The organism is Streptomyces sp. NPDC058955, from assembly GCF_042741435.1.
GTDB lineage: Bacteria > Actinomycetota > Actinomycetes > Streptomycetales > Streptomycetaceae > Streptomyces.
In genome coordinates this window covers 30936-79888 of record NZ_JBHYKM010000024.1, presented here as the reverse complement: position 1 = coordinate 79888, position 48953 = coordinate 30936, and the positions used below count along the sequence as shown (strand labels likewise).

Genomic DNA, 48953 nt, shown 5'->3' with positions numbered 1-48953 from the left:
GACGGCCCCCGCTTCCTCCTCACCCACGTCGAGGACATCGAGGAGCGCAAGCGGCACGAGCTCCAGCTCGCCCACCGCGCCTCCCACGACGCCCTCACCGGACTGCCCAACAGCGCCGAGCTGCGCTCCCGGCTCTCCGCCCGGCTCTGCGAGCGCCCCGCGCACACCGGCGCCTACCAGGGGCCCGGCCCCGACGCCGGGTTCGGGTACGGCCCGGACCCGCTGCCCCTCGCCCAGGACGGCTACGAGTACGACCACGAGCACGAGCACGGCTTCGGCTTCGAGCAGGCCGGCGGCGGGGCGTACGACCACCACGTGCACACGGTCGCGCCGACCGGCGGCGACACCGACGACGGCACCAAGGGGCTCGCCGTCCTCTTCTGCGACCTCGACGGCTTCAAGTCGATCAACGACCGCTTCGGGCACCACACCGGCGACGCCGTCCTCATCGAGGTGGCCCGCCGGCTCACCACCGGCGTCAGGGACGGTGACACCGTCGCCCGTCTGGGCGGTGACGAGTTCGTCGTCCTCGCCGACGGCCTCGGCGCCGCCGACGCCGCCGACCTCGCCGTCCGGCTGCGGAACGCGATCATCCCGCCCATCCGGGTGGACGGCCGCGCGGTGCGGGTCGGGGCCAGTTTCGGCATCGGCTGGGCCGAATGCGGGATGACCGTCGAAGAGGTCCTCAACTCCGCCGACCAGCGGATGTACGTGGAGAAACGGTCCCGTGCCAAGGTGCACCGCCGGGCGGGATGATCGTTTGTGAGCGTGACCGCGACGCATGTGAAGCGGGCGTTCAGGTACCGCTTCTATCCCACGGACGGGCAGGCGGCCGAGCTGTCGCGCACGTTCGGCTGCGTCCGCAAGGTCTACAACATGGCGCTCGCCGCCCGTACCGAGGCGTGGGCGCGGCAGGAGCGGGTGAACTACAACGCCACGTCGGCGATGCTGACGGCGTGGAAGAAGACCGAGGAACTGGCGTTCCTGAATGAGGTGTCGTCGGTTCCGCTCCAGCAGTGCCTTCGGCATTTGTAGGCGGCGTTCACGAACTTCTTCGGCAAACGGGCCAGGTACCCACGCTTCAAGTCGAAGAAGAAGTCGCGGAAGTCCGCCGAGTACACCACCAGTGGGTTCCGCTTCCGTGACGGGAAGCTGACGTTGGCCAAGATGGCGGCACCGCTGGACATCGTGTGGTCCCGACCCCTGCCCGAGGGGGTGAAGCCTTCGACGGTGACCGTCTCCCAGGACGCGGCCGGGCGCTGGTACGTCTCGATGCTGTGCGAGGACCCGGCCGTTCAGCCGCTCCCCGTTACGGACACCGCCGTGGGCGTGGATGTCGGCCTCGACCACCTGCTGACCCTTTCGACCGGGGAGAAGATCGTCAACCCCCGGCACGAGCGCCGTGACCGTGCCCGCCTCGCCCTGGCCCAGCGCCGCCTGGCGAAGAAAGGCAAGGGGGACGGCGCCAACCGGGCCAAGGCCCGGCGTAAGGTCGCCAGGATCCACGCCCGGATCGCCGACCGTCGCCGTGACGGCCTGCACAAGCTGACCACTCGGCTCGTTCGTGAGAACCAAACGATCGTGATCGAGGACCTGACCGTGCGCAACATGGTCAGGAACCGGAGTCTGGCCCGCGCCATCAGCGATGCCGCGTGGTCGGAGTTCCGGAGCATGCTGGAGTACAAAGCCCAGTGGTACGGGCGGGAAGTGATCGCGGTCGACCGCTTCTTCCCCTCCTCCAGGCTGTGCTCCACCTGCGGCACCCTTCAGGGGAAGATGCCGCTGCACGTCCGCACCTGGACGTGCGACAGTTGCGGGACGACCCACGACCGGGACGTGAACGCCGCGAAGAACCTGCTGGCCGCCGGACGGGCGGTGTCGGCCTGTGGAGCTGGTGTAAGACCTCAACGGAGTTCTCCGGGCGGGCGGTCGGCGACGAAGCAGGAAGTCTCACGGCGCGAGCCGTAGGAATCCCCTCCCGTCAGGGAGGAGAGCGTCAATCGTTCGGGGTAGGCTCGCCGGGTCGGCGACGGCTGGCGAGCATGGAGAGGATGACCCGGATGGCTGCCGGTAACGACGGCGCGAACAAGCCCGAGGACGACGATCCGTTCGGCTACCTGTACGCGGACGGACAGGCAGCGGCCGGCGGCCGCGCCCCCCAGGGCGGCGGCTACGGCTACCCAGGCCCCGCGCAGGCCCAGCCGGGCGTTCCCCGCACTTCGTACAACCAGGTCAGGACGGTCGGCGAGCGCCAGTACGGGCAGCAGCCGGCCCAGCCGTACGTGCCGCCGCAGCAGCAGGCCGCCTACGGCCAGCCGCACCCGCAGTACGCGGCACCCGAGACCTACGGCGGCGGCCAGCCGCCCCGCCACACCCCGCCCCCGCAGGGCCCCCGCGGCGGCGGCCGCGGCCCCAACACCAAGGGCCTGCTGATCGGCGCGGTCGCGGTCGTCGCGGTCGTCGTCGCCGGCATCACCGCGGCGATCATCGGCAACCAGACCGACAAGAAGGAGCAGACGGCCGGCGGCACGCCGACCGCCTCGGCCCCGGTTACCCCCAGCGAGCAGCCCAGCACTTCCACGGACCCCACCGAGGAACCGACTCAGGCCCCGCTGCCGAAGCAGGACGCGGCGACGCTCACGCTCGGCGGCGTTGCCACCGTCGGCAAGGACATCAAGGGCGCGAAGGGCCCGGGTGGCGCCTACGTGTCGCTCAACGGCGTCGGCGGCTCCGCGAGCTGGGCCGTGGACGTGCCGGAGGCGGGCGACTACACGCTCAAGATCGTCTACAGCGTGCCCGGCAAGGACGCGGACGCCATGCTGACGGTCAACAGCAGCCCGCCGTACAAGGTCAACATGAAGAACTTCGCGCTCGCGCCGGAGGGCGACTGGGAGAAGGGGTGGACCACCACGTACGGCTACGCCACCCTGACCAAGGGCAGCAACTCCCTCAAGATCTCCTGCGAGCAGGGCAACTCCTGCGAGGCGATCATCGACCAGGTCTACCTGGTGGAGGGTAAGGTCGGCGGCTGACTCTGTGTCAGCTGTGGCCGTCGGCCCCGTGCGACCCGGCGGCTACTGGCTGTAGCCCTGGGCCGCTCGGGGGTCGCGGTTCGGGCGCCTACCAATCCGTGCAGTGGTTCTTTGTGCTGCCGTCACCGTTGACGCGAGCTACCTGAATCCCGATGTCGAAAAGGCCGTTGGTGTGCGAGGCCGTGGTGTGCCAGGTGCTCGTCTTGCCGTTTCCCTGCGCGTTCGTACGCCACGGGTAGTAGTGAATTCGTCCGAAGGTGTCCTTGGAAACCAGTCGTATCCGGACGCTGAGCCCGTCGGCGGCGATGTCGGTCAGGGTGAACTTGACGTTAATCGTTGCGTCGGGCCCGTACCAATTGGTCGCGGACATGTCGCCGTAGGCACCGGTCGTGCCGCAGCCCCTGATGACGGTGAAGCCAGTGGCTGCGTTTGCTGACCCGGCCGTCGAAATGGACAGGGCGAGTGCAGAAACGAGAACGCTCGCAGCGGTGATGGCTTTCTTCGGCATGGGCGTATCCCTCGCGGAGTGGGGTCGATTTGTCTAACCCTCGCTCGAATAGTCGAAGAAGCGCCAAATGGAGGGTGATAGTTAGTCAGGTATGGCCCGCGAAGTGCCATTCTTTGGCGTGAAATAATAGATTCTCACGACATCTCCCGGGTGACGCTGATCTTCGGGAGGAGGTCGGCGAGGACCTGAGGGTCGTACTCGCCGGCCACCGGGGCCGCGACCGTGGCCGCCGAGAGGGCGACCGCGTGGGCGAGGCGGTCCGGCCAGGGGGTGGCGTCGATCAGGCCCGCCAGGAGGGCGGCCACCACCGAGTCGCCGGCTCCCGTCGGGTTGCCGTGGACCGGGGCCGGCGGGGTCGCGTGCCAGAGGCCGTCGGGGGTGGCGGCCAGCAGGCCGTCGGGGCCCAGCGACGTGACGACGGCGTGGGCGCCGCGGCGGCGGGCGTCCTGGGTGGCGCGGTGCGGGTCCCGGGAGCCGGTCAGGCCCGCGAGTTCGTCGGCGTTGGGCTTCACCAGGTCGGGGCGGGCGGCGATGCCGCGGCGGAGCGGTTCCCCGGCGGTGTCGAGGAGGACCGGGACGCCGGCGGCGCGGGCCGTACGGATCAGCTCCGCGTAGGCGCCGACGTGGACGCCCGGCGGGAGGCTGCCGCACAGGGCGACGGCGGCGGCGCCGGCGAGCAGCTGCGCGTACCGCTCCCGGAAGGTCGTCCACTCGGCGGCGGTGACGGCGGCGCCGGCCTCGTTGAACGCGGTGGCGTCCCCGGCGCCGGTGTCGACGACGGCGAGCGTGCGCCGGGTCGCCGCCTCGGTGGCGACGAGCGCGTCGGTCAGCCGGGGGACGGGGGCGAGCAGCGCGCGGAGCCGGTCGCCGGTGGGTCCGCCGGCGAAGCCGGTGACGACGGTCTCGTGGCCGAGCGCGGCGAGCACCCGGGCCACGTTGACGCCCTTCCCGCCGGGCCGTTCGGCGCTGCGGGTGACGCGATGGCTGGTGTGCGGGATCAGCGCGGGCACCTCGTAGGTGACGTCCAGCGCCGTGTTGAGGGTGACCGTGAGAATCACCTGTCCACCCCCCGTACTTCCGGTAAGACCTGTGGAGACAGCGCGATCATGCCAAAGGAACGGCGATCGGCCCAGACCCAGGACCGTTCGCCGTCCCGTTTCCGCCCTGATCAGGCGGGATGTCAGGCCGGGGTCAGGCGTTCTGCGGCACCCGGGCGGTGACTCCCTGCGGGGCGACGATCCACTCGCCCTTGCGCATGACGCCCTTCACGTCGAAGGCGTCGTCGAGGACGACGATGTCGGCGTCCTTGCCGGGCTCCAGCGAGCCGACCCGGTCGTAGACGCCGAGGAGGCGGGCCGGGTTGGCGGAGATGGCCTGGACGACGGACTCGACGGGGAGCCGGTCGACGGTGGCGGCGCGCTTGAAGGCGCGGTCCAGGGTGAGGGTGGAGCCGGCGATGGAGCCGCCCTCGACGAGGCGGGCCACGCTGTCCTTCACCTCGACCTCCAGCGGGCCGAGCATGTAGCGCCCGTCGCCGAAGCCGGCCGCGTCCATGGCGTCGGTGATGAAGGCGACGCGCTCGGCGCCGGCGTGGTGGAAGGCCAGCTCCAGGGCGGCCGGGTGGAGGTGGGTGCCGTCGTTGATGAGCTCGACGGTGATCCGCTCGTCCTCCAGGAGCGCGGCGATCGGGCCGGGCGCGCGGTGGCCGAGGCCGGGCATCGCGTTGTAGAGGTGGGTGGCGACGGTGGCGCCGGCGTCGATGGCCTCGACGGTCTGCTCGTAGCTGGCGTCGGTGTGGCCGATGGCGGCGATGACGCCGTGCTCGGCCAGCAGCCGTACGGAGTCGATGCCGCCGGGCAGCTCGGTCGCGAGGGTGACCATCTTGGCCTGCCCGCGGGCTGCGTCGATCAGCTTGAGGACCTCGGCCGGGTGCGGGTCGCGCAGCAGGGTCTCGTCGTGGGCGCCCTTGCGGCAGGGGGAGATGAACGGGCCCTCGAAGTGGAGGCCGGCGATCTCGCCCTGCTCGGCGAGCTCGGAGAGCAGGCCGGCCCGGGCGGTGAGGAAGTCCATGTCGCCGGTGACGAAGGAGGCGACGACGGTGGTGGTGCCGTGCAGCCGGTGGGTGTGGACGCCCTTGAGGACCTCGTCCACGGTGCCGGAGGTGAAGGAGGCGCCGCCGCCGCCGTGGTTGTGCATGTCGACGAAGCCGGGCACCAGCCAGTGGCCGGTGAGGTCGAGGACCTCGGCGTCCTCGGGCGCCGCGCCCGCGATGCGGCCGCCGTCGACGATCACGCGTCCGTTCTCGACGATCCCGGTGGGCAGCACGACGCGTGCGCCGGAGAGAACCTTGTGATCGGACATCAGGCGGAGACCTCCGGGTCGGTGGAGTGCTGGTCGGCGAGCAGGTCCCAGGCGAGGAGGCCCGCGCCCAGGCATCCGGCGGTGTCCCCGAGGGCCGCCGGGACGATGGCGGGCAGCTTCTGGAAGGTCACGCGTGCCTCCACCGCGGCCCGAAGGGGTGTGAACAAGGTTTCCCCGGCCTCGGCCAGACCGCCACCGATGACGAGGGTGCGGGGGTCCAGCAGGGTGAGGGCGGTGACCAGGCCGTCGGCGAGGGCGTCCACCGCCTCCTGCCAGACCCGTACGGCGACGGGGTCGCCGGACTCGACCGCCTTGGCGCAGTCGGCGGCGTCCGCGTCGGGGTCGCCGGACGCCTCGGCCCAGGCGAGCGAGACGGCGGAGGCAGAGGCGTACCGCTCCAGGCAGCCGCGCTGGCCGCAGCCGCAGTCGGTGCCGCCGGGGCGGACGACGATGTGGCCGATCTCGCCGGCGTAGCCGTGGGCGCCGGCCTCGATGCGGTCGCCGATGCCGATGGCGCCGGCGATGCCGGTGCCGAGGGGGACGAAGAGGAAGCGGTCGGCGCCGTTGCCGGCGCCGATGCGGCCCTCGGCGAGGCCGCCGGTGCGCACGTCGTGGCCGAGGGCGACGGGGATGCCGCCGAGCCGGGCGCTGAGGAGTTCGCGCATGGGAACGTCGCGCCAGCCGAGGTTGGCGGCGTAGACGGCGATGCCGTTCTCGGCGTCGACGATGCCGGGGACGGCGACGCCGGCGGCCGCGGCGGGCTCGCCGTACCGCTCCCGGCCGAGGGCGTGGAGCTCTTCGGCGAAGCCGAGGATGGTCTCCACCACGGCCTCGGGGCCGCGGCGGCGCCCGGTGGCGCGGCGGGCCTCGTGGAGCAGGGTGCCGTCCGCCCCGACGAGGGCGGCCTTCATGCCGGTGCCGCCCACATCCAGGGCGATGACGTGTCTCACGGGGGACAGTCTCGCGCGAGACCGCCCTAAAGGTCTAGTCCACTGCCGAGGATTGTTGCGCTCGGATACAAATGCGGGGCCCCTGGTGTGGGGGGTTTGTGGCGAAGGTCCCCCCGGAGTTGCGGAAGTGACACCCGACTGGTGTAGACCTCTTCTTCTGGAGTGGGACAGACTTTCGGACCCTACCCAGGAGTATGTGCAGCTCACTGCTGCTCAACGACGAGCAAAAGGTGGATGAAGCCGTGGAGCGGCGACGATTCCTTGGACTGACCGCGGCCGCCGCCGCCCTGGGCCTGACCGCCACGGTCGCCGGCTGCGGCACCCTCGGCGGTGACGGCGGCGACGTGACCCTGCGCCTGGTCGCCGCCGACTACGACCTCACCGGCGGCACCACCACCAAGAAGTACTGGGACGACCTCGTCGCCGCCTTCCAGGCCGGCCACCCGGGCATCAAGGTCCAGGTGCAGATCGAGTCCTGGGACGACGTCGACCGCAAGGTCGCCGAGATGGTGAAGGCCGGCCAGGCCCCGGACGTCGCCCAGATCGGCGCCTACGCCGACTACGCCGCCGCCGGACAGCTCTACTCCGCCGACGAACTCCTCACCATCCCGGTGCAGGCCAACTTCGTCCCCGCCCTCGCCGAGGCCGGCCAGCACGAGCGCACCCAGTACGGTCTGCCGTTCGTCGCCTCCACCCGCCCCCTCTTCTACAACGCCGACCTCTTCGACAAGGCCGGCGTGGAGCCCCCCACCACCTGGGACGAGCTGGCCGAGGCCGCGCGGAAGCTCAAGGAGGACGGCGTCCGCACCCCCTTCGCCCTTCCCCTCGGCCCCGAGGAGGCCCAGGCCGAGTCCCTGATGTGGCTGCTCGCCGCCGGCGGCGGCTGGACCGACGAATCCGACCGGTACGCCATCGACTCCGAGGCCAACGTCGAGACCTTCACCTGGCTGAAGGACGAGCTCGTCGGCCAGGGCCTCACCGGCCCCATCGCCCCCGGCAAGCTCAACCGCAAGGCCGCCTTCGCCGCCTTCGCCCGCGGCGAGGTCGGCATGCTCAACGGCCACCCCTCGCTCGTCCAGGAGGCCGCCAAGCAGGGCGTCAAGGTCGGCCAGGCCCCGCTGCCCGGCGTCGACGGCCCCGCCAAGGCCACCATGGGCGTCGCCGACTGGATCATGGGCTTCAAGCAGAACGGCCACCGCAAGGAGATAGGCACCTTCCTCGACTTCGTCTTCAGCGACGAGAACGTGCTCAAGTTCGCCGGCGACAACGACCTGCTGCCCGTCACCGTCACCGCCTCCACCCGCATGGAGAGCGACGCCGAGCACGCCGGCCTGCGCGAGTTCCTGAAGGCGCTGCCCACCGCCCAGCTCCCGCCGGTCGGCAAGACCTCCTGGGCCAAGGTCAGCGAGACCATCAAGGGCGGCATCGGCAAGGCCGTCACCCCCGCCGGCCGCCCCGACGACGTCCTCGGCACCATCGCCCGCACGGCGACGGCGGCGGAGGCGGCGGAGTAGCGCCCTTATATAGGTTGGTCGTATGACCGAAGAGCACCCGCCCGCGACCGACTCCTCCGAGCTGGGGGAGCGGGAGCGGGCCGTGCTCGCCGTCGAGCGCCGCTCCTGGCCCGGCCCCGGCGCCAAGGAGCGGGCCGTCCGCGAGGGCCTCGGGCTCTCGCCGACCCGCTACTACCAGCTCCTCAACGCCCTCCTCGACGACCCGCGCGCCCTCGCCCACGACCCGGTCACGGTCAACCGGCTGCGCCGGGTCCGGGAGGAGAAGCGGCGCCGGCGGTAAACCCGTCCGGGCGGGTGAGTCCGGCCACGCTGACGCCGGGCGAAGGCGTCGGTAGGGTCGGCCGTATGGTCAGCAGCCTTCCGCACCCGGCCACACCCGCCGGCCGCGACGGCCTGGACGCGCTCCTCGCGCGCCCCTCCGAGGCCGTCGTCGCCCTCGACTTCGACGGGACGCTCGCCGAGATCGTCCCCGACCCCGAGCGGGCCCGCGCCCATCCCGGCGCCGTCCCCGCGCTCGCCGCCCTCGCCCCCCACCTGGCCGCCGTCGTCATCGTCACCGGCCGCCCCGCCGGGGTCGCCGTCCGCCACGGCGGGCTCGCCGGGGTCCCCGGCCTCGACCACCTCACCGTCCTCGGCCACTACGGCGCCGAACGCTGGGACGCCGCCACCGGCACCGTCACGGCCGCCGCCCCGCACCCCGGGGTCGCCACCGTCCGCGCCGAACTCCCCGGCTTCCTCGACCGGCACGGCGCCTGGCCCGGCGTCTGGATCGAGGAGAAGGGCCGCGCGGTCGCCGTCCACACCCGCCGCGCCCAGGACCCGCAGGGCGCCTTCGAGGCCCTGAAGGACCCGCTGGGCGGGCTGGCCGCCGCGCACGGCCTCGTCCTGGAGCCGGGCAGGCTCGTCCTGGAGCTGCGGCCCCCGGGCATGGACAAGGGCGTCGCCCTGGCGGAGTTCGTACGGGAGAAGGGCGCCGGGTCCGTGCTGTACGCCGGGGACGACCTGGGCGACCTGCCGGCCTTCGCCGCCGTGGAGAAGCTGCGCGGCGACGGCCTGCCCGGGCTGCTCGTCTGCTCCGGCTCGACGGAGGTCCCGGAGCTGGCCGAGCGCGCGGACCTCGCGGTGGACGGCCCGGCCGGCGTCGTCGCGTTCCTCGGGGAACTGGCGAGGGCGGTACGGGTCGATCAGTGCGCGGCCGGGTTGGCCACGGTGATCGTCAGGTCGTCGCCGGCGTCGCCGGTGACGGTGACCTTCACGCCGTGTCCGGCGACCTTGACGCTGGCCTGCGGCGCCGAGGTGTCGTAGTAGGCGTTCGGGTCCGTGTCGTCGAAGACCGGGATGCCGGGCGCCGACGGGGCGCAGGCGGCGAGGGTCTGGACGGTCTGCTGCTTGCCCTTGCCGGCCAGGACCTCGGTGTGGAGGCAGGTGGCGTCCGTGGCCTCCAGGCCGAAGGTGGCGTCGAAGGGCTGGCGGCGGTTGCTGGGCGCGGCGCCGTTGGGGTACGTGAACGGCGTCGGGCGGGCGTCGACGGCCATGGCCGAGCCGCCGCCGGGGTGGTTGCTGACGTTGTTGTCGTCGTAGGACCGGTCGACGTACCAGACGAGCATGCCGTTCTGGTAGCGGAAGTACTCGACCCAGTCGGGGGCGGTCAGCGGCTTGCTGAACTGGTACGGGCCCTCGGCGAGGAGCGCGTCGGCGCCGACGTACTCGCGGTTCTCCACCAGGTAGTACTGCGGGTAGGTGGCGGACTCGGTGCCGGTGGAGACCTTCCAGCGGCCCTGCGCGGTCCAGCCGTTGGCACCCTGCTCGACGTCGTCCGTGACCAGGGTCGTACCGCCGCTGGACAGCGCGATGTCGTCCAGGAAGGCGCCGGCGAGGTGCACGCCGCCGTCCGTCTGGTAGCGGAAGCGGAAGAGCGAGGGCTGACCGGCGGCGTCGTAGGAGAAGCGCAGGGTCGTCCACCGGCCGGCCGAGGAGCCGTCGACGGCCTCGCCGGCGCGGGCCCAGGTGGCGCCGCCGTCGAGGGAGTACTCGGCGAAGAGGTAGTCGAAGTCCGCCTCGATCTCGTACCAGGCGCTCGCCTTCACGGTGACGCGCGGGGCGGCCGGGACGGAGCGGGTGAGGGCCTGGTTGAGGCCGTCCGCCGAGCCGGTCCACCAGGCGTGCGCGCCGGAGGTCGGGGTGGCGTAGGTGGTGCTGGCGGCCTTGTCCGGGAGCGCGACGCGGACCGCCTGCGCCTTGCCGGCCTCCTGGAGGGCGGCGGGGCTCAGGGTGTGGCTGCCGGTGGCACCGAGCGGCGCGTCGACGTAGTCGAGCCAGCCGAGGAAGAGCTTCTCCTCGGCGCCCATCAGACCCGGGTGGGTGCCGATGCCGGCGTCGGCGGCGGCGCCGTGGCCGAGCCAGGAGCCGGAGCTCATCAGGGTCCAGAAGGCGGTGGAGTTCTCGCCGCCGTCGGTGTCGTAGTAGTCCGGCAGGCCGAGGTCGTGGCCGAACTCGTGGCAGAAGACGCCGAGTCCGCCGTTCTCGCCCTCGGTGGTGTAGTCGCCGAGCCAGTACTTGGACTGGCCGATGCGGGCACCGCCGGCCTTGTTCTGCGTACCGGCGACCTCGGGCCCGGTCAGGCCGTAGTCGTCGCCGTTGACGTACCAGCGGTGCGACCAGATGGCGTCCTCGCCCTGGGCGCCGCCGCCGGCGTCCTCGCCCATGCCGGCGTGGACGGCCTGGAAGTGGTCGATGTAGCCGTCGGCCTCGTCGAAGTTGCCGTCGTGGTCCCAGTCGTTGCGGTCCCAGACGTCGAACTGGGCGAGGTACGCGTCGATCTCGGCCGGCGACTTCCCGGCCGCGATCTGCGCGTCCCACCAGGCGTTGCCGGTGTCCTGGATGAAGGCCCACGAACCGCCGTTGTCCTCCACGGCGTTGTCGCCGTAGGTGGAGGCGTTGCCGGGGACCTTGACCCAGTCCTCGACGACGTTGGAGACGGAGTAGGCGCCGTTCGACAGCTTCTCGTAGTACGTCTTCATCGACTCGCCGGAGCCGTTGAAGAGGTTCTCGTAGTACGCCTTGTCGAAGTCGGGGGCCCAGGCGTTGGAGTTGTCCGTGGCCCGGTCCGGCTGGGGTATCTGGTTGTGCAGCGGGCCGGGGACGGTGCCGAGCTTGCCGGAGCCCTGGTCGCCGAACTCGGAGAGGATCGTGAGGATCTTCTCCTGCCGCACGGCGGTGGTGGTCTCGGTCTCGGCGAACTTCCCGGGCGCGACCTCGACGACGCCCCGGGCGTTCGCCTTGGCCTTGCCCTTGGCGACCAGGTCGATCGCCTTCTCGCGCAGCTCGGTGCGCTGCTTGGTGAGCGGCCCGGGCCGGTTGTCCGACCGGTGCGCGCTGCTGCCGGACGGAGCGGAGTCCCCGGCTTCCTGCGCGGCGGCGGGGGTGAGCCCCGCAGCGAGGAGTGCGGTGAGCGCAGACCCGAGGGTCATGCCCACGACAATCTTCTTCACGTGGTGCGATCCCTTCGCTCACATGCGGGGGGTGTGCCGCATGGTTCGCGTGGTTCCGTTGAGGGTGTACGGATCGCCTGGGGGAACGATCGCGCAGAGTCTGACACGAGAGACCCCCTCAGGAGGAGAGGTCGTCTCCGATTAACGGAACCGAATCACCGGAGCAATGCGCGCCGGCGGCGATGCGGCTCTTCGTGCCGCGGCTCCGAGCCGCCCGGTGGTGGAACCCGCACCGACCGTGGTGGGGGCCGGGTCGCGGCGCGGCGGGAGCGGTACGGGGTGAGGCGGAGCCCGTACGCGACGGACCGGCGCCCCGTGCGCCCGCCCGCGCCGCCGTCCGTCCGAGACCGACCGCCGCAACCGCCCCCAGCCCGTTTCGACCTCGGCCCAGGCCAAGCAACCACGGCGGCGGGGGAGCCGACCGGTCGTCCGTCACGTGGCCCCCGGCAACCCCCACCGGCCCCGGCCACGCTTCCCTCGAAGACACCGCCCTCGGCCCCCGGCGGCGGAGGGATCGTCGCGGCGAGGGTGGGCGGGGGGCGCGCCTGCGCGGAGCGTGGCCTTACCTGCTTAAGACGGAGCGGGGTGGGCGAGGCGCTGACCTGCGGCTTCACGAGCGGTTCTACCTAGAAGTGGGTAATGTGACCCAGAATTGGGTAAACTTGAAGAGTGGTCATTCATTTCTGGATGGCTCCTTTCAACCGTGGGGGTAGTCTGTGCGTGCAGGTCGAAGGGTCACCCTGATCAAGACCGTCAACCGGTCGACCGGCGAGGTGAACGACCTCACCGTGCACTCGTCGGTGTCGGCCACGGTGGCCCTCTGGTTCAGAGGAGGAGGGTTCACCACCATGGGATACGCGGCACACCTGGCTCTCGCAGACGCCGATCTCAGCGCGGCTTCGTACAAGCTGTTCCACAAGATGTGCGCCATCCAGAACCGCAAGGATCACGGCCTGGTGCGGGTGGAGAGTCAGACGAAGTTCGCCGAGCTGGTCGGCATGTCCCAGTCATCGGTCTCGCGCAGCCTCAAGCAGCTCGCCGAGGCCGGTTTCATCTACCCCGACGGCCGCGACTGGCGCCTCCGCCCCGACTTCGTCTTCAACGGCAACGGCGCCGCCCAGGGCCGGGCCATCCAGAACATCCCCGCCGACAGCACCGACCCGTACACCGGGCAGGCGCCCAGCCTCACCGTCATCGACGGCGGCGACGACAGCGACGACGACTGAAGTCCGGCCCGCGTGGTGGTCAGGTGATCGGGTGCTCCCAGTGCAGGGAAACCGCCCGGTCGATCCAGTACCGGTGGGACGCGGGTGTCACGCGGAGCCGTACGGAGTCGATTTCCGGTGCTCCGGCGTCCTGCCAGGCGATGAGGGACCGCTCGACGTCATCCCAGAGTGCCACCGGGCCGCCCTGCCGGACGGTCCACTGATCGCCGTCGGTGATGAACTCGGCGAACGACTCCCGTTCCGGATCGAACAGGAACCGCAAGGGTGAGCCGTCTCCGTTCGTCGCTCGGACGAACTGGGCTCCCGGCACCGCCAGTTGAGCAAGGAAGGCGGGCATCCACTCCTCCAGGATGAGCGGGGAGATCAGAGCGGCCCGATCGCTGTCCGGATAAGCGGTCCGGGCGGAGAGATCGCCCGTCACAGGGAGCAGCGCTTGGGCACGCGCCTGCATGAAGGAGGAGCAGCCGACGATCGTGCCCTCGGCGGTGCCGTCGTCGCCGACGGTGAGCTTCGCGAGGCCGGTTCCCCAGGGCCAGGAACCGACCGTCGCGAGGATGACGCCCCCGCTCTTCGTCTGCCGGACCCATGAGTACGGGATGCGGCGGACCGCGCAGGTGGCGATGACCCGGTCGTACGGGGCCCGGTGCGGGTGGCCGAGGAGGCCATCACCGGTCACGGTCCATGTCGAGAAGCCGGCGGTTTCGAGGGCGGCATCGGCGCGGGCGGCCACCTGTGAGTCGACCTCGACCGTGGCGACTCCGTCCTCCCCGAGGTAGTGGCACATCAGGGCCGTGGAATAGCCGGTGCCCGTACCGATCTCCAGGGCCCGGTGGTCCTCCGTGAGGTCCAGGGCCTCGATCATGGCGACGACGGTGGCCGGGTCGGTGGAGGAGGATGTCGGCACGCCCGTGACCGGTCCGTCGGCCTGGTCGGCGGTGAGCCGGCCGTTGAGCTGCGTGGTGAGGGTGTCGAGTCGATACGCGATCCTCAGCCACTCGTCCGGAGCGGTGTCGAGCGCTATGACGGGCCTCCAGGCCCGTCCCTCGTCGAGGAACACCCCGGGGTGGAGGAAGAGTTCGCGGGGGACGGCCTCCACGGCCGTGCGCAGCCAGCGCGACCTCAAGACCCCCCGCTCCGTGAGCAGGTCGGCCATGCGGCGCCGTTCGGACGCGGCGTCGGTCATCGGCAGTTTCCTTCCATGAGCAGATCGGCGAAGGCGGCGGACATCGGGAGGCCGGTCTCCGTCTCCAGCCATCCCCACTGCCCGTTGGGGTTCAGCTCCAGCCACCAGTGGTTTCCCGCCCGGTCCACCGCGAGGTCGAAGCTTCCGGACACCAGGTTCAGGCGGTCCAGGTATTCGCGCAGGGCGCTGTCCAGGGAGTGAGAGAGACGCTCGACGGAGTACGTCAGGACGCTGTAGTCCCTGCGCCAGTCCAGCATTCCGGAGTCGATGCGTACGGCGAACGTCCGCCGGCCCACGATCAGGACCCGGAGGTCGGCGACCTTGTCCACGCGCGCCTGGAACAGGTGGGGCGTGACTCGGACACCGTCGTCGATCTCGTCAGGGCTGACGGGGGCGGCCCATCCGGTCACCGGCACGCCGTTACGCGTGTAGGGGGTCCACCGCAGCGTCTTGGAGATCGTGTCGCCCTGAAGGCGGATGAACTCACGTGCTTCGACGGGGTCGTTGGTGACGAGGGTGCGGGGGACGGCGAAGCCGAGCTGCTGGGCGAGAGCGAGCTGCGCGGGTTTGTAGTCGGCCGCGGCGATGCGTAACGGATGGTTGACCCAGAGCGGGCGATGCAAGGCGTAGAGCGTACCTCCGAGCCCGTAGCGGACCTGAGCCGCCGCGAAACGGGAGTCGTCCGGCGACAGGTGGGGGAACGACGGCCATACCGGGCGGCGCCAGTACACCGACCGCACACAAGTCAGGTCGGCGGTTCTCGAAGGGGTGCGCACGTGCCCGGCCACAGGGGTCGGGCACGTGCCGAACCGAGCCGAGACCGTGAGGTCCCCTCCGATGTCAGCGGGGTCGAACCGGACCACCGGCACGTCACGCCGGTTGAGCTCGCCGATCACCATGTCGGCGGTGATGTCGTCCGGCTCGGTGACCACCAGAACCGGCCTCTTCTCGATCACGGCCATCAGTCCTGACTGCTGTCCTGGTCGTGCCCCTGGTCGTTCCGGGAGTCCGAGTTCGTCGTCGTGGAGGTCTCGGTGCCGGAGCTGGTGCCGTGCTTGCCCATCTCAACCACCCGACCGGCGCCGTCGCGGAACACTCCGAGCTGCGTGGTGGGGTCGACGGTGACGGTGGCGTGGGGACGGCGGAGGACGGTCGGGTAGGGCGCGAGTCGCGCGGCACCCCAGGGACGGGTGGAGGCGAGCGAATCGGAGCTGGTCATAGGACTCCTCGGAAACGTGAGAGAGGTGTCTGCCTCAGGAGGGAACGGGTTGGATGTTGTCGGCTGCCGTCGTCCACTCGATCCCGGAGGGAGGCCGGATGTGTGCGAGCCGTACCGTGCCGTGGCTGTGCAGTTCATGGGTGACGGCGACGAGCACGCCTTCCCCGCGAGAGGCGATGTCGCGGACGGGCGTGTTCAGGAGTGGATGCTGCTCGTGACCGTCGGGACCTACCGGGTTCATCTCCCGGATTCCTGTCGGGCCTCGACGCGGCGCATGAAGCGCTCCCAGCCGTCGGCGGCCCGCATGCGCAGGGCCCGGCTCGGAGCCCCGGGCCGGGGTGCCGGCGGGACGTGCGTACGACTGGCGGTGACGGTGGGGGTCCGGTGCGACGGTTCGGAGGGTGACACGCTTCCGCTCCTTTCGGTGAGAGGCCATCCGAGGGTCCGACCCTCGGAGCGGTGTGTGACCAGTGAACGACGATCCGTTACCTTCTCCCAGAGCGGACTTCGCGCTGTTCCCGGGCGTTTTCCGGGCGTTGGCCCCCAGGGTGCGGGGATGGGTGTTCTCGTGAGGAGATGCCGGTGACGTCGAGGCGAGAGCGGCTTTCCGAACGGCGCGTGGCGCGGGGCTACTCTCAGGAGGAGTTCGCGGAAGCGCTCGCGGTGGCCGCGTCCACCGTGGTCCGCTGGGAAAGCGGCCGTGCCACCCCGAGGCCGCATCAACGTCCCAGGATCGCCGACCTGTTGGGAGTGACCCTCGCCGACCTGGAAGCGCTCCTCTTCGCGGGAAGCCCGGGCGAGACCGTCGTCCTTCCCGACCCCCCGTCCCTCCTCCACAGTGATGATGACGACATGAAGCGTCGCGAAATGCTGGGTCTGCTCGCCGTGACGGGCGCGTTGGTCGCCCTGCCCGGTTCCGGCGAACCGCCCCGGGGGCGCACCGCGGCCACACTCCTGGAGACGGGGGATGCTCTGCACCGTGGTCTCTGGCAGGTCTACGTGCTGTCGGACGCCAAGCAGTCCGTCTTTCCCATGGTCCGCGGTCAGCTCGATGTCCTGGCGAAGGGACTGGCCGAGGCGCGTACGTCAGCGGACCGGGTCCGGCTGTGCCGGATGACGGCCAGTCTCTACCAGCTCGTCGGGGAGCTTTACTTCGACGCCGACCGGTACACCGAGGCCGCCCAGTGCTACACGCTGGCTGCCCAAGCGGCTCATGCCGGCGGGGATCACGACCTGTGGGCCTGTGCCATGACCCGTCACGCCTACGTCGAGCTGTACGCACAGCGCCCGCCCGCCGCACAGCCCCTTCTCGCGGCGGCGTCCCGGGTGGCCCTGCGGGGCGACGGCACGCTCTCCACCCGTCACTGGGTCGCAGCAGTCCAGGCGCAGGCGTACGCGGCGATGGGTGACCTCGACGCCTGCACTCGGGCCCTCGACGAGGCCGACAAAGTGCACACGCTGGACGGCGCCCACTCCCACAACGGGGGCTGGCTCCGCTTCGACGGCTCCCGCCTCGCCGAGGAACGAGGGGCCTGCTATCTCCAGTTGGGTCGCCCTGACCTTGCCGAGGACGCCCTCACCGCCGCCCTCGCGCAGCCGCTGTCTTTGCGCCGGCGCGCCGCCGTCCTGAGCGACCTCGCCGCCCTCGGGGCGTACCGGCGTGACGTCGACCAGGTTGTGCACTACGCGGAGCAGGCGGTCGCGCTCGCAGGCCGGTCTCACTCGGGGTACATCGGCAGGAAACTGGACGGACTCCGGGCGCATATTGCCCCGCTCATGGCCGATGGACGAGTCTCGGATCTGGATCACCGAATCGCGGCGCTTCCGCGTACCGCATGACGAAGGGGACACGCGCATGAGTGACGGTCGGATCTTCCGCGAGGCATGGATCGCCGGGGTGAACAAGCACTACCCCGGCGAGCCGAAGCCCGGGTACATCACGCCGTGGGACGAGACGCCCACATGGGAGCGCGAAGCCGCCGCCGCCGTGTGCGGGCAGGTGCGGGACTTCATCGCGGTCAGCGGAGGGCATGCCGCGCGGCTCACCCGCGAGCAGAAGGGCCGTTTCGTCGCGATCTGCTGGACCGCCCAGATGTTCCGGCACTTCGAGGACCCGAAGCCGGGGTATGTCGCGGACTGGGCCGAGCTGCCGACGTGGCAGCGGGAGACGGACGCGGACATCTTCGAGCGTATCGAGCGGACCGTCTGACCTCGGGAACGACGACGCCTCCGCCCGGAGCGATCCGGCGGAGGCGGTTCGGCGTCGGATCACCGGAGCAGCAGGTCCACCACGCCCGTCAGGTCCTCCGACGGGTCGCCTTCCGCCAGGCGGCGTCGCATCAGGGCGAAGTAGGGGGTGAGGAGCTCCGGGCTGACGCCCTGGTCGGCGGCGGTGGTGAGGAAGGTGGGGGTGCCGGCCGTCTGCATGCCGAGGTTGCTGACCACGTCCGTCGTGTAGTCGCCGGTGTTCAGCTGGGCGGCGGTCTGGGTGACGTGGGGGGCCGCCATGGCCGTGAGCCACTCGGTGAGGAGGGGGGCCAGGGAGGCCGGGTCGATGTCCTCCTTGCGGATCAGGGCGAAGGCGTGGGCCGCGCCGGCGAACATGCCGTACATGGCGCTGAGCAGGGCCACGTCGTGGAGGGCCGCGTGGCCGGGGTCCGTGCCCACGTAGCGGGTGGCGGCGGGGACGGCGAGGGTCGGGGCGTGGGTGTCGAAGAGGGCCTGCGCGCCGCTGTAGAAGACGTAGCCGCCCGCCTCCGGGACGCCGATCATCGGCGGGACGGCCATGATGCCGCCGTCCAGGTAGCGGGCGCCGCGGGCCTCGGCCCAGGCGGCCCGGGCGCGGGCCTCGGCCGGGGTCGTGGTGGTCAGGTTGACGACGTCCTTGCCGGTGAGGTCGGTGCCGTCGAGCGCGGCCTCGACCGAGGCGTCGTCCAGGAGGCAGACGATCACGAGGGGGCTCGCGGCGACCGCCTCCGCTGCCGTCGCGGCGGCCGCCGCGCCCTCCGCGGTCAGCGCCCCGGCCCGGGCGGCGGTGCGGTTCCAGACGGTGAGCGGGTGGCCGGCGGCGAGCCAGGTGCGGGCGAGGGCGGTGCCCATCGCGCCGAGGCCGAGGAGGGTGACGGGGGGCTTGGGGAGGGGGTTCGCTGTCATGGGTCAAGGCTGTGGCAGGGCTCTGACCTGCTCAAGTACCCACTTCGGAGTGGGTGGTTACCCTGAGGTGAGCGAGCAGGTCAGGAGGGTGGACATGGCGACCGTCAACCGGCCCGAGGAGGACGGCGGGCACGTCTGTGGCATCGACACCGCCATGGAGGTGATCGGCGGCAAGTGGAAGGTGCTCATCCTGTGGGCGCTCCACGAGGGGCCCGAGCGGCGCTTCGGGGAGCTGCGGCGGATGGTGCCGGGCATCACCGAGAAGGTCCTCGCCTCGCACCTGCGGGAGATGGAGGCGGACGGGATCGTCCGCCGCGTCGCGTACGAGGAGGTCCCGCCGCGGGTCGAGTACGGGCTCACCAAGGACGGCATCCGGCTCAACGACGCCCTGGAACCGCTCGCGGCCTGGGGCCGTGAGCGGCGCGAGCGGGAAGACACGGTCTAGGACGGGTTCCGGAGGGCCTCCAGCTGGTCGAGGAACCAGCGCTGGGGCGGCAGGGCGGTGGCCGCCTCCGCCAGGCGGGCCGTGCGCGCGGCGCGTTCGTCCTCGGGCATGCTCAGGGCCTGGTGGAGGGCCTCGGCGGTCGCGGAGACGTCGTACGGGTGGACGGCGAGGACGTCCTTGCGCAGCTCCTGGTAGGCGCCGGCGCCGGTCGACAGGACCAGGGCGCAGCCGGCGTCGGAGACCACCGGTATCTCCTTCGCGACCAGGTTCATGCCGTCGCGGACCGGGTTCACCAGGGCCACGTCGGCCATGCGGTAGGCGGCGAGGGAGCGGGTGAAGTCGTCCTCGACGGAGACCAGGACCGGCTGCCAGTCAGGGGTGCCGAACTCGGCGTTGATCTCCTCGGCCAGCGCGACGACGGAGGCCGTGTACGCGCGGTACGACTCCAGGTCCTGCCGGGAGGGGTAGGCGGAGGCCAGGTGGACGACCCTGTCCCGCCACTCGGGGTGCGTGGTGAGCAGTTCGCGGTAGGCGAGCAGGCCGCGGAGGATGTTCTTCGAGAGCTCGGTGCGGTCGACGCGGACGATGGTCTTCCGGTCCCCGACCTCCTCGCGGAGGCGGGCCAGCCGCTCGTCGACCTGGGGGCGGTGGGCGAGGGCCCGCAGGTCGTCGCCGTCGACGCCGAGCGCGTACACCTGGACCCGGGTGCGGCCCTTCCCGACGCCGTACCGCCGCCACTCCACCCCGTACCAGGGGTCGCCGCTCGGCCAGACGCCCTGCGCCATGCCGGTGGAGTCGTCCCGCTGGGAGCAGCAGCCGATGAAGTACGACGCCCATCCCCAGGTGTGGAAACCGAGCTCGTCCGCGCCGAGCATGCCCCACAGCAGCTCCTCGGTGATGTCGTCCGGCACCATCCGCAGGTACTCGGACGACACCCACGGGGTGTGGGTGAAGTGGCCGATCCTGAGGTCGGGGCGGAGCTCCCGGAGCATCCCGGGGACCAGCGCCAGGTGGTAGTCCTGCACCAGGACCGCCGCGCCCTCGCCGGCCTCGGCGGCCAGCGCCTCGGCGAAGGCGCGGTTGTAGGCGCGGTACGACTCCCAGCGGCGGCGGAACTCGGCGTCGAAGACGGGCTCGCGCGGGATGTCGTACAGGTGGTGGTGGAGGAACCAGAGCATCGAGTTCGCGATGCCGTTGTACGCGTCCGCGTACACCTCCGGGTCGATGTCCAGCATCCGCACCCCGGGCTCGGCGACGCCGCGCCGGACGGCCTCGCGGTCGCCGTCGCCGAGCGCCGCGCACACCCAGAGGCTGTCCTGGGAGTCCACGGCGCTCAGGCCGGAGACGAGGCCGCCCCCGCCCCTGCGGGAGGAGAGCGTGCCGTCGTCACCGAGCGTGTACGAGACGGGCCCCCGGTTGGATGCCACGAGTACGGAAACCATGTGGCGAACCTAGCCCGTCCCGTAAACGCTCAAACGTACGTATACGAGACGCGTGGATCCGGCCACGCTGTGTCGCGTCGCAGGTCAGCCCGCGTCAGCTGCGTCGGCCGCGCATCGCCGCCTTCGCCACCAGACCCGTCGCCGCGAGGACGACCGCCAGCGCGCCGAGCAGCCACAGCCGCTCCCCGTTGCCGCCGGTCTCGGCCATCGAGCCGCCGCCTCCCGCGGTGCCGTGGCCCGGACCCGGCCCCGGGGCCGGCGCCACGGCGGTGGTCGCGGAGGGTGAGGTGGTCGGGTCGGTGGGCTCGGCCGTCGGTGTCGGCGTCTGCGTCTGTGTCGACGGCGTCGGGGTCGGCGTCGGTGACGAGGAGGACGGGGACGGGGACGGGGACGCCGTCGGCGTCTCCACCACCGGGGCCACCGCGCACGCCGGGTCCTCGCTGCCCTGGCCGCAGTTGGAGCGCGGGGAGGTCACCTGGACCGCGTTGCGGACCTTCCCGTCCCCGGTGGCCGGGTCCTTCACGGTCACCGAGTACGTCACGGTGGCCGTCTTCCCGGCCGGGATGTCACCGCTCCAGCGGATCCGCGGTTTCTCGTACGTGAGCTTCCCGAGGTCCGCCCTCGCGTCGCCCGCGTAGGCGGCGTCGTCGAGGGTGCCGGTCAGGTCGTCGGCGAAGGAGGCGTCCGGGTAATCGAGCCCGCTGACGTTCTTCGCGGTGATCGTGTACGTGAGGGTGTCGCCCGGCTTCACCGTGCGCGGGTGCGCCGTCTTGGTCACCTCCAGGTCCGGCACCGGCACCGAGAAGGCGAGCCCGGAGGGTACGTAGGTGTCGCCCTTGGTGGCGAAGGTCAGCTCCGCCGAGGTCGCGCCGACCGGGATCGCGTCCTCCGGGACGTCGAAGTCCTTCGCGTCGATGGACAGGTTGTCGGTGAGGTCGGGGGAGACCGCGCCGTCGTCCTCGCTGACGAAGAAGTTGTCGCCGTTGCCCGTGTGGGCCTCGGTGACGTTCTTCCCGTCCACGAGGAACGTGTCGCCGGGCGTGTTCCAGTCGCCCTCGTACGCCGTCACGCTCGCCCGCGCCTGCCCCGGGGAGCGGTGGAAGCCGTCCACCGTGATCGTGGTGGCCGGGGAGGTCGAGCGCTGGAGCACGTGCCCGCCGTAGACGTGCACGGAGCGCCGCTCCGGGGCCTTCACGGGGTCGGGGCCCGGGAAGCGGTGGACGACGGTGAGGGACCAGCCGGCGACGCAGCCCTTGCCGTTCGGCGCCCACACCCCGCCCACGCCGACCGCCACCGGCGCGCCCGTCCCCGAGACGCCCGCGAAGGCGGCGGTCACGTCGGACTCGCCCGTGTAGTAGTGCGGCCCGCTGGTGTCGGCCGGGTCGACGACCATGCTGTCGATCGAGACCGGCGCGGCCGGCTTCCCGCCGACCGTGAGCAGCGGGGCCGTGGTCGCCGGGTCGCCGGGGGAGCGCTCGACGTCCGCGCCGGAGATGTCGCAGCGGTTCAGCGGCGCCCCGCTGGGTCCCCGGTACGTGCCGTCGTTGCCGCCCCAGGAGAGCCGGGCGTACGCCACCTCCGCGCCCTCGGGGATCCGGACCCGGCCGGTGCTGGAGCCGTGGTCGCCGCCGGTGCCGTCGGTGTCGAGGCGCCGCATGACGAAGGCGTTGTTGTTGTCGGCGCCCTCGCCCCTGGTGGCGGCGGCGCAGCGGGCCGCCAGGTCGGCGGGGGCGGTCGGGCAGCCCATGACGGTGTTGCCGAGGGTGGTGAAGTCCCCGTACAGGGACTCCTGGTACCGCTGCCCGAAGGGTTCGACGACATCGGCGGCGGCCGGTCCGGCCGCCGCCAGCGGGAGGGCGGTCGCGGCGAGGAGGCCCGCCGCGAGCACCCGGGCGGGGTGAGATCGTACGAAGCGCATAAAAGGGCAATGTAGGCAAAACGCATCATCTACGGGCGTTACGCCACGCGGCGGTGCGCTCGCTCCTCGACCGCGGCCCCGTCGCCGCCCCGGTCAGGCCACGCGCCGCTGCGCGTACTCCGTGATCTCGGCCATCGGCGGGCGCTCCTCCGTGTCCACCGCGTACGTCCGCGGCTCGAAGCCCTCCGGCCCCCGCTCGAACTGGGTCAGCCGGGGGCGTACGAGATGGCCGCGGGAGAGCCGCAGCTGCGCCGTCCGGTAGATCGCCGCCGCCATCCGGCCCAGCGCCCGGCCGTCCTGGTGCCGGTGCTTGCGCACGCCCACGTCCACCTGCGCGAGCGCGTCCAGGCCCACCGTGTGCAGCGCGTCGACGAGCAGGCCCAGCTCCACTCCGTAACCGACGGGGAAGGGGAGCCGTTCGAGCAGCGAGCGGCGCGCCGCGTACTCGCCGCCCAGCGGCTGGACGAAGCCGGCCAGCCGCGGCCAGTGCAGATTGAGCAGCGGGCGCGCCACCAGTTCCGTCACGCGTCCGCCCTGACCAGGGGTGTCTCCGAACGGGCGGTCGTACATCGCCTTCACGAAGTCCACGTCCGGGTCCGTGAGCAGCGGGCCCACGATCCCCGTCACGAAGTCCGCCGAGAAGTCCCGCAGGTCCGCGTCGACGAAGCAGACCACGTCCCCGCTCGTCACCATGAGTGAGCGCCACAGGACCTCGCCCTTGCCCGGGACGGCCGGGATCCGGGGGAGTATGTCGTCCCGCGCGACCACCCGCGCGCCGGCCGCCGCCGCGACCTCGGCCGTGCGGTCCGTGGAGCCCGAGTCGATCACCACCAGCTCGTCCACCAGCGGCACCGCCTCGGTCATCAGCTCGCGCCGGATCACGCTGACGATGTCCCCGACGGTCGCCTCCTCGTTCAGCGCGGGCAGCACCACGCTGACCGTCGTCCCCCGCTTGGCGGCGAGCACCCGCTCCAGGGGCCGGTCGGACACGGACCAGGACCGCCGGGTCAGCCAGCGCTCCACTTCTTCCAGCAACGTGATCTCCATCTCGCGGATCGGACGACCGTCTCCACCTTCGAAGCCTTCGGTTACAGTCTTGAACAACGCGGAGGCCCGATGCATGTCGGGGTCCCACCCGCGTCCCACAATCGAATACCGCTCATCCAGAGGGGCAGAGGGATACGGCCCGTTGAAGCCCCGGCAACCCTCCAGTCGGTTTGTCTTGCGCCAGCGAGGCCCCCGGCTAGGGAAGGTGCCAAATCCGTCTCATGGCGAAATGCGCCGTGAGGAAGATGAGGAGAAAGGGCCTCGCCTCCATGGCTGTACAGACCGTCGCACCCGCCACCGCCGCTGCCGACAACGCCGCCCCCGCCCCCGCCGTCGACCTCGGTCCCGCGTCCGGACTTTCCTGCCGCGAGTGCGGCGAGGTCTTCGCCCTCGGCCCGATCTTCGCCTGTGAGCTGTGTTTCGGCCCGCTCGAAGTGGCCTACGACCTGCCGGCCGGCGACCCCGAGGAGCTGCGGAAGCGGATCGAGGCCGGCCCCGCGAACATCTGGCGGTACGCGCCCCTGCTGCCCGTCCCCGCCGACGTCGCCGAGAAGCCGAACCTGAACCCCGGCTGGACCCCGCTCGTCAAGGCCGACAACCTCGCCCGCGAGATCGGCGTCGCCCCCGGCAAGCTCTACGTCAAGGACGACTCCGGCAACCCGACCCACTCCTTCAAGGACCGGGTCGTCGCCCAGGCCATCGAGGCCGCCCGCGCCTTCGGCTTCACCACCCTCTCCTGCTCCTCCACCGGCAACCTGGCCGGCGCCGTCGGCGCCGCCGCCGCCCGCGCCGGCTTCCGCTCCTGCGTCTTCATCCCGCACGACCTGGAGCAGGGCAAGGTCGTCATGGCCGGTGTCTACGGCGGTGACCTGGTCGCCATCGAGGGCAACTACGACGACGTCAACCGCTTCTGCTCCGAGCTCATCGGCGACCCGCTCGGCGAGGGCTGGGGCTTCGTCAACGTCAACCTGCGTCCGTACTACGGCGAGGGCTCCAAGACGCTCGCGTACGAGATCTGCGAGCAGCTCGGCTGGGTCATCCCCGACCAGCTGGTCATCCCGATCGCCTCCGGCTCCCAGCTCACCAAGATCGACAAGGGTCTGCAGGAGCTCATCAAGCTCGGCCTGGTCGAGGACAAGCCGTACAAGATCTTCGGCGCCCAGGCCGAGGGCTGCTCCCCGGTGTCGGCGGCCTTCAAGGCCGGCCACGACGTGGTCCGCCCCCAGAAGCCGAACACCATCGCCAAGTCCCTCGCGATCGGCAACCCGGCCGACGGCCCGTACGTCCTCGACATCGCCCGCCGCACCGGCGGCGCGGTGGAGGACGTGAACGACGAGCAGGTCGTCGACGCGATCAAGCTGCTGGCCCGGACCGAGGGCATCTTCGCCGAGACGGCGGGCGGCGTGACCGTCGGCGTGGCGCGCAAGCTCGTCGAGGCCGGCGTCATCGACCCGAACCTCACCACCGTCGTCCTCAACACCGGCGACGGGCTCAAGACCCTGGACGCCGTGGCCGACAGCTCTCAGGCGACCGCCACCATCCGCCCGAGCCTGGACGCGTTCCGCGACGCGGGCCTGGCCCACTGAAAGGTCCGTGAAGCCACCATGGCCGTGAACGTCCGCATCCCCACCATCCTCCGCACCTACACCGGCGGTCAGGCCGAGGTCGCCGCCGAGGGCGCGACCCTCGCCGAGGTCATCGCCGACCTGGAGAAGAACCACACCGGCATCGCCGCCCGCGTCCTCGACGACCAGGGCAAGCTGCGCCGCTTCGTGAACGTCTACGTGAACGACGACGACGTCCGCTTCGAGCAGGGCCTGGAGACCGCCACGCCGGACGGCGCGGGCGTCTCGATCATCCCGGCCGTCGCCGGCGGTTGCTGACCGTTACCTGTTGGTAGCCTCCGCTACAGAATTGCCCCTTCCGCGAGAGAAAGCGGAGGGGGCAATTCTGCATGGTTGAGCGCGGTAGAGTTGGGGAAGTCCCCTCCGCCGCTCATGCCGGACGCATATGAGGGCGGGCTCGGACCTGACAAGAATGCGACAACAAGCGGCCGAAAAGCGCGCACAGTCTGCCCCTTATGTGCCTTTCGCCCGGCCCGACTTGCCCCGCAATTCCAGCATTTCTTCCTGATCCCCCTTTCCGCTCCCCTCAGAATTCCCGGTCGATTGCCCTGTTGCAGAGGGCAGTTGGACAGATACATTCAGCGGCGGTCGACGCGTTCCGGCGCAGGTTCTGACCCGGGTCCGCGAAGTGCGGGTCCGCTCAAGGGCCAGTACGTAATAGGGGAGTTAGGCATGGCTCAGGGCACCGTCAAGTGGTTCAACGCGGAGAAGGGCTACGGCTTCATCGCGGTCGACGGTGGTGCGGATGTTTTCGTCCACTACAGCGCCATCCAGATGGATGGGTACCGCAGCCTCGAAGAGGGCCAGCGAGTCGAGTTCGAGATCTCGCAGGGTCAGAAGGGTCCGCAGGCGGACATGGTCAAGGTGACCGCCTGAGGCGCGGCGCGATCGGCCACCGACGTCTCGTCGTCGAGGGGCCCGCATCCCCAGGGATGCGGGCCCCTCACGCGTTCCCGGACCCGGTGGCGTGGAGGTGCCCGATCCACGAGAGTCGCTTGCGCCCGCCCGTCGCCCGGCCACCACCCCTATAGGAGCCTCTTCGAGGCGCTTGCACTCTCCTGGGTCGAGTGCTAATCATTGGCGTTAGCACTCGGAAGGTGAGAGTGCTACGAGGACCGAGCACGGCGAGGCCGCCGACCCGGGTGGGGCAAGGAACCACGCGGAACGCGGAGGCCGTCCGTCGCGGGCGTCGGCGCGGTCCTGGAGCGTTATCCACCCCATGTCCGGGAGGACCACTTCACATGGCCAAGATCATCGCGTTCGACGAGGAGGCCCGGCGCGGTCTCGAGCGCGGCATGAACCAGCTCGCTGACGCCGTCAAGGTCACCCTCGGCCCCAAGGGCCGTAACGTCGTCCTCGAGAAGAAGTGGGGCGCCCCCACGATCACCAACGACGGTGTCTCCATCGCCAAGGAGATCGAGCTCGAGGACCCGTACGAGAAGATCGGCGCCGAGCTGGTCAAGGAAGTCGCCAAGAAGACGGACGACGTCGCCGGCGACGGCACGACCACCGCCACCGTCCTCGCCCAGGCGCTCGTCCGCGAGGGTCTCCGCAACGTCGCCGCCGGCGCCAACCCGATGGCCCTCAAGCGCGGCATCGAGAAGGCCGTCGAGGCCGTCTCCGGCGCCCTGCTCGACCAGGCGAAGGAGGTCGAGACGAAGGAGCAGATCGCCTCCACCGCCTCCATCTCCGCCGCCGACACGCAGATCGGCGAGCTCATCGCCGAGGCGATGGACAAGGTCGGCAAGGAAGGCGTCATCACCGTCGAGGAGTCCCAGACCTTCGGTCTGGAGCTGGAGCTCACCGAGGGCATGCGCTTCGACAAGGGCTACATCTCGGCGTACTTCGCCACCGACATGGAGCGTATGGAGGCGTCGCTCGACGACCCGTACATCCTCATCGTCAACTCCAAGGTCTCGTCCGTGAAGGACCTGATCCCGCTCCTCGAGAAGGTCATGCAGTCCGGCAAGCCGCTGCTGATCATCGCCGAGGACGTCGAGGGCGAGGCGCTCTCCACCCTGATCGTCAACAAGATCAAGGGCACCTTCCGCTCCGTGGCCGTCAAGGCCCCGGGCTTCGGCGACCGCCGCAAGGCCATGCTCCAGGACATCGCCATCCTCACCGGCGGCACGGTCATCTCCGAGGAGGTCGGCCTCAAGCTGGAGTCGGCCGGTCTCGACCTGCTGGGCCGCGCCCGCAAGGTCGTCATCACCAAGGACGAGACCACCATCGTCGACGGTGCCGGTGACAGCGAGCAGGTCGCGGGCCGCGTGAACCAGATCCGCGCCGAGATCGAGAACAGCGACTCCGACTACGACCGCGAGAAGCTCCAGGAGCGCCTCGCGAAGCTCGCCGGCGGCGTGGCGGTCATCAAGGCCGGTGCCGCGACCGAGGTCGAGCTCAAGGAGCGCAAGCACCGCATCGAGGACGCCGTGCGCAACGCCAAGGCGGCCGTCGAGGAGGGCATCGTCGCCGGCGGTGGCGTGGCCCTGCTCCAGGCGTCCAGCGTCTTCGAGAAGCTGGAGCTGGACGGCGACGAGGCCACCGGTGCCGCGATCGTCAAGCTCGCCCTGGAGGCCCCGATCAAGCAGATCGCGGTCAACGCCGGCCTTGAGGGCGGCGTCGTGGTCGAGAAGGTGCGCAACCTGACCCCGGGTCACGGCCTCAACGCCGCGACCGGCGAGTACGTCGACCTGGTCGCCGAGGGCATCATCGACCCGGCCAAGGTGACGCGCTCCGCGCTGCAGAACGCCGCGTCGATCGCCGCGCTCTTCCTCACCACCGAGGCCGTCATCGCCGACAAGCCGGAGAAGGCCGCGGGCCCGGCCGGCGGCGGCATGCCGGGCGGTGACATGGACTTCTGATCCCCAGGGATCGGTGGTTCATCGCTGAACGCGAACCGAGGGCGGCACTCCCCACGAGGGGGTGCCGCCCTCGGCGCGTTCCGGCCCTCGGCACGTTCCGGCCCTCGGCACGTGACGGCCCTCAGCGCGTGACGGCCCTCAGACGACCGGCCGGACGAGCGCCTTGGCGAGCGGTTCGCCGGTGCGGCGGGCGTACGCGACGCGGGCCTTCACCTCGGCGAGGGTGCGGGGCCGGTAGCCGGGGCCGCAGCCCTGGCAGCAGCTGGTGCGGAACCGCACCCCCGCGTGCAGCAGCACGGAGAGCACCCGCCACGCCTCGTCGTCCCGCCGCTTCGGCGGCTGGAACGCGGTGCCGACCCCCACCATCGGCTCGCCGCAGCGCGGACACCGGTGCTCGGGCCCGTGCTCGTACCCCTGCTTGTACGAGCCCCGGCACGGCAGGCACACGTACGAGGACCTGTTGACTCCCATGGGGGGCAGGGTAGGGGCGGCCGGAGCGGTCCCGCCCGCGATTTCCGCGCCCGCCGTCGGACGGGGACCCGCCGCTTCTCTCCTACGGGCGGCGGAAGAGTCCCGTCCAGAGGAAGCTCCTGCCGAAGCGCAGGGAGTCGGCGGGTTCGTCGTGCATGCGGCGGAGTTCGAGCGGGGTCAGGTGGTCGGCGAAGAGGGTGCGGAGGTCCGTGTCCGTGTAGGCGAGGCCGCCTTCCAGGGCGCCGGCGCGGTAGAAGTCGGCGTCGGGGCGCTCCGAGCCCATGCCGCCCTCGCCCGCCGCGAAGGCCGTCAGGGCGAAGTGGCCGCCGGGGGCGAGGACGCGGTCGAGGAGGGCCAGGTAGCTGACGCGGCGGTGCGGGGGCAGGTGGTGGAGGCAGCCGGAGTCGTAGACGAGGTCGTACGGGCCCTCGACCGTGCCGGGCGCGAAGGCGTTGCCGCAGGTGAAGCGGATGGTCTCGACGCCGTTCTGCCGGGCACGTTCCTGCGCCCAGCCGATGGCCGTCGCCGAGAGGTCGACCGCGTCCACCGTGTAGCCGAGCGAGGCGAGGTACAGGGCGTTGCGGCCCGGGCCGCAGCCCAGGTCGAGGGCGCGTCCGCCGCCCTGGAGCAGGCCCCGTTCCGCGTACGCCGCCAGGTTCTCGTCCGGCTTCGGGACGAAGAACGGCACCGGCCGCTCCCGGTCCGCGTAGAAGCCGTCCCACCACTCCGCGCCGCCCTCCGTCCACCGGTCCGCACCGGGCGCGAACAGCCCGTCCAGCAGGGTCAGGACGTCCTCGACCGTGCGGATGTTCCGGTCCGTCTTCGGCACCGTCTGCTCCATGTGGATCTCCCCTCGACGTGAGTTCCAGGGTAGGGGGTTGGGCGTCAAATGCCCAGGTCAGAGAGGGTGTTGGGGGTGGCGGGGGAGGGGCTGCGAGGGGGCTGGGCGGGGCGTTCGGCGCGGTCGCGGAGCCGTCCCCCGGGAGGGGCCCGGGGGCGCGGCGGAGGGGCCTTCAGGGGGGTGTGAGGGGGCATTGCGCGGGACGACGGGGTGGGTTTTACGGGCGTGGTGACCCGTTCTGAGGGGAGCGGCGGGGCCTCTCGTTCGCCGTCGGCGCATTACGTGCGCCGACGGCGAACTGCTGTCCCGCGGCGGGCCGTTCGGTGGTCGACTGGGGCGCATGGAGATTCTGGTGCTGGGCGGTACGGCTTGGGTGGGCCGCGAGGTGTCGCGGCGGGCGTTGGCGCGGGGGCACGCGGTGACGTGTCTGGCGCGGGGGGAGAGCGGGGAGGTGGCCGCGGGGGCGCGGCTGGTGGTGGCGGACCGGCGGGAGCCGGGGGCGTACGACGGGCTGCTCGACCGGGAGTGGGACGCCGTGGTCGAGGTGTCGTGGCAGCCGGGGTTCGTCCGGGGGGCGCTCGACGCGCTCGGCGGGCGGGCCCGGCACTGGACATACGTGTCGTCCGGGAACGTGTACGCCTCGCAGGCGGAGATCGGGGCGGACGAGTCCGCGGAGATCCTGCCGCCGACCGAGCTGGCCGAGGTCGGGCGGGAGCTGTACGGGGAGGCCAAGGCGGCCTGCGAGCTGGCGTCGGTCGCCGCCGTCGGGGACCGGCTGCTGATCGCGCGGGCGGGGCTCATCGGCGGGCCCGGTGACGTCAGTTGCCGGACCGGATACTGGGCGGCCCGGGCCGCGCGGGAGCCGGAGGCGCCGATGCTGGTGCCGGACGAGCCGATGCTGCCGACGCGGGTGATCGACGTGCGGGACCTCGTCGACTGGATCCTCGACTCGGCGGAGAAGGGGCTGGCGGGCACCTTCGACACGGTGGGCCGGAACGTGCACCTGGGTGAGTGGATCGCGCTCTCGCGCGAGGCCGCGGGGCACACCGGGACGGTCGTGCCGGCCGCGTCGGCGTGGCTGCTGGAGCAGGGGGTCGAGGAGTTCATGGGGCCCGAGTCGCTGCCGCTGTGGATCGTGGCGGAGGACTGGGCCGGCTTCCAGGCGCGCACGGGTGCTGCCGCCGCTGCCGCCGGGCTGCGGCAGCGGCCCTCCGCCGAGACGATCGCCGACACGCTGGCCTGGGAGCGGGAGCAGGGGCTCGACCGGGAGCGCCGGGCCGGCCTCAGCCCGGCGCGCGAGGCCGAACTGCTGGCCCTGTTGACTGCCTAGTCAGGGCGCGACCAGGGCCGGGTCCTGGTCCGAGCGGCGCAGGGCGTCGGTGACGAAGCCGTTCCTCTTCAGCTCCTCGACGAGGGAGCGGAGGTAGGCGACCGTCTCCGGCGCCCGGTCCGCCGTGGTGCCCACCGCCTGCCGGATCTCCATGAACCGGCCGTCGATCAGGCGGACTTCGGGGTGGGCGGCGACATAGGCGGCCATCGGCTGGCGGATGCCCGCGCCGGCCTCCAGGTCGAGGGTGCGGAAGGTGTCGACGCCCTCCGCGCCCCGGACGACGGTGGCGTGGGCGAGGGCGCGGGTGAGGTGGAGGTCGTACGCCGAGCCCTGTTTGACGCCGACGCGGACGCCGGGGGTGTCCACCTCGTCGACGCTGGTGAGCGGCGAGTCGCGGGGGACCGCGTAGACGCCCTCGATGACGACGTACGGGGCGGTGAACGCGACCTCCTTCTCGCGGGCCGGGTCCACGGCGAGGAAGCAGAGGTCGGCGCGGCCGTCGGCCATCGCCTCGAAGGACTTGCGCGCCGCGTCGAAGCAGACCGTCTCCACGGAGAGCCCGAGCCGCCGGCCGATCTCGCGGGCGAGGTCGACCGTGATGCCGGCGGGCGCCTCCGGCGTGCCCTGGGCGAGCACCGGGTTCCCGAGGTTGATGGAGGCCCGCAGGATCCCGGTGGGGGCGAGGTCGGCGGCGATCGCGGCGATGTCGTGGTGCGTGGTCGTCATGACTGCGGAGCCTACGGGGGGAATGGCCGGGTGTGGCCGAATTCCGCAGAGAGGTGAGCGAATGATTTCGGCCATGTGCACGTGCTTTCGGAGGCGGGCGGTCCATATGGGGGTGATCATTCCGGATGGGCTGACGGCGAGCGCGGCGTGGCTGATTCACCATCCCTGACCTCGGGGTTCTCGCATGCGGGACACGAAGATCGAGGTTGGTCTAGACATTTATTCCGAGCGGCGGGTAGGTTGCGGACCGCGAGTTCTCGTGAACGTTTGCACGACCCGGAAAATCCGTCTCCACTTTGTGAGGGATCCAATGGTCAAGGCAATTGTCGGAATGGCGGACCGTGTACTCGGACGCGTTCTCCGCGAGGAGAGCGCCGAGGCGTACTGCGCCTGCCCCGCGGGCGGCAGCAGCTGGTGCTCCGGCTCCACGCTCTACGTCAAGGTCTGCTGTTCCTGGAACTGCGCGGCGGCGCCCACCTGCGTCACCAAGTCCTACCCGGGCGACTGCTGACCGGGCCTTTCGCGCCCTTCGGTGAGAAGACCCGCCCCCGGGCGCCGCGCGCCGGCCCGGGGAGGGGCCCGCCGGCCCGTCCGACGGAGGAAGCACCGTGACCGACTCCCTGATCCTCGCCGTGCGGTGCGTCGTGGCCGTCGTCCTCGCCGCCTCCGCGCTGGGGAAGGCGCGCGCCCCCGGGGACTTCCGTGCGACCGTGCGGGACATGCGGGTCGTGCCCGCGCGGCTGACCGGCGCGGTCGCCGTGGCGGTGCCCGTCCTGGAGGCGGGCCTCGCCGCCGCCGTCTGGGTGCCCGCCCTCACCACCTGGGCCTTCGCCGTCTCCTTCGGCCTGATCGCGGCCTTCACCGCGGCCCTGGTCTCGGTCCTCCGCCGGAAGATCGACACCTCCTGCTCCTGCTTCGGCGCCTCCCGCACCCGGGTCGGCCCCGCGCACCTCGTCCGCAACGCCGTCCTCCTCGGGGCGACCGCCGCCGGCTTCCTCGCCGCGCTCGCCGCGGGCGGGCCGGGATCCGTCCCGGCGGCCGGCTCCCTCGACCTCGGCGGGGTGCTCGTCAGCCTCCTCGGCGCGGTCTGCGTGAGCGCGCTCGTCCTCTCCACGGACCTGCTCGCCGACGTCTTCTCCGCGCCGAACGGAACGAACGGGCCGACCGGGCCGAACGGAGCAAACGCACCAGATGCACCAAACGCAACGAACGGAACCAGTCGGCGGACCTCCTGAGTCCGCCGCGAAACCAAGCGAGGCCCTTTCCATGCTTGTCGCCGCCGTCGTGCTGATCGGTTGTCTCTCCGTCTTCAATCTCTTCCTGCTGCTCGCCCTCGCACGCCGCGTTTCCGGATCCTCCGGTCGTTCCGGTGACGGCGCATACGTCTCCGACGCTCCGGAGAACAAGCTTCCCGACGGTTCCCCCGTCCCCGAATTCCGCACCCACACGCATTCCGGAGAGGAGATCGACCGGAATTCCGTCGCGAACGGATCCGTCATCGGATTCCTCTCCACGACCTGCGGGCCCTGCGTCGAGCAGGCACCGGAATTCGCCCGCATGGCGAAGGACTTCCCGGGTGGCCGGGATCATGTGCTCGTCTTCCTCAAGGGCGGCGGCCCCGAACGGCAGCGGATGATCGACCTGCTCGATCCCGTCGCCCGGGTCGTCACCGAGGCCGCCGGCTCCGAGGGCGCCTCCGCCTCCTTCGGCATCGTCCGCTGGCCCAGCTACCTCGACGTCGACGCCGAGGGCCGGATCAGCGACCGCGGCCAGGTCGCCCCCGCCGCCCCGACGGCCGCCGCCTCCCGGTGAAGCAGCCGAGGGCGGAGGTGCTCGGGGCCGGGCGGACCGCCGCCGGGCTCGCCTGGCGGGCCGGGCGGGGCGCGCTCGTGCTCCACCTCGCGGGCAGCGTCGTCGCGGGCCTGCTGCCCGCCGCCGCCGCGCTCCTCGTCCGCGAACTCTTCGACGCGATCACCCAGCACCGGCCCACGGACGCCCTGGTCCGCGTCGCCGTCCTCCTCGTGGCGGTCAGCCTCGGCATCGCGCTCGTCCCCGCCGTCACCGACTTCCTCCGCGAACAGCACGCCCGGCGGGTCCAACTCCGCGTCCAGGACGAGCTGTTCGAGAGTGTCAACCGGCTGCCCGGGCTGCGGTACTTCGAGAACCCGGCCTTCCAGGACGAGCTGCGGCTCGCCCAGGAGGCCGGCTCCTCCGCGCCCGGCATGCTGATCGGCTCGGTCGTCGGCGGCGTCCAGGCGCTGGTGACCTTCCTCGGCTTCCTGATCACGGTCTGCGTCCTCAACCCGCTGCTCGGCGCGCTCACCGTCGTCATGGCGCTGCCGACCTTCCGCACCCAGCTCACCGCGGGCCGCCGCCGGGCCGCCGTCATCCGGGACATCGTGGCGCGCAGCCGCCGCCAGATGTTCTACGCGAGCCTGCTCACCGACACCGACGCGGTGAAGGAGATCCGGCTCTTCGGACTCCAGGACCACTTCAAGGACCGGGCGCGGGCCGAGCTGGTGGCCGCCTCCGAGGCCGAGCGCCGCACCGAACTCCGTAACCTGGTCAGGGGAGTCGGGCCGTCCGTGCTCGGCGTCGCCGTCTACGGCGCGGGGCTCGTCTGGGTCGTCCGGGCCGTCGGCGCGGGCACCCTCTCCGTCGGCGACGTCTCCGTCTTCCTCGCCGCCACCGCCGCCATCCAGACCGGCGTCGGCCAGCTCGCGAACACCGGCAGCAACGCCTACCAGGCCCTCCTCACCTTCGTCTCCTACCGGGCCCTGCGCGACCTCGCCCCGGACCTGCGGCAGCCCGACGGCCCGGTCGAGCGGCCCGCGCCGCTGCGCTCCTCGATCACCTTCGAGAACGTCTGGTTCCGGTACGACGACACCTCGCCGTGGGTGCTGCGCGGGGTCGACCTGACGCTCGCCGCGGGCGAGGCCACCGCGCTCGTCGGACTGAACGGCGCCGGGAAGAGCACCCTGGTGAAGCTGCTCTGCCGGCTGTACGACCCGACCGAGGGCCGCATCCTGTGGGACGGCACCGACATCCGCCGCTTCACCCCGGACGAGTACCGCCGCCGGATCGGCGTGGTCTTCCAGGACTACTGCCGGTACGACCTGACCGCCGGCGAGAACGTCGGCCTCGGGCGGCTCGACCGGGCCGGCGACACCGCCGCGGTCACCGGGGCGGCGCGGGCCGCCGGCGTCCACGACCGGCTCGACCGGCTGCCGGCCGGCTACGAGACCCTCCTCAGCCGGATCTTCGTCCCGGACGGCGAGCAGGGCGGCGCCGGAGGCCAGTCGCTCTCCGGCGGCGAGTGGCAACGGGTCGCCGTGGCCCGGGCGTTCATGCGCGCCGACGCCGACCTGATGATCCTCGACGAGCCCAGCGCCGGTCTCGACGCGGAGGCCGAGAAGGAGATCCACGACAGCCTGCGCACCCTGCGGGACGGCGCGACCGGGGTGGTGATCTCGCACCGGCTGAGCGCGGTCCGCGACGCCGGCCGCATCGTCGTCCTCGGCGACGGCCGGGTCGTCGAACAGGGCACCCACGAGACGCTGATGGAGCGGGGCGGCCGGTACGCGGAGCTGTTCACGCTGCAGGCGGACGGCTACCGTTCGGACGCGCCGGGCGCGGTGCCGGTGTCCTGAGGAGGGGTGACGCGAACGTGTACGTGTTCCTGGGCATCGCCTGCGGCCTGGCCCTGCTCCTGGTGCTGCTGCGCCGTTTCCTGTCCCGGCTCCGGATCGACGGGCCGAGCATGCTGCCGGCGCTGCGGGACGGCCAGCGGGTCCTCGTCGTCCGGACGGGCGCCGCCCGGCTGCGTACCGGCCGGATCGTCCTCGTCGCCCCGCCCGAGGGGCTCGTCCGGCCCCGCCGGGGCGCGGACCCGGCCGCCCGCCCGCCGCTGGTGGTGAAGCGGGTCGCCGCGCTGGCCGGCGAGCCGGTCCCGCCCGAGGTGTGCGCGGCCGCCGGCGTCGCGGAGGGCGCGCTCGTCCCGCCGGGCCGGATCGCCCTCCTCGGCGACAACCCGGCCTTCAGCACGGACTCCCGGTACTGGGGCCTGCTGCCGGTGTCCAGCGTCGTCGGCGTCGTCCTCGACCCGGCGGCGTAGCCGGTCTCGTCCTTGTCCGCCTCCCGGAGCATCGCCAGGATGTCCCGCTCGACGTCCGACGGCAGGTCCACCTCCTCGCTCGGCAGCTCCTCCGCCGCCCGCCCGCCAGCTGGGCATGTCCGTACGCACCTACCGGAAGCACCTGGCCGCGATCACGCGCCGGCTGGGCGCGGCGAACCGGGTGGAGGCGGCGGCCCCGTCCCTCGGAGTCGTACAGGAAGGGGTCGTGCGGTGTCCGGGCGTCAGACCTTCACGGGCTCGGGCTCCGGCTCGGGGGTGGGGCCGCCGGCGGCCACCGGTTCGGGGGTCGCGTCCGCCTCGGGGTCCACGTCGAACTCCTCGATCATCGCGCGGCTGAAGCCCCAGAAGTAGGTGGCGACGAAGCCGACGGCATAGCCGACGAGCAGGCCGCCCGCGTAGATCGCGATGGTGGGGCCGAGGCCCTTGTCGCCGTCGAGGAGCGGGAAGAGGGCCCAGCCGGACGGGCCGATGGCGGTGGAGCCGACCTTGTCGCCCAGCATGCTGAAGAGGCCGACGAAGCCGCCGCCGAACGCGCCGCCGACGCAGGCGGTGACGAAGGGGCGGCCCAGCGGCAGGGAGACGCCGTAGATCAGCGGCTCGCCGACGCCGAGGAAGCCGGCCGGGAGGGCGGACTTGATGGTGCGGCGGATGGAGCCGTTGCGGGGCAGCCGCAGGTAGACCGCCATGGCCGCGCCGACCTGGCCCGCGCCCGCCATCGCCAGGATCGGCAGGAGGACGGTGTAGCCCTGCTGCTCGATCAGGGTGGTGTGGATCGGGATGAGGGCCTGGTGGAGGCCGAGCATCACCAGCGGGAGGAAGAGGCCGCCGAGGAGGAAGCCGGCGCCGGCGCCCGCGTTCTCCAGGAGCCAGTTGGCGAAGTCGCCGATCGCCTGCGAGACCTCGCCCGCGAGGAACATCAGGCCGAAGATCGTGACCAGGCCGGAGACGAGCACGGTGAGCGTCGGGGTGACCAGGACGTCCAGGGACTCCGGCACCCAGCGGCGGCACCACTTCTCCACGTACACGGCGAGGACGGCCGCGCCGAGCGCGCCGAGGACGCCGCCCTGGCCGGGGGAGAGGGCCTGGCCGAAGACCTCGATCTTCGCCACACCCGCGTAGACGATGATGGCGGCGACCGCGCCGCCGAGGATCGGGGTGCCGCCGAACTCCTTCGCCGTGTTGTAGCCGACGAAGACCGCGATGAGGGCCATGAAGCCGCTCGCGACGGCGGCGAGCGCGGGGGTGACGCCGGGCAGCCAGCCGAGGTTGACCAGCAGGCCGTTGAGGCCGGCGATGATGCCGCAGCCGATGAGGGCGGGGATCAGCGGGACGAAGATGTTCGCGATCTTCCGGAGGAAGAGCTTGAAGGGGGTCGCGTTCCTCGCCTTCCGCTCCGCCTTGAGGGCGGCGCCCCGGTCGGCCAGCTCCTCGGCGGAGTGCGCGGGCACCGCCACGGCCGGCACGGCCGCCTCGGCCACCAGGGCCTCGAACGCGGGGGTCACGCGGGCGACCGTGCCGGGGCCGAGGACGATCTGGTACGTGTCGTCCTCCACCACACCCATCACGGACGGCAGGGCCTTCAGGGCCTCGTCCTGGACGAGCGAGCGGTCGCGCAGGCCCAGCCGGAGGCGGGTCATGCAGTGGGCCACGGAGTCGATGTTCCCGGCGCCGCCGACGAGGGGGAGGATCGCGGCGGCGATGGCGCGGTTCTTGTCGTCTGTGCTCATGTGCGGTGGTGCCTTGCTGTGAGGGGAGGGGCGAGGGGGGCCTCAGGGTGCGGTCGCGTGCAGCGCCGCGCGCAGATGGCCGCGGGAGTCCTTCAGCCGCTGCGCCGCGGTGGCGGCGTCGACGTCGGCGAGGAGGATCAGGATGGCGTTCTTCACCTCCCCCTCGGCGGCGGTGAGGGCGGCCTCGATCTGCTCGTCGGGGGCGCCGGTCGCGAGCGCGACGATGCGGCGCGAGCGGGCCTGGAGCTTCTCGTTGGAGGCGCGGACGTCGACCATGAGGTTCCCGTAGGTCTTGCCGAGCCGGATCATGGTGATCGTCGAGATCATGTTGAGGACCAGCTTCTGGGCCGTGCCGGCCTTCAACCGGGTGGAGCCGGTGAGCAGTTCGGGGCCGGTGACGACCTCGATGCCGTGCTCGGCGGCGGCCGCGAGCGCGCTGTCCGCGTTGCAGGACAGGCCGATGGTGAGCGCCCCGGCGGCGCGGGCGTGCTCGACGGCGCCGATGGCGTACGGGGTGCGGCCGGAGGCGGAGACGCCGACCACGGTGTCGTCGGGGCCGACGCCGAGGGCGTCGAGGTCGGCGGCGGCGAGCTCCTTGGAATCTTCAGCGCCCTCGACGGCCTGGACCATGGCCGAGGGGCCGCCCGCGATCAGGCCGACGACCTGGGAGGGGTCGGTGGCGAAGGTCGGCGGGCACTCGCTGGCGTCGAGGACGCCGAGCCGTCCCGCGGTGCCGGCGCCCAGGTAGAGCAGCCGGCCGCCGCGGGCCATCCGCTCGGCGGTGGCGTCGATGGCGGCGGCGATCGCGGGCAGCTGCCGGGCCACGGCGGCGGGCACGCTCTGGTCCTCGCCGTTCATGGTGCGGGCGATCTCCAGGGTGGACAGCCGGTCGATCTCGGCCAGTTCGGGACGGTACGCCTCGGTGGTGAGGGTGGCCAGCTGGGCGCGGAGTTCGGAGTACGTGGTGGACACGGTGGGCTGCTTTCTTCCCTGGTTCAGCGGGCGGTTCGGGGCGAGTGGCGGTGGGCGAGGGCCTCGTACGAGGCCGCGAGGGCAGGGGCCGCGGTCTCGTACGTGCGCTGGGTGACGCAGGTGAACAGACAGTCCACGACCAGGAGTTGGCTGGTGCGGGAGGACATGGCGGCCGGTCTCAGCTCGCTCTCGCGGGCGGTGGAGGTGGTCAGCACGTGGTCGGCGTACTGGCTGACCGGGCCGTCCGGGCGGCCGGTGATGGCGACCGTGGTGGCGCCGTGCTCGAAGGCGACCCGGAGCGGTTCTATGACGTCGCCGGTGGAGCCGGAGTGGGTGATGGCGAGGGCCACGTCGCCGGAGCGGAGCTGCACGGCGTTGGTGACGGCGAGGTGCGGGTCGCCGTGGGCGTGGGCGATGAGGCCGATCCGGAGCAGCTTCTGCACGAGGTCCTGGGCGACGAGACCGGAGGCGCCGACGCCGTACACGTCGATGCGGCGGGCGGTGGCGCAGGCGGCGGCGACGGCGCCGAGCTGGACGGTGTCGAGCGCGGCGGCGGTGTCGGCGAGGGTCTGCCGCTCGTCGTGGGCGAGCTTGGCGACGACGTCGGCGACGGGGTCGTCGACGGCGATGTCGGCGGTGACGGAGGGCGCGCGGCCGGACTGCTGCTGGGCGGCGAGCCCGGCGAGGGCGAGCCGCAGGTCGCGGTAGCCGGGGTAGCCGAGGAGGCGGGCGGTGCGGACGACGGTGGCCTCGCTGGTGCCGGTCAGTTCGGCGAGGCCGGTGACCGTGAGGGCGGCGCAGCCGGCGGGGTCCCCGGCGACGGCCTCGGCGACCCGCTGCATGGAGCGGGTCATGGAAGGGGAGAGGGTCCGTACCTTGGCGGCGAGCGCGGCCGGCGCCGGGGGCGCCTCGCTGCTGAAAGTTTCCTTCACGTCATGGGTCACACCTGAAAGATACTTTCAAGAATGCGGGCCGGACAAGAGCCCGTAGGGCCCGGAGCAGCGGGAGGGGAAGGGGACCTTCGTCCCCCCGCCCCTCTCGGTGGACAATGGCCCCATGGACGACATCGACCCCGTGGAGCAGGCGCTGCACGCCGCTCGCGCGCTGGTGCTGGCCGACCTCGCGGCCCGTGACGTGGCCGCCGCGCAGGTCGTGTCGATGGTGGAGGACGCGGTGACGCACCGCCGCTGGTGGGTCGAGCAGTGGCCCGAGGGCGTGGAGTACGTGGCGGGCCTGGTCGCCCAGGACGTCCAGGACGCCCTCCTGGAGGCGTACGGCCGCTGGCCCCTCTGCCCCGTCTGCTCCTCCGGGGACCCCCACGCCCTCGACGTCGAACCGGAACTGGGCCCGGACCCCCACTGGGTCTGCGGCAAGCAGGGCGTGGTGGTGGCCCGGGTGGGCGGGCTGACGTGAGCGCGGGCGCGAGAACCGGCACGGGCGTCGGTACGGGCGGGCGGTCCGGCGCGGGGGTCGGTACGGGCGGGCGGTCCCCGTTCCGCGTGGGAGCCGCCCGCGGCACGGGGCTCCGCCGGTGACCCTCTACATCGACCCGCCGACCTGGCCCGGCCACGGCCGCATGTGGTCCCACCTGGTCAGCGACGTCTCCTTCGACGAACTCCACGCCTTCGCGGCCGACCTCGGCGCCCCCGCGCGCGGCTTCGACCGCGACCACTACGACATCCCGTCCGACTGGTACGACAAGGCCGTGGCCGCCGGCGCCCTCCCGGTCGGCTCCAAGGAACTCCTCCGCCGCCTCTCGGCGGCGGGCCTCCGCCGCCCGAAGGGGCGGCCGGAGGAGTGGCCGGAGGGCTGAGGGGCAGGTCAGCCCTTGCGTTCGGAGGACAGTTCCGCCGCCTCCGCCGGCGCGCCCTGGGCGCCCATCACCACGCGGGACTTCGCCGGGCGGGTCAGGCGGAGGGAGACCGCTGCCGTGGCGAGGGCGAGGAGGGTCATGGCGGCGCCCGCCCAGGCGGGGGAGGCGTAGCCGAGGTTCGCGTCGATGACGGTGCCGCCGAGCCAGGGGCCGCCGGTGTTGCCGAGGTTGAAGGCGGCGGTGGTGGTGGCGCCGGCCAGGGTGGGGGCGGCGCCGGCGACGTTGAACATGCGGGCGTTGAGGGCGGGGGCCGTGTAGAAGGCCGAGACGCCCAGGAGGAAGGCCAGGGTGATGGTGGCCGCCGGGGTGGCGGCGAAGAGGGCCAGGGCCACCAGGAAGACGGTGGAGGCGGTGATGCCGGTGAGGAGGACGCCGAAGAGGTGGGCGTCGGCGACGCGGCCGCCGATCGTCGTGCCGATCAGGGCGCCGATGCCGAAGAGGGCCAGGACGCCGGAGACCCAGCCCTCGTCGAGGCCCGAGACGTCGGTGAGGAGCGGGGCCAGGTAGGAGAAGGCGCAGAAGACGCCGCCGGCGGCGAGGGCGGTGACCACGATCGAGAGGAGGACCTGGCGGTCGCGGTAGATCGTGAGCTCCTGGCGGAGGCGGGGCTTCGTCTCCGGGAGGGGGATGTGCGGGATGCGGGTGACGACGCCGACCAGGGCGATCGCGGAGGCGGCGCCCACGGCCCAGAAGGCGGAGCGCCAGCCCAGGTGCTCGCCGAGGAAGGCGCCGGCGGGGACGCCGAGGACGTTGGCGATGGAGAGGCCGCCGATCATGACGGCCATGGCGCGGGCCCGGGAGCTCTGCGGGACCATCGCGATGGCGACGGCCGCGCCGACGGCCCAGAAGCCGGCGCAGGCGAGCGCGCTGATCACGCGGGACGCGAAGAGGATGCCGTAGCTGGGGGCGAGCGCGCCGGCGATCTGGCCGAGGCCGAAGACGGTGATCAGGGCGATCAGGGTGGTCTTGCGGGGGAGCCGGAGGGTGGCCACGGCGAGCAGCGGGGCGCCGACGACCATGCCGATGGCGAAGGCGGAGATGAGCAGCCCGGCCTGCGGGATGGAGACGTCCATGTCCGCCGCGATGTGTTCCAGGAGACCGGAGAGCATGAACTCGCTCGTGCCGAGCGCGAAGACGGAGAGGCCGAGGATGTAGACGGCCAGGGGCATCCGGGTGGTGGGGGAGGGGGCGGTCGTGGGGGTGGGCTCGGCTGAGGGAGACGGCATGACATGCGTCAACCGGTGGTTCGTCCCTGTCATTCCGGGATTCCGGTTCTTCTCGGGATGCGAGATGTAGCCCCCGGTGACCTGCGGGCTTACGTGCGGTAACAAGATGATCAAGGTCGGCGGCCCTGCCCCTTTTCGATCTTCCGGCGCCGCCGCCCGGCGTGGGATCGTCGCCCCGTAAGCGGCAGCGCCGGCTCACGGGGTGGGGTGAGGACGCCGGCGTACGTCGTGCTGCCTGCTCTCGTCTGTCATGCCCATGCCTGAACCGGACGTCCTCGTGGGGCGGTGCCGCCCGTACCGATCACGAGAACGCAGAGGCACGACCATGTCATTGCTCGGAGACGCCGGCAGACGCCGGCGTCGGATCCGCTCCGCCCTCACCCGGGCCACCAGTACGACGGCGCTCGTCACCGCGTCCGCCGTGCTCACCGGCCTGGTCCAGGCGCCGCCCGCCGCCGCGGACACCACCCCGGAGGTGGACGACGGCCTCTACCGCAACAGCATCGGCGAGGACCGGCGCCTCGACCGCTGTCTCACCGGAGTGGCGCTCCACTTCGGCGGCGCGCAGATGAAGGCCAAGGCCATCGAGGGCCTCACCGGCACGGAGGAGCAGCTCCGCACCGTCGTCGGGGACCTCGCCTGGCTCCCGTACGGCCCCCTCGGCCAGGCCCGTGACGCCGACGAGGACGCCGGCGGCGCCTACGCCACCGCCGTCTACGACCGCAACAAGGCCCTCGAAGCCGCCAACAAGCCGTACGTCGAATCGGCCTGGTCCAGCGACGACATGGAGTGGCACGTCCCCGAATTCGGCAAGGACGTCACCCACTTCACCATGGTCACCCAGAAGGAGATGGCCTGGCGCCTCGGCTGGGACGGGCACACCAACGCCGGCCCCGAGGCCGTCACCCGCGCCCGCGCCGTCGCCGCCGAGAACAACGGCAAGGACGACTGGCACGACTGGGCCGCCGACTGGATGCTCAGGGACGGCGAGGTCAACAACACCGACTGGTGGCGCGGCACCACCGCCAGCGACGTCGCCTCCTACCTCCGGCGCGGCGGCTTCGCCACCGAGGCCCCCGCGAAGGACTCGCCCGCCTACCGGGTCGAGGTCGAGGACCTCAAGCAGGCGTGGGCCGCCTGCGACTTCCAGAACCCCGTCGACCCCCGCCGGATGCTCAACGATCCCGTGATGACCGCCATGGTCGAGTGGGAGCAGGAGTACGCCGGGCAGGCCCCGCAGCGCGCCGTCATCCTCCAGGCCGAGGCCGACGCCGCCGCGGCGACCCGCGAGGCCGCCGACGACATGATCGAGGCCATCGGCCTCGCCTGGCGCGCCGAGCAGATCCTCACCTGGCGCAAGTACTGGCAGGACACGCTCGCCGCCGACCCGGACACCATCCTCGACAAGCCCGACCAGGCGATGTACGACGCGGCGACGGCGGACCTCGCGAAGCTCCGCGCCGACGCCGCGGCCCTGGTCGTCTCGGCGAACGCGCAGGCCGCCAAGGCCGCCACCGCCGCCGGCCGGGCCGCCACCGCGCAGCAGGAGGCGTGGTCCGTCGCCGACACCGCGAAGGTGCCGCGCGGCCGGGGCCTGATGTACGCCCAGCAGTCCGTGCAGGTCGCCCGCGCCTCCTCGGCCGCCACCGCGGCGGCCGCCAAGGCCACCGCCACCGCCAAGGCCGCCGCCGACGCGACGATCGCCGACGCGGAGGCGCTGCTCGCCAAGGCGCAGACCGAGTCGAAGGCGATCAGCACCGAGTTCCGCCGGGTCGCCGCCGAGGAGGCCGCCGCCCAGGCGAAGGCCGCCGCCGACAGCGCCGTCGCCAACGCCACGGCCGCCGCCGAGGCTGCCGACACCGCCGTCGCCGCCCGGACCACCGCCGAGCAGAAGCGGGACAAGGCGCAGGCCGCCGCCGCCACCGCGGCGAGCGAGCGGGCGAAGGCGCAGGCCGAGAAGGCCACCGCCGTCGCCCAGCGGGCCAAGGCCGCCGCCGAGCGCGCCAAGGCCGTCGAGGCGGAGGCGCGCGCCGGTACGCAGAAGACCGCCGCTCAGTCCGCCGACACCGCCGCCGGCACGGCGTCCACCGACGCCACGGCCAAGCGGAAGACCGCCGACGAGAAGGCGGCCGCCGCCCAGGCGGCCCGCGAGAGGGCCGTCGCCGCCCTCCGCGGCAAGCTGGCCACCGCCGCCCGAGCCGCCGCCCTGGAGGCCGCCGCCGCGGCCGCCGAGGGCACGGCCACCGCGGCCGAGACCCGGGCCGCCGCCACCGCGGCACGTACGGCCGCCACCCAGGCCGCGGAGGCCGCGACGGCCGCGCAGACCGCCGCCGACCAGGCCACTGCCGCCGCCGTCACCGCCCGGTCCGCCGCCACCACCGCCGAGGGCGCCGCCCGGCGCGCCGAGGCGAGCGCGAGCAAGGCGTGGGAGGGGTACTACACCTCGCTCGGCGCCGCGTCGACGGCCCGCGCCGCCGCCGCCACCGCCCTCGACGCCTCGCAGGACGCGGCGATCCGCGCGGACAACGCGGCCACCGCCTCGCAGAACGCGACCGCGCTGGCCGCCAAGGCGCAGCAGGAGTCCGCCGCCGCCCGCACCGACGCCGACGACGCGGTGAAGTCCGCGGCCGTCGTCGTCGGCCGCGCCTACGCCGCGGGACAGGCCGCGCTGGCCGCCCGTGACGTGGCCAGGGAAGCGGTCGCCGCAGCCGGCGAGGCGCTCGCCACCGGTACGCCGTACCAGGAGAAGGACGCCTCCGCCGCGTTCGCCGTGCTCGTCGGCCAGTCGTCGAAGACGATCGCCGAACAGCAGGCCGCCGCCGCCGAGGCCAAGGCCGCCGAGGCCGCCCAGGCCGCCGCCGACGCCGAGGCCGCCGCGGCCCAGGCCCAGGGCGACGCGAAGCTCGCCGCCGAGGCCGCCGCCCGCGCCGCCGCCGACTCGGTCCGCGCCGTCGAGGCCGTCACCCGCGCCCAGGCGTCCGCCGCCCGCGCGACCGACGCCCAGGCTGGTGCCAGCACGGCCGCCGAGGCCGCCGCGGGCCACGCCCAGCAGGCCGGGAACGACGCGGCCGGCGCCCGTACGACCGCCGACGAGGCCAATGACGCCGCCGTGGAGGCCGACCGGGAGGCCACCGACGCCGAACGGCACGCCGCAGAGGCACAGGAGAAGGCCGGCCGGGCCGGCGAGGCCGCGGCGGACGCCGCGAAGAAGGCCGCTGACTCCGAACAGGCCGCCGAGGACGCGGAGTCCAAGGCGTCCGACGCCACCGGCGACTCCACCGCCGCCGAGGAGGCGGCGAAGAAGGCCGAGGAGGAGCAGCGGGCGAAGAACGAGGCCGCGCACAAGGACGCGCTGGCCGAGGGCGTCACCCCCATCGAGGGCGGCGCCGACAACTGGCCGGTGCTCGGTGAGCGCGAGGAGAAGATCCTCCTCGACGCCTGCGGCCAGACCTGTGTCGACGACTACCGGGAGGGCATCGCCGCCGTCTCCGTCGACATCGTCAAGTGGGCCACCGACAACGGCGGGCAGATCCTCTTCGAGCAGCTCGACGCCACCAAGGTCAAGCAGTGCCTGGCCGGTTCGGACGTCGAGGAGTGCCTGTGGCAGCTCGTCGACGTCGCCTCGAACGCCGTGATCGTGGGCCGCATGCCCGCGCTCGCCACGGCGGTCGAGCAGGTCTCCGACGGCGTCCGGCGCATCTTTCACGACGCCGACAACGCCCTGCGCCGCCTCAACGAGCTGACCGAGGTCATCCGTGACGCGCGGGAGACCCCGCGCCTCGACCGCTGTCTCACCGGCGTCGCCCTGCACGCCGGCGGCGCGAAGACCAAGGCGAAGGCCATCGAAGGCCTCACCGGCACCGACGAGCAGCTGCGCGCCGTCGTCGGCGACCTCGGCTGGATCAAGCTGATGCCGCTGGGCATCGCCGGCGACCAGGACAAGGTGGCCGGGTACGCGTACCTGGACACCATCGCGGCCCGCAGGGCGATCCTGGAGGACGCCAACCGGCCGTACGCGATGAGCTCCTTCGACGAGGGCATCACCCTGCACGCACCGGAGTTCGGCGCCGACATCCTCGGCTTCACCCACTCCACGCAGGCGAAGCTCATCGACCGCATCGGCTGGGACGGGCACACCAACGCCGGTCCCGAGGCCGTCGCCAAGGCGCGGGAGATCACCGAGCAGAACCGCGGCAAGGACGCCTGGCACGACTTCGCCGCCGACTGGATGCTGCGCGACTCGAACGTCGCCAACACCCGCTGGGCCGGCGGCACCACCGCCGCCGACATCGCCCAGTACCTGCGGCACGGCGGCTTCCCCGCCGGCAAGGTGACCGCCGACAGCCCCGCCTTCCGCGCCGAGGTCGAGCACCTCAAGCAGGCGTGGGCCACCTGCAACCACGCCGACCCGGCCGACCCGCGCAACGCGCTCAGCGAGGCCGCCTCGCAGGCGTCCGTCGAGTGGGAGGCCGAGTACGCCGGCCAGGCCGCGCCGCGCGCGATCATCATGCAGGCCGAGGCGGACGCCGCCGCGGCGACCCGCGCCGCCACCGACAACATGGTGGAGGCCATCGGCCAGGCGTGGCTCGCTGACCAGATCCTGCGCTGGCAGAAGTACTGGCACGACGAACTGGAGCGCGACCCGGACCACATCCTCAAGCCGAAGCAGGCGCTCTTCGACCGGGCGAACACGGACCTCGCCAAGGCCCGCGGCCGCGTCCAGGCACTGAAGACGGCCGCGGCCCAGCAGGCCACCGCCGCCAACGCCGCCTCGGCGCGTGCGGTCACGGCCCAGCAGCAGGCGTGGACCATCGCCGACGCGGCCGAGGTGCCGCGCGGCCGGGGCCTGATGTACGCCCAGCAGTCGGTGCAGGTCGCCCGCGCCTCGGGCGCCGCCGCCACCGCCGCCGCCAAGGCGACGGAGACGGCCCTGAACGCGGCCAACGCCACGGTCTCCACCTCCCAGGCCCTGCTGGCCCTGGCGAAGACCGAGGCGCACGCGGTCAACACCGAGTTCCGCCGCATCGCCGCCCAGGAGGCCGCCGCCCAGGCGAAGGCCGCCGCCGACAGCGCCGACGCGTACGCCACCTCCGCCGCGAACAACGCGGCCGTCGCGAAGAAGGCCAAGGAGGACGCGGCCGCCGCCGAGGAGCGGGCCCGACAGGCCGCCGCCGACGCGCAGCGGACCCGTGCGATCGCCGAGCTGGAGCGTGCCAACGCGGCGGCCTACCGGGCCACCGCCGAGCGCGAGCGGGACATCGCCGCCGGTCACGAGGCCGACGCCGTCGCCCAGGGCCGGATCGCGAGCGACGCTCGCGTCTCCGCCGAGGCGTCCGGCGTGGTCGCCTCCGACCAGCGGAAGGTCGCCGAACAGGCCGAGCGGGACGCGGTCGCCGCACGCGACGACGCCCTGGAGGCCGAGCAGCGGCGCGACTCGCTGATCGCGAAGGCCGAGGCCCTGGAGGCCAACGCCGCCGCCGACGAGGGCACGGAGGCCGCCGAGGCGTCCCGCGCGGCCGCCACCAGCGCCCGCTCCGCCGCGGACACCGCCACCACGGCGGCCACCAACGCGCGCGCGTCGGCGAACGCGGCCACGGCCGCCGCCGTCAACGCCCGCGAGGCCGCCACCAAGGCGCAGGGCGCCGCGTCCCGGGCCCGGGCCGCGGCCGACGCCACCTGGGCGTCGTACCTGGTCGCCGTCGGTGCCGCCTCCACGGCGCACGCGAAGGCGGCCGAGGCCATCGACGCCTCCGAGGCGGCCGCGGCCGACGCCGCGGGCGCCAAGGCGCAGTCCGCCCTCGCGAGCACGGCGGCCAAGACCGCCAAGACCGAGGCGGCCGCCGCCCGTACCGAGGCGCAGCAGACCGCGAACTGGGCGGCGGTGACCGCCGGCAAGGCCCAGGCGGCCGTGGCGTCCTCGCTCGCGGCCGGTGCCTCCGCCGCCGCCGTGACCCGGCCGGCGCAGGACGCGATCGCGCTCGGCACGCCGTACCAGGAGGAGGACAGCTCCGCCGCGTTCGCCGTCCTGACGGGACAGTCGTCCCTGACGGTGGCGCAGCAGCAGGCGGCGATCGCGGCCGCCACGGCCGGTCTCGCCGAGGAGTTCTCCGCCGAGGCGAAGGCGCTGGCCGCGCAGGCCGCGGCCGACGCCAAGGCCGCACAGGCGTCGGCGGAACGCGCCGACGGCTACGCGATGTCGGCCGGCAATGACGCGATGGCGGCGAACTGGGCGGCGAACGACGCCGAGCAGGACGCGATCGCCGCCGACAACGCGGCGACGGAGGCGGAGAAGGACGCCGCCCACGCCCGCGAGGTCGCCACCCAGGCGGAGGCGGACGCGGCCAGCGCCCGCGCCACCGCCGACCAGGCGGAGATCGACGCGTCCGCCGCGGAGAAGGCCGCCGCGGGCGCCCGCGAGGCGGCCGAGGAGGCCCAGGCGGCGGCGGACCGGACGGAGACGACCGGGAACACCGAGCAGATCCAGCAGGGTGTCACCACCGGCATCGGCGGGGTGTGGGCGGTCCTCGACCACATCGAGTACATCGGCGAGCCGCAGAACGTCGTCAAGGAGAACTGCAACCCGATCTACCACGTCGGCGACTGCATCATCACCGCCGACGTCACGTACCGGTCGCACGTCGACCTGTACATGTGCCTGGCCTCGCCGGAGTCGTACACGGGCAGCTGCCCGAACGCCGACACGATCTACCTCGGCCCCGACGTGACCGACGTGAAGACCGAGCGCCTCACGAACGTCATCTCGATGATCGAGTTCAACGCGGGCATCGATCCGGTCGACGTCCTCCTCGGGGACTTCATCGGCTGCGCCAAGCTGATCACCCCGGGTCTGTCGGGCGGCAGCTGGGGCGACTGCGCCTGGGCGGCGAGCTGGTTCGTCGCCGGTGCCCTGTTCAAGGGGGCCAAGGCCGCGATGATGTCGCTGGACGCGGCCGTCAAGACCGGCATCGGCTTCACCGAGGCATGGGTGGCGCTGCGTTCCATCGGTCTGACCGAGGGCGCCATCGCCGGCATCGGCACGAAGATCATCCAGCGGCTGCAGCAGGCGTGCCAGAAGGTCGACAACGTCACCCCGTCGGCCTTCTCCCTCGCCGCCTTCTCCGTCTCCAGCACCTCGGCCAATCCGCAGTGCTGGGTGGAGATGGGCGGTCCGGGCGTCTGGAACATTTCCAAGGAAGGCGGCAAGAGCGCCCGGGCCATTGCCTACGAGTTCCAGATCACGGGAGTTCCGGAAGGCTTCGGCTATCTGCTCAGGAACACGCCGAACCCCAAGGGCGAGCTCAAGCTCGACGGTTACAAGGGGGGCGTTCTCCTGGAGGCCAAGGGACCCGGGTACTCCGCGATGATGAACAGCTACAACAAGACCGTGGTCGAGGTGGACTTCGTCAAGCAGGCGAGGTATCAGGTGGAAGCCGCCCCGAACACGCCGATCACCTGGCACATCGCGGAGGAGGACGTCTACGAGAAGGCCAAGGCGGTCTTCGCGGCGACGGACGACCTCAAGCGGATCACGGTCGTCTACACTCCGCCCACCACACCCTGACCGGCGCGGGGGGGGGGGCGCCCCCGCCCGGGGGCGGGGGGGGCGCGCGCGGAGGCCGGGGGGGCGGCTGGATGTGTCTAATCATCATAATGTCTATTGTTTTGGTAGATCTC

The 48953-nt window shown here is 72.4% G+C and carries 40 protein-coding genes, 2 pseudogenes and 1 riboswitch; of the genes and pseudogenes, 23 read left to right on the top strand and 19 right to left on the bottom strand.

All coding sequences use genetic code 11. The features are described 5' to 3' along the window. The 3 genes and pseudogenes from ACFW1I_RS12655 to ACFW1I_RS12645 all read left to right on the top strand — a co-directional run. On the top strand, positions 1–756 hold a 756-nt coding region (locus tag ACFW1I_RS12655), incomplete at its 5' end, for a diguanylate cyclase domain-containing protein (RefSeq protein ID WP_384669209.1). 12 nt (positions 757–768) lie between these two features. Beyond that, a pseudogene (locus tag ACFW1I_RS12650) lies at positions 769–1968 on the top strand (RNA-guided endonuclease InsQ/TnpB family protein). A gap of 92 nt (positions 1969–2060) precedes the next feature. After that, the gene (locus tag ACFW1I_RS12645; protein ID WP_384669208.1) at positions 2061–3032 is read left to right on the top strand and encodes a carbohydrate-binding protein; all 972 of its coding nucleotides are present in this window, start codon (positions 2061–2063) and stop codon (positions 3030–3032) included. 88 nt (positions 3033–3120) lie between these two features. Here ACFW1I_RS12645 and ACFW1I_RS12640 read toward each other — a convergent pair whose 3' ends face one another. From ACFW1I_RS12640 to ACFW1I_RS12625, 4 genes are all read right to left on the bottom strand, one after another. Beyond that, entirely contained in the window at positions 3121–3540 is a 420-nt protein-coding gene (locus ACFW1I_RS12640; protein ID WP_384669207.1) for a hypothetical protein, read from the bottom strand. Between the two features lie 134 nt (positions 3541–3674). After that, complete coding sequence (locus ACFW1I_RS12635) at positions 3675–4598, bottom strand: 1-phosphofructokinase family hexose kinase (RefSeq protein ID WP_384669205.1); 924 nt, start codon at positions 4596–4598, stop codon at positions 3675–3677. A 133-nt stretch (positions 4599–4731) separates the two neighbouring features. Further along, a complete protein-coding gene (nagA, locus tag ACFW1I_RS12630) occupies positions 4732–5901 on the bottom strand; it encodes an N-acetylglucosamine-6-phosphate deacetylase (RefSeq protein WP_384669204.1) in 1170 nt (389 codons plus the stop codon). Further along, positions 5901–6851 carry an ROK family protein gene (locus ACFW1I_RS12625; protein ID WP_384669203.1) on the bottom strand — a complete coding sequence of 317 codons (951 nt, stop codon included), beginning with the start codon at positions 6849–6851 and terminating at the stop codon, positions 5901–5903. The genes nagA and ACFW1I_RS12625 overlap by 1 nt, the downstream gene beginning before the upstream one ends. 230 nt (positions 6852–7081) lie before the next feature. Here ACFW1I_RS12625 and ACFW1I_RS12620 point away from each other — a divergent pair, with 230 nt between their 5' ends. From ACFW1I_RS12620 to otsB, 3 genes are all read left to right on the top strand, one after another. Next, positions 7082–8365: an extracellular solute-binding protein gene (locus ACFW1I_RS12620; RefSeq protein ID WP_384669213.1), complete on the top strand. Its 1284-nt coding sequence runs from the start codon at positions 7082–7084 to the stop codon at positions 8363–8365. A 22-nt stretch (positions 8366–8387) separates the two neighbouring features. Next, positions 8388–8645 (top strand): DUF3263 domain-containing protein, encoded by a 258-nt coding sequence (locus ACFW1I_RS12615; protein WP_384669202.1) that lies wholly within the window; start codon positions 8388–8390, stop codon positions 8643–8645. A gap of 65 nt (positions 8646–8710) precedes the next feature. Further along, complete coding sequence (gene otsB / locus ACFW1I_RS12610) at positions 8711–9670, top strand: trehalose-phosphatase (protein ID WP_384669200.1); 960 nt, start codon at positions 8711–8713, stop codon at positions 9668–9670. Here otsB and ACFW1I_RS12605 read toward each other — a convergent pair. Then, a pseudogene (locus ACFW1I_RS12605) lies at positions 9634–11835 on the bottom strand (immune inhibitor A domain-containing protein); the annotation flags it as partial. The gene otsB and the pseudogene ACFW1I_RS12605 sit on opposite strands and share 37 nt — an antisense overlap. Positions 11836–12572: 737 nt before the next feature. On the opposite strand from ACFW1I_RS12605, the gene ACFW1I_RS12600 reads away from it, so the two are divergent. Next, a complete protein-coding gene (locus ACFW1I_RS12600) occupies positions 12573–13082 on the top strand; it encodes an ArsR family transcriptional regulator (RefSeq protein ID WP_384669199.1) in 510 nt (169 codons plus the stop codon). 19 nt (positions 13083–13101) lie between these two features. On the opposite strand, the gene tgmC is transcribed toward ACFW1I_RS12600, so the two are convergent. The 3 genes from tgmC to tgmA are packed head-to-tail and all read right to left on the bottom strand — an operon-like array spanning position 13102 to position 15484. Further along, entirely contained in the window at positions 13102–14265 is a 1164-nt protein-coding gene (gene tgmC, locus ACFW1I_RS12595) for an ATP-grasp peptide maturase system methyltransferase (RefSeq protein ID WP_384669197.1), read from the bottom strand. Beyond that, a complete protein-coding gene (gene tgmB, locus ACFW1I_RS12590; protein ID WP_384669196.1) occupies positions 14262–15227 on the bottom strand; it encodes an ATP-grasp ribosomal peptide maturase in 966 nt (321 codons plus the stop codon). The genes tgmC and tgmB overlap by 4 nt, the downstream gene beginning before the upstream one ends. Further along, the gene (gene tgmA, locus ACFW1I_RS12585; protein WP_384669195.1) at positions 15227–15484 is read right to left on the bottom strand and encodes a putative ATP-grasp-modified RiPP; all 258 of its coding nucleotides are present in this window, start codon (positions 15482–15484) and stop codon (positions 15227–15229) included. Before tgmA ends, tgmB begins: the two co-directional genes overlap by 1 nt. 582 nt (positions 15485–16066) lie before the next feature. Between tgmA and ACFW1I_RS12580 the strand changes: the two genes are divergently transcribed. Next, entirely contained in the window at positions 16067–17323 is a 1257-nt protein-coding gene (locus ACFW1I_RS12580; protein ID WP_384669193.1) for a multiprotein-bridging factor 1 family protein, read from the top strand. Between the two features lie 16 nt (positions 17324–17339). Further along, positions 17340–17693, top strand: coding sequence for a hypothetical protein (locus tag ACFW1I_RS12575; RefSeq protein WP_384669192.1), 354 nt, complete (start codon positions 17340–17342; stop codon positions 17691–17693). A 59-nt stretch (positions 17694–17752) separates the two neighbouring features. On the opposite strand, the gene ACFW1I_RS12570 is transcribed toward ACFW1I_RS12575, so the two are convergent. Further along, complete coding sequence (locus tag ACFW1I_RS12570) at positions 17753–18637, bottom strand: NAD(P)-dependent oxidoreductase (protein WP_384669190.1); 885 nt, start codon at positions 18635–18637, stop codon at positions 17753–17755. 94 nt (positions 18638–18731) lie between these two features. On the opposite strand from ACFW1I_RS12570, the gene ACFW1I_RS12565 reads away from it, so the two are divergent. Further along, the gene (locus ACFW1I_RS12565) at positions 18732–19082 is read left to right on the top strand and encodes a winged helix-turn-helix transcriptional regulator (RefSeq protein ID WP_384669189.1); all 351 of its coding nucleotides are present in this window, start codon (positions 18732–18734) and stop codon (positions 19080–19082) included. Here ACFW1I_RS12565 and ACFW1I_RS12560 read toward each other — a convergent pair. The 3 genes from ACFW1I_RS12560 to ACFW1I_RS12550 all read right to left on the bottom strand — a co-directional run bounded on the left by ACFW1I_RS12560 (position 19079) and on the right by ACFW1I_RS12550 (position 23477). Beyond that, positions 19079–20524 (bottom strand): trehalose-6-phosphate synthase, encoded by a 1446-nt coding sequence (locus ACFW1I_RS12560; protein WP_384669188.1) that lies wholly within the window; start codon positions 20522–20524, stop codon positions 19079–19081. The genes ACFW1I_RS12565 and ACFW1I_RS12560 overlap by 4 nt on opposite strands. A gap of 94 nt (positions 20525–20618) precedes the next feature. Continuing rightward, complete coding sequence (locus ACFW1I_RS12555; RefSeq protein ID WP_384669187.1) at positions 20619–22442, bottom strand: hypothetical protein; 1824 nt, start codon at positions 22440–22442, stop codon at positions 20619–20621. 93 nt (positions 22443–22535) lie between these two features. Then, entirely contained in the window at positions 22536–23477 is a 942-nt protein-coding gene (locus tag ACFW1I_RS12550; protein WP_384669211.1) for a glucosyl-3-phosphoglycerate synthase, read from the bottom strand. A 121-nt stretch (positions 23478–23598) separates the two neighbouring features. Further along, a riboswitch (SAM riboswitch) is annotated at positions 23599–23741 on the top strand. A 17-nt stretch (positions 23742–23758) separates the two neighbouring features. On the opposite strand from ACFW1I_RS12550, the gene thrC reads away from it, so the two are divergent. The 4 genes from thrC (at position 23759) to groL (ending at position 27978) form a co-directional block, all read left to right on the top strand. Further along, complete coding sequence (gene thrC, locus ACFW1I_RS12545) at positions 23759–25075, top strand: threonine synthase (protein WP_384669185.1); 1317 nt, start codon at positions 23759–23761, stop codon at positions 25073–25075. 18 nt (positions 25076–25093) lie between these two features. Beyond that, a complete protein-coding gene (locus ACFW1I_RS12540) occupies positions 25094–25372 on the top strand; it encodes a MoaD/ThiS family protein (protein ID WP_031012286.1) in 279 nt (92 codons plus the stop codon). A 414-nt stretch (positions 25373–25786) separates the two neighbouring features. Continuing rightward, entirely contained in the window at positions 25787–25990 is a 204-nt protein-coding gene (locus ACFW1I_RS12535; protein ID WP_030498267.1) for a cold-shock protein, read from the top strand. A gap of 365 nt (positions 25991–26355) precedes the next feature. Next, the gene (gene groL, locus ACFW1I_RS12530; RefSeq protein ID WP_384669182.1) at positions 26356–27978 is read left to right on the top strand and encodes a chaperonin GroEL; all 1623 of its coding nucleotides are present in this window, start codon (positions 26356–26358) and stop codon (positions 27976–27978) included. A gap of 138 nt (positions 27979–28116) precedes the next feature. On the opposite strand, the gene ACFW1I_RS12525 is transcribed toward groL, so the two are convergent. Next, positions 28117–28449, bottom strand: a complete 333-nt coding sequence (locus tag ACFW1I_RS12525; protein ID WP_384669181.1) for a deoxyxylulose-5-phosphate synthase — start codon at positions 28447–28449, stop codon at positions 28117–28119. 82 nt (positions 28450–28531) lie between these two features. Further along, positions 28532–29290: a class I SAM-dependent methyltransferase gene (locus tag ACFW1I_RS12520; protein ID WP_384669179.1), complete on the bottom strand. Its 759-nt coding sequence runs from the start codon at positions 29288–29290 to the stop codon at positions 28532–28534. A gap of 340 nt (positions 29291–29630) precedes the next feature. Between ACFW1I_RS12520 and ACFW1I_RS12515 the strand changes: the two genes are divergently transcribed. After that, on the top strand, positions 29631–30620 hold the full coding sequence (locus ACFW1I_RS12515) for an NAD-dependent epimerase/dehydratase family protein (protein ID WP_384669178.1): 990 nt from the start codon (positions 29631–29633) through the stop codon (positions 30618–30620). On the opposite strand, the gene ACFW1I_RS12510 is transcribed toward ACFW1I_RS12515, so the two are convergent. Beyond that, positions 30621–31346, bottom strand: a complete 726-nt coding sequence (locus ACFW1I_RS12510) for a transporter substrate-binding domain-containing protein (RefSeq protein ID WP_384669177.1) — start codon at positions 31344–31346, stop codon at positions 30621–30623. A 331-nt stretch (positions 31347–31677) separates the two neighbouring features. Here ACFW1I_RS12510 and ACFW1I_RS12505 point away from each other — a divergent pair, with 331 nt between their 5' ends. The 5 genes from ACFW1I_RS12505 to ACFW1I_RS12485 all read left to right on the top strand — a co-directional run bounded on the left by ACFW1I_RS12505 (position 31678) and on the right by ACFW1I_RS12485 (position 35460). Next, on the top strand, positions 31678–31857 hold the full coding sequence (locus tag ACFW1I_RS12505) for a hypothetical protein (protein ID WP_030498261.1): 180 nt from the start codon (positions 31678–31680) through the stop codon (positions 31855–31857). Between the two features lie 97 nt (positions 31858–31954). Continuing rightward, positions 31955–32581 carry a MauE/DoxX family redox-associated membrane protein gene (locus ACFW1I_RS12500; protein ID WP_384669175.1) on the top strand — a complete coding sequence of 209 codons (627 nt, stop codon included), beginning with the start codon at positions 31955–31957 and terminating at the stop codon, positions 32579–32581. 31 nt (positions 32582–32612) lie between these two features. Beyond that, positions 32613–33158, top strand: a complete 546-nt coding sequence (locus tag ACFW1I_RS12495; RefSeq protein ID WP_384669173.1) for a TlpA family protein disulfide reductase — start codon at positions 32613–32615, stop codon at positions 33156–33158. Beyond that, complete coding sequence (locus ACFW1I_RS12490; protein WP_384669171.1) at positions 33155–34996, top strand: ABC transporter ATP-binding protein; 1842 nt, start codon at positions 33155–33157, stop codon at positions 34994–34996. Before ACFW1I_RS12495 ends, ACFW1I_RS12490 begins: the two co-directional genes overlap by 4 nt. 17 nt (positions 34997–35013) lie before the next feature. Further along, positions 35014–35460: a S26 family signal peptidase gene (locus ACFW1I_RS12485; protein ID WP_384669169.1), complete on the top strand. Its 447-nt coding sequence runs from the start codon at positions 35014–35016 to the stop codon at positions 35458–35460. 242 nt (positions 35461–35702) lie between these two features. On the opposite strand, the gene ACFW1I_RS12480 is transcribed toward ACFW1I_RS12485, so the two are convergent. The 3 genes from ACFW1I_RS12480 to ACFW1I_RS12470 are packed head-to-tail and all read right to left on the bottom strand — an operon-like array spanning position 35703 to position 39124. Then, positions 35703–37208 carry a PTS transporter subunit EIIC gene (locus ACFW1I_RS12480; RefSeq protein ID WP_384669167.1) on the bottom strand — a complete coding sequence of 502 codons (1506 nt, stop codon included), beginning with the start codon at positions 37206–37208 and terminating at the stop codon, positions 35703–35705. Positions 37209–37250: 42 nt separating this feature from the next. Continuing rightward, positions 37251–38180 carry an N-acetylmuramic acid 6-phosphate etherase gene (gene murQ, locus ACFW1I_RS12475; RefSeq protein WP_384669165.1) on the bottom strand — a complete coding sequence of 310 codons (930 nt, stop codon included), beginning with the start codon at positions 38178–38180 and terminating at the stop codon, positions 37251–37253. Between the two features lie 23 nt (positions 38181–38203). Continuing rightward, positions 38204–39124, bottom strand: a complete 921-nt coding sequence (locus tag ACFW1I_RS12470) for a MurR/RpiR family transcriptional regulator (RefSeq protein ID WP_384669164.1) — start codon at positions 39122–39124, stop codon at positions 38204–38206. A 112-nt stretch (positions 39125–39236) separates the two neighbouring features. On the opposite strand from ACFW1I_RS12470, the gene ACFW1I_RS12465 reads away from it, so the two are divergent. After that, complete coding sequence (locus ACFW1I_RS12465) at positions 39237–39593, top strand: hypothetical protein (protein WP_031015735.1); 357 nt, start codon at positions 39237–39239, stop codon at positions 39591–39593. Between the two features lie 118 nt (positions 39594–39711). After that, complete coding sequence (locus tag ACFW1I_RS12460) at positions 39712–39993, top strand: DUF4031 domain-containing protein (RefSeq protein WP_384669163.1); 282 nt, start codon at positions 39712–39714, stop codon at positions 39991–39993. An 8-nt stretch (positions 39994–40001) separates the two neighbouring features. Here the strand turns inward: ACFW1I_RS12460 and ACFW1I_RS12455 are convergent, their stop codons facing one another. Continuing rightward, complete coding sequence (locus ACFW1I_RS12455) at positions 40002–41222, bottom strand: Cmx/CmrA family chloramphenicol efflux MFS transporter (RefSeq protein WP_384669210.1); 1221 nt, start codon at positions 41220–41222, stop codon at positions 40002–40004. A gap of 382 nt (positions 41223–41604) precedes the next feature. Between ACFW1I_RS12455 and ACFW1I_RS12450 the strand changes: the two genes are divergently transcribed. After that, entirely contained in the window at positions 41605–48840 is a 7236-nt protein-coding gene (locus tag ACFW1I_RS12450; protein WP_384669162.1) for a hypothetical protein, read from the top strand. The last annotated feature ends 113 nt before the right edge of the window (positions 48841–48953 follow it).

Bases quoted from the DNA above. Each gene is read 5' to 3' on its own strand.
- ACFW1I_RS12645 (WP_384669208.1), top strand. From the start codon at position 2,061: ATGGCTGCCGGTAACGACGGCGCGAACAAGCCCGAGGACGACGATCCG.
- ACFW1I_RS12640 (WP_384669207.1), bottom strand. From the start codon at position 3,540: ATGCCGAAGAAAGCCATCACCGCTGCGAGCGTTCTCGTTTCTGCACTC.
- nagA (WP_384669204.1), bottom strand. From the start codon at position 5,901: ATGTCCGATCACAAGGTTCTCTCCGGCGCACGCGTCGTGCTGCCCACC.
- ACFW1I_RS12615 (WP_384669202.1), top strand. From the start codon at position 8,388: ATGACCGAAGAGCACCCGCCCGCGACCGACTCCTCCGAGCTGGGGGAG.
- otsB (WP_384669200.1), top strand. From the start codon at position 8,711: ATGGTCAGCAGCCTTCCGCACCCGGCCACACCCGCCGGCCGCGACGGC.
- tgmC (WP_384669197.1), bottom strand. From the start codon at position 14,265: ATGACCGACGCCGCGTCCGAACGGCGCCGCATGGCCGACCTGCTCACG.
- tgmB (WP_384669196.1), bottom strand. From the start codon at position 15,227: ATGGCCGTGATCGAGAAGAGGCCGGTTCTGGTGGTCACCGAGCCGGAC.
- tgmA (WP_384669195.1), bottom strand. From the start codon at position 15,484: ATGACCAGCTCCGATTCGCTCGCCTCCACCCGTCCCTGGGGTGCCGCG.
- ACFW1I_RS12575 (WP_384669192.1), top strand. From the start codon at position 17,340: ATGAGTGACGGTCGGATCTTCCGCGAGGCATGGATCGCCGGGGTGAAC.
- ACFW1I_RS12570 (WP_384669190.1), bottom strand. From the start codon at position 18,637: ATGACAGCGAACCCCCTCCCCAAGCCCCCCGTCACCCTCCTCGGCCTC.
- ACFW1I_RS12565 (WP_384669189.1), top strand. From the start codon at position 18,732: ATGGCGACCGTCAACCGGCCCGAGGAGGACGGCGGGCACGTCTGTGGC.
- ACFW1I_RS12560 (WP_384669188.1), bottom strand. From the start codon at position 20,524: ATGGTTTCCGTACTCGTGGCATCCAACCGGGGGCCCGTCTCGTACACG.
- ACFW1I_RS12555 (WP_384669187.1), bottom strand. From the start codon at position 22,442: ATGCGCTTCGTACGATCTCACCCCGCCCGGGTGCTCGCGGCGGGCCTC.
- thrC (WP_384669185.1), top strand. From the start codon at position 23,759: ATGGCTGTACAGACCGTCGCACCCGCCACCGCCGCTGCCGACAACGCC.
- ACFW1I_RS12540 (WP_031012286.1), top strand. From the start codon at position 25,094: ATGGCCGTGAACGTCCGCATCCCCACCATCCTCCGCACCTACACCGGC.
- ACFW1I_RS12535 (WP_030498267.1), top strand. From the start codon at position 25,787: ATGGCTCAGGGCACCGTCAAGTGGTTCAACGCGGAGAAGGGCTACGGC.
- groL (WP_384669182.1), top strand. From the start codon at position 26,356: ATGGCCAAGATCATCGCGTTCGACGAGGAGGCCCGGCGCGGTCTCGAG.
- ACFW1I_RS12525 (WP_384669181.1), bottom strand. From the start codon at position 28,449: ATGGGAGTCAACAGGTCCTCGTACGTGTGCCTGCCGTGCCGGGGCTCG.
- ACFW1I_RS12520 (WP_384669179.1), bottom strand. From the start codon at position 29,290: ATGGAGCAGACGGTGCCGAAGACGGACCGGAACATCCGCACGGTCGAG.
- ACFW1I_RS12515 (WP_384669178.1), top strand. From the start codon at position 29,631: ATGGAGATTCTGGTGCTGGGCGGTACGGCTTGGGTGGGCCGCGAGGTG.
- ACFW1I_RS12510 (WP_384669177.1), bottom strand. From the start codon at position 31,346: ATGACGACCACGCACCACGACATCGCCGCGATCGCCGCCGACCTCGCC.
- ACFW1I_RS12505 (WP_030498261.1), top strand. From the start codon at position 31,678: ATGGCGGACCGTGTACTCGGACGCGTTCTCCGCGAGGAGAGCGCCGAG.
- ACFW1I_RS12495 (WP_384669173.1), top strand. From the start codon at position 32,613: ATGCTTGTCGCCGCCGTCGTGCTGATCGGTTGTCTCTCCGTCTTCAAT.
- ACFW1I_RS12480 (WP_384669167.1), bottom strand. From the start codon at position 37,208: ATGAGCACAGACGACAAGAACCGCGCCATCGCCGCCGCGATCCTCCCC.
- ACFW1I_RS12465 (WP_031015735.1), top strand. From the start codon at position 39,237: ATGGACGACATCGACCCCGTGGAGCAGGCGCTGCACGCCGCTCGCGCG.
- ACFW1I_RS12455 (WP_384669210.1), bottom strand. From the start codon at position 41,222: ATGCCCCTGGCCGTCTACATCCTCGGCCTCTCCGTCTTCGCGCTCGGC.
- ACFW1I_RS12450 (WP_384669162.1), top strand. From the start codon at position 41,605: ATGTCATTGCTCGGAGACGCCGGCAGACGCCGGCGTCGGATCCGCTCC.